This window comes from Streptomyces sp. ISL-94, from assembly GCF_018614075.1.
In the GTDB taxonomy this organism is placed as follows: domain Bacteria; phylum Actinomycetota; class Actinomycetes; order Streptomycetales; family Streptomycetaceae; genus Streptomyces.
The window spans coordinates 1-54669 of sequence record NZ_JAGGOZ010000025.1; the positions used below are offsets into that span (position 1 = coordinate 1).

Annotated in this window: 56 protein-coding genes and 1 pseudogene (1 of these 57 only partly in view); 34 read left to right on the forward strand and 23 right to left on the reverse strand. The window is 72.4% G+C overall.

Features of this window, described 5'->3' with window-relative positions; all coding sequences use genetic code 11:
* Positions 1-16 precede the first annotated feature (16 nt).
* On the reverse strand, positions 17-211 hold the full coding sequence (locus tag J7E94_RS09140; protein ID WP_215013930.1) for a hypothetical protein: 195 nt from the start codon (positions 209-211) through the stop codon (positions 17-19).
* A gap of 99 nt (positions 212-310) precedes the next feature.
* Positions 311-427: pseudogene (locus tag J7E94_RS09145) on the reverse strand (ABC transporter ATP-binding protein); the annotation flags it as partial.
* Between the two features lie 143 nt (positions 428-570).
* Here J7E94_RS09145 and J7E94_RS09150 point away from each other — a divergent pair.
* Both J7E94_RS09150 and J7E94_RS09155 read left to right on the forward strand, forming a co-directional pair.
* Positions 571-1524 carry a fibronectin type III domain-containing protein gene (locus J7E94_RS09150; protein WP_215013933.1) on the forward strand — a complete coding sequence of 318 codons (954 nt, stop codon included), beginning with the start codon at positions 571-573 and terminating at the stop codon, positions 1522-1524.
* 62 nt (positions 1525-1586) lie between these two features.
* Positions 1587-3683 (forward strand): NB-ARC domain-containing protein, encoded by a 2097-nt coding sequence (locus J7E94_RS09155; RefSeq protein ID WP_215013935.1) that lies wholly within the window; start codon positions 1587-1589, stop codon positions 3681-3683.
* Positions 3684-3838: 155 nt separating this feature from the next.
* On the opposite strand, the gene J7E94_RS09160 is transcribed toward J7E94_RS09155, so the two are convergent.
* Entirely contained in the window at positions 3839-4024 is a 186-nt protein-coding gene (locus tag J7E94_RS09160) for a DUF5999 family protein (protein ID WP_215013937.1), read from the reverse strand.
* 155 nt (positions 4025-4179) lie between these two features.
* Here J7E94_RS09160 and J7E94_RS09165 point away from each other — a divergent pair, with 155 nt between their 5' ends.
* Entirely contained in the window at positions 4180-4617 is a 438-nt protein-coding gene (locus tag J7E94_RS09165; RefSeq protein WP_215013939.1) for an SRPBCC family protein, read from the forward strand.
* A 63-nt stretch (positions 4618-4680) separates the two neighbouring features.
* The gene (locus tag J7E94_RS09170; RefSeq protein ID WP_215013941.1) at positions 4681-5499 is read left to right on the forward strand and encodes a hypothetical protein; all 819 of its coding nucleotides are present in this window, start codon (positions 4681-4683) and stop codon (positions 5497-5499) included.
* Between the two features lie 49 nt (positions 5500-5548).
* Here J7E94_RS09170 and J7E94_RS09175 read toward each other — a convergent pair whose 3' ends face one another.
* Complete coding sequence (locus J7E94_RS09175) at positions 5549-6781, reverse strand: acyl-CoA dehydrogenase family protein (RefSeq protein ID WP_215013942.1); 1233 nt, start codon at positions 6779-6781, stop codon at positions 5549-5551.
* Between the two features lie 184 nt (positions 6782-6965).
* Between J7E94_RS09175 and J7E94_RS09180 the strand changes: the two genes are divergently transcribed.
* On the forward strand, positions 6966-7610 hold the full coding sequence (locus tag J7E94_RS09180) for a TetR family transcriptional regulator (RefSeq protein ID WP_215013943.1): 645 nt from the start codon (positions 6966-6968) through the stop codon (positions 7608-7610).
* Between the two features lie 125 nt (positions 7611-7735).
* Here the strand turns inward: J7E94_RS09180 and def are convergent, their stop codons facing one another.
* Positions 7736-8290, reverse strand: coding sequence for a peptide deformylase (def, locus tag J7E94_RS09185; protein WP_215013944.1), 555 nt, complete (start codon positions 8288-8290; stop codon positions 7736-7738).
* Between the two features lie 123 nt (positions 8291-8413).
* Here def and J7E94_RS09190 point away from each other — a divergent pair, with 123 nt between their 5' ends.
* The 6 genes from J7E94_RS09190 (at position 8414) to J7E94_RS09215 (ending at position 13735) form a co-directional block, all read left to right on the forward strand.
* On the forward strand, positions 8414-9652 hold the full coding sequence (locus tag J7E94_RS09190) for a MurT ligase domain-containing protein (protein ID WP_215013945.1): 1239 nt from the start codon (positions 8414-8416) through the stop codon (positions 9650-9652).
* A 20-nt stretch (positions 9653-9672) separates the two neighbouring features.
* The gene (locus J7E94_RS09195; RefSeq protein ID WP_215013946.1) at positions 9673-10401 is read left to right on the forward strand and encodes a type 1 glutamine amidotransferase; all 729 of its coding nucleotides are present in this window, start codon (positions 9673-9675) and stop codon (positions 10399-10401) included.
* Positions 10402-10611: 210 nt separating this feature from the next.
* On the forward strand, positions 10612-11637 hold the full coding sequence (locus J7E94_RS09200) for a 6-phosphofructokinase (RefSeq protein WP_215013947.1): 1026 nt from the start codon (positions 10612-10614) through the stop codon (positions 11635-11637).
* 107 nt (positions 11638-11744) lie between these two features.
* The gene (locus J7E94_RS09205; protein ID WP_215013948.1) at positions 11745-12701 is read left to right on the forward strand and encodes a cytochrome c oxidase assembly protein; all 957 of its coding nucleotides are present in this window, start codon (positions 11745-11747) and stop codon (positions 12699-12701) included.
* Between the two features lie 53 nt (positions 12702-12754).
* A complete protein-coding gene (locus J7E94_RS09210) occupies positions 12755-12892 on the forward strand; it encodes a hypothetical protein (RefSeq protein ID WP_215014072.1) in 138 nt (45 codons plus the stop codon).
* Between the two features lie 132 nt (positions 12893-13024).
* Entirely contained in the window at positions 13025-13735 is a 711-nt protein-coding gene (locus J7E94_RS09215; RefSeq protein ID WP_215013950.1) for a 1-acyl-sn-glycerol-3-phosphate acyltransferase, read from the forward strand.
* 78 nt (positions 13736-13813) lie between these two features.
* On the opposite strand, the gene J7E94_RS09220 is transcribed toward J7E94_RS09215, so the two are convergent.
* From J7E94_RS09220 to J7E94_RS09250, 7 genes are all read right to left on the reverse strand, one after another.
* On the reverse strand, positions 13814-15412 hold the full coding sequence (locus J7E94_RS09220; RefSeq protein ID WP_251056395.1) for an alpha/beta hydrolase: 1599 nt from the start codon (positions 15410-15412) through the stop codon (positions 13814-13816).
* Positions 15413-15661: 249 nt separating this feature from the next.
* The gene (locus J7E94_RS09225; protein WP_308344770.1) at positions 15662-16459 is read right to left on the reverse strand and encodes an urease accessory protein UreD; all 798 of its coding nucleotides are present in this window, start codon (positions 16457-16459) and stop codon (positions 15662-15664) included.
* Complete coding sequence (gene ureG, locus J7E94_RS09230; protein WP_215013955.1) at positions 16456-17142, reverse strand: urease accessory protein UreG; 687 nt, start codon at positions 17140-17142, stop codon at positions 16456-16458. Before ureG ends, J7E94_RS09225 begins: the two co-directional genes overlap by 4 nt.
* A gap of 44 nt (positions 17143-17186) precedes the next feature.
* Entirely contained in the window at positions 17187-17861 is a 675-nt protein-coding gene (locus J7E94_RS09235; RefSeq protein ID WP_215013957.1) for an urease accessory protein UreF, read from the reverse strand.
* Between the two features lie 13 nt (positions 17862-17874).
* The gene (locus J7E94_RS09240) at positions 17875-19596 is read right to left on the reverse strand and encodes an urease subunit alpha (protein ID WP_215013959.1); all 1722 of its coding nucleotides are present in this window, start codon (positions 19594-19596) and stop codon (positions 17875-17877) included.
* The gene (locus J7E94_RS09245) at positions 19589-19900 is read right to left on the reverse strand and encodes an urease subunit beta (RefSeq protein ID WP_215013961.1); all 312 of its coding nucleotides are present in this window, start codon (positions 19898-19900) and stop codon (positions 19589-19591) included. The genes J7E94_RS09240 and J7E94_RS09245 overlap by 8 nt, the downstream gene beginning before the upstream one ends.
* 15 nt (positions 19901-19915) lie before the next feature.
* On the reverse strand, positions 19916-20218 hold the full coding sequence (locus J7E94_RS09250) for an urease subunit gamma (protein ID WP_215013963.1): 303 nt from the start codon (positions 20216-20218) through the stop codon (positions 19916-19918).
* 325 nt (positions 20219-20543) lie between these two features.
* Here J7E94_RS09250 and J7E94_RS09255 point away from each other — a divergent pair, with 325 nt between their 5' ends.
* The gene (locus tag J7E94_RS09255; RefSeq protein ID WP_308344774.1) at positions 20544-20936 is read left to right on the forward strand and encodes a VOC family protein; all 393 of its coding nucleotides are present in this window, start codon (positions 20544-20546) and stop codon (positions 20934-20936) included.
* 8 nt (positions 20937-20944) lie between these two features.
* Here J7E94_RS09255 and J7E94_RS09260 read toward each other — a convergent pair whose 3' ends face one another.
* A complete protein-coding gene (locus J7E94_RS09260; RefSeq protein ID WP_215013965.1) occupies positions 20945-21394 on the reverse strand; it encodes an ATP-binding protein in 450 nt (149 codons plus the stop codon).
* Positions 21395-21591: 197 nt separating this feature from the next.
* On the opposite strand from J7E94_RS09260, the gene J7E94_RS09265 reads away from it, so the two are divergent.
* Together J7E94_RS09265 and J7E94_RS09270 are read left to right on the forward strand one after the other, a co-directional pair.
* Positions 21592-22476 carry a helix-turn-helix transcriptional regulator gene (locus J7E94_RS09265; RefSeq protein WP_215013967.1) on the forward strand — a complete coding sequence of 295 codons (885 nt, stop codon included), beginning with the start codon at positions 21592-21594 and terminating at the stop codon, positions 22474-22476.
* Between the two features lie 12 nt (positions 22477-22488).
* Positions 22489-22719 carry a DUF397 domain-containing protein gene (locus J7E94_RS09270; protein WP_215013969.1) on the forward strand — a complete coding sequence of 77 codons (231 nt, stop codon included), beginning with the start codon at positions 22489-22491 and terminating at the stop codon, positions 22717-22719.
* Between the two features lie 6 nt (positions 22720-22725).
* Here the strand turns inward: J7E94_RS09270 and J7E94_RS09275 are convergent, their stop codons facing one another.
* Complete coding sequence (locus J7E94_RS09275) at positions 22726-23928, reverse strand: 8-amino-7-oxononanoate synthase (protein ID WP_251056388.1); 1203 nt, start codon at positions 23926-23928, stop codon at positions 22726-22728.
* A gap of 181 nt (positions 23929-24109) precedes the next feature.
* Between J7E94_RS09275 and bioB the strand changes: the two genes are divergently transcribed.
* The 4 genes from bioB (at position 24110) to J7E94_RS09295 (ending at position 28258) form a co-directional block, all read left to right on the forward strand.
* A complete protein-coding gene (gene bioB / locus J7E94_RS09280; protein ID WP_215013971.1) occupies positions 24110-25357 on the forward strand; it encodes a biotin synthase BioB in 1248 nt (415 codons plus the stop codon).
* Positions 25350-26675: an adenosylmethionine--8-amino-7-oxononanoate transaminase gene (locus tag J7E94_RS09285; protein ID WP_215013973.1), complete on the forward strand. Its 1326-nt coding sequence runs from the start codon at positions 25350-25352 to the stop codon at positions 26673-26675. Before bioB ends, J7E94_RS09285 begins: the two co-directional genes overlap by 8 nt.
* 10 nt (positions 26676-26685) lie before the next feature.
* A complete protein-coding gene (bioD, locus tag J7E94_RS09290) occupies positions 26686-27429 on the forward strand; it encodes a dethiobiotin synthase (protein WP_215013975.1) in 744 nt (247 codons plus the stop codon).
* Between the two features lie 172 nt (positions 27430-27601).
* Positions 27602-28258, forward strand: coding sequence for a class I SAM-dependent methyltransferase (locus J7E94_RS09295; RefSeq protein ID WP_215013977.1), 657 nt, complete (start codon positions 27602-27604; stop codon positions 28256-28258).
* 23 nt (positions 28259-28281) lie between these two features.
* On the opposite strand, the gene J7E94_RS09300 is transcribed toward J7E94_RS09295, so the two are convergent.
* Positions 28282-28737 carry a GNAT family N-acetyltransferase gene (locus J7E94_RS09300; RefSeq protein ID WP_215013979.1) on the reverse strand — a complete coding sequence of 152 codons (456 nt, stop codon included), beginning with the start codon at positions 28735-28737 and terminating at the stop codon, positions 28282-28284.
* Positions 28738-28975: 238 nt separating this feature from the next.
* On the opposite strand from J7E94_RS09300, the gene J7E94_RS09305 reads away from it, so the two are divergent.
* The 5 genes from J7E94_RS09305 (at position 28976) to mug (ending at position 34225) form a co-directional block, all read left to right on the forward strand.
* Positions 28976-30313: a hemolysin family protein gene (locus J7E94_RS09305; protein WP_215013981.1), complete on the forward strand. Its 1338-nt coding sequence runs from the start codon at positions 28976-28978 to the stop codon at positions 30311-30313.
* On the forward strand, positions 30310-31335 hold the full coding sequence (locus J7E94_RS09310) for a hemolysin family protein (protein ID WP_215013983.1): 1026 nt from the start codon (positions 30310-30312) through the stop codon (positions 31333-31335). The genes J7E94_RS09305 and J7E94_RS09310 overlap by 4 nt, the downstream gene beginning before the upstream one ends.
* Before the next feature lie 57 nt (positions 31336-31392).
* On the forward strand, positions 31393-32175 hold the full coding sequence (locus J7E94_RS09315; protein ID WP_215013985.1) for an SGNH/GDSL hydrolase family protein: 783 nt from the start codon (positions 31393-31395) through the stop codon (positions 32173-32175).
* Positions 32176-32246: 71 nt separating this feature from the next.
* Positions 32247-33680 carry an adenylosuccinate lyase gene (gene purB, locus J7E94_RS09320; RefSeq protein ID WP_215013987.1) on the forward strand — a complete coding sequence of 478 codons (1434 nt, stop codon included), beginning with the start codon at positions 32247-32249 and terminating at the stop codon, positions 33678-33680.
* On the forward strand, positions 33677-34225 hold the full coding sequence (gene mug, locus J7E94_RS09325) for a G/U mismatch-specific DNA glycosylase (protein WP_215014070.1): 549 nt from the start codon (positions 33677-33679) through the stop codon (positions 34223-34225). Before purB ends, mug begins: the two co-directional genes overlap by 4 nt.
* Positions 34226-34355: 130 nt before the next feature.
* On the opposite strand, the gene J7E94_RS09330 is transcribed toward mug, so the two are convergent.
* The 3 genes from J7E94_RS09330 to J7E94_RS09340 are packed head-to-tail and all read right to left on the reverse strand — an operon-like array spanning position 34356 to position 36553.
* Positions 34356-34793: a hypothetical protein gene (locus J7E94_RS09330; RefSeq protein ID WP_215013990.1), complete on the reverse strand. Its 438-nt coding sequence runs from the start codon at positions 34791-34793 to the stop codon at positions 34356-34358.
* A gap of 40 nt (positions 34794-34833) precedes the next feature.
* Positions 34834-35586, reverse strand: a complete 753-nt coding sequence (locus J7E94_RS09335) for an ABC transporter permease (RefSeq protein ID WP_215013992.1) — start codon at positions 35584-35586, stop codon at positions 34834-34836.
* Positions 35587-35638: 52 nt separating this feature from the next.
* Positions 35639-36553, reverse strand: coding sequence for an ATP-binding cassette domain-containing protein (locus J7E94_RS09340; RefSeq protein ID WP_215013994.1), 915 nt, complete (start codon positions 36551-36553; stop codon positions 35639-35641).
* Positions 36554-36661: 108 nt separating this feature from the next.
* Here J7E94_RS09340 and J7E94_RS09345 point away from each other — a divergent pair, with 108 nt between their 5' ends.
* The 3 genes from J7E94_RS09345 to J7E94_RS09355 all read left to right on the forward strand — a co-directional run bounded on the left by J7E94_RS09345 (position 36662) and on the right by J7E94_RS09355 (position 39751).
* The gene (locus J7E94_RS09345) at positions 36662-37837 is read left to right on the forward strand and encodes a sensor histidine kinase (protein ID WP_215013996.1); all 1176 of its coding nucleotides are present in this window, start codon (positions 36662-36664) and stop codon (positions 37835-37837) included.
* 4 nt (positions 37838-37841) lie between these two features.
* Positions 37842-38492 carry a response regulator transcription factor gene (locus tag J7E94_RS09350; protein ID WP_215013998.1) on the forward strand — a complete coding sequence of 217 codons (651 nt, stop codon included), beginning with the start codon at positions 37842-37844 and terminating at the stop codon, positions 38490-38492.
* Between the two features lie 101 nt (positions 38493-38593).
* Complete coding sequence (locus J7E94_RS09355; RefSeq protein ID WP_215014000.1) at positions 38594-39751, forward strand: ROK family transcriptional regulator; 1158 nt, start codon at positions 38594-38596, stop codon at positions 39749-39751.
* 272 nt (positions 39752-40023) lie between these two features.
* Here J7E94_RS09355 and J7E94_RS09360 read toward each other — a convergent pair whose 3' ends face one another.
* Complete coding sequence (locus J7E94_RS09360) at positions 40024-40800, reverse strand: GntR family transcriptional regulator (protein WP_215014002.1); 777 nt, start codon at positions 40798-40800, stop codon at positions 40024-40026.
* 295 nt (positions 40801-41095) lie between these two features.
* Here J7E94_RS09360 and J7E94_RS09365 point away from each other — a divergent pair, with 295 nt between their 5' ends.
* The 4 genes from J7E94_RS09365 to J7E94_RS09380 all read left to right on the forward strand — a co-directional run bounded on the left by J7E94_RS09365 (position 41096) and on the right by J7E94_RS09380 (position 47147).
* On the forward strand, positions 41096-41947 hold the full coding sequence (locus tag J7E94_RS09365) for an alpha/beta fold hydrolase (RefSeq protein WP_215014004.1): 852 nt from the start codon (positions 41096-41098) through the stop codon (positions 41945-41947).
* A gap of 106 nt (positions 41948-42053) precedes the next feature.
* A complete protein-coding gene (locus J7E94_RS09370) occupies positions 42054-43652 on the forward strand; it encodes an alkaline phosphatase (RefSeq protein WP_215014006.1) in 1599 nt (532 codons plus the stop codon).
* A gap of 143 nt (positions 43653-43795) precedes the next feature.
* Positions 43796-45280: a GNAT family N-acetyltransferase gene (locus J7E94_RS09375; RefSeq protein ID WP_215014008.1), complete on the forward strand. Its 1485-nt coding sequence runs from the start codon at positions 43796-43798 to the stop codon at positions 45278-45280.
* A gap of 163 nt (positions 45281-45443) precedes the next feature.
* Positions 45444-47147 (forward strand): DUF885 domain-containing protein, encoded by a 1704-nt coding sequence (locus J7E94_RS09380; RefSeq protein ID WP_215014009.1) that lies wholly within the window; start codon positions 45444-45446, stop codon positions 47145-47147.
* 140 nt (positions 47148-47287) lie between these two features.
* On the opposite strand, the gene J7E94_RS09385 is transcribed toward J7E94_RS09380, so the two are convergent.
* On the reverse strand, positions 47288-47818 hold the full coding sequence (locus J7E94_RS09385) for a rhodanese-like domain-containing protein (RefSeq protein ID WP_215014011.1): 531 nt from the start codon (positions 47816-47818) through the stop codon (positions 47288-47290).
* A gap of 94 nt (positions 47819-47912) precedes the next feature.
* On the opposite strand from J7E94_RS09385, the gene J7E94_RS09390 reads away from it, so the two are divergent.
* Positions 47913-48359 (forward strand): Lrp/AsnC family transcriptional regulator, encoded by a 447-nt coding sequence (locus tag J7E94_RS09390; RefSeq protein WP_215014013.1) that lies wholly within the window; start codon positions 47913-47915, stop codon positions 48357-48359.
* Positions 48360-48408: 49 nt separating this feature from the next.
* Here the strand turns inward: J7E94_RS09390 and J7E94_RS09395 are convergent, their stop codons facing one another.
* Positions 48409-51420, reverse strand: a complete 3012-nt coding sequence (locus tag J7E94_RS09395) for an AAA family ATPase (protein ID WP_215014015.1) — start codon at positions 51418-51420, stop codon at positions 48409-48411.
* A complete protein-coding gene (locus J7E94_RS09400) occupies positions 51417-52586 on the reverse strand; it encodes an exonuclease SbcCD subunit D (protein ID WP_215014017.1) in 1170 nt (389 codons plus the stop codon). Before J7E94_RS09400 ends, J7E94_RS09395 begins: the two co-directional genes overlap by 4 nt.
* Before the next feature lie 156 nt (positions 52587-52742).
* Here J7E94_RS09400 and J7E94_RS09405 point away from each other — a divergent pair, with 156 nt between their 5' ends.
* Positions 52743-53384: a Tn3 family transposase gene (locus tag J7E94_RS09405; protein ID WP_285440732.1), complete on the forward strand. Its 642-nt coding sequence runs from the start codon at positions 52743-52745 to the stop codon at positions 53382-53384.
* Between the two features lie 128 nt (positions 53385-53512).
* Here the strand turns inward: J7E94_RS09405 and J7E94_RS09410 are convergent, their stop codons facing one another.
* Positions 53513-54037: a hypothetical protein gene (locus J7E94_RS09410; RefSeq protein WP_215014022.1), complete on the reverse strand. Its 525-nt coding sequence runs from the start codon at positions 54035-54037 to the stop codon at positions 53513-53515.
* A gap of 66 nt (positions 54038-54103) precedes the next feature.
* Between J7E94_RS09410 and J7E94_RS09415 the strand changes: the two genes are divergently transcribed.
* Complete coding sequence (locus J7E94_RS09415; protein WP_215014024.1) at positions 54104-54529, forward strand: hypothetical protein; 426 nt, start codon at positions 54104-54106, stop codon at positions 54527-54529.
* 129 nt (positions 54530-54658) lie between these two features.
* On the forward strand, positions 54659-54669 hold the beginning of the coding sequence (locus tag J7E94_RS09420; RefSeq protein WP_215014026.1) for a DUF427 domain-containing protein. 316 nt of this gene lie beyond the right edge of the window; only the first 11 of its 327 coding nucleotides appear in the window; the start codon lies at positions 54659-54661; its stop codon lies off the right edge, out of view.

The following is a 54669-nucleotide window of genomic DNA, read 5'->3' on the forward strand; positions in this document are numbered from 1 at the left end:
GAACTTCAAACAGGACCTAGGGCCTCAGTCCTGAGACCACGTTCGCGGTGGCCGTCAGGCCGTCGTGGATGGTCGCGGCCATGCTGCTGCTCGCCAGGTAGAAGCCGAGCAGCACGCAGACGACGGCGTGCGAGAACTTGAGGCCGCCGCTGCGTACGAAGATCCACGCGAGGATGACGAGCAGGACGACCACGGAGAGCGAAATCACCATCGAAACCTCCTTACTCGGCGCCCATGGTGGCGCAGCGAGGGCCGGCTCCGGGCAAAAGACGTGTACGCCGTACGGGTGTTGACCGTCCGTGACGGAAGGTCAGTCCTTGACGATCTCGTGCCAGTGGGTCGTGCGGTCGCACCAGCGGCCGAGCAGCACCGGATCGTGGCCGACGGCGAGGAGGCCGGCGCCGGTCTCGGCGCGGTACTCCTCGACGAACACGAACCGCCCCACATCCCCCGCGCCGCCCCAGCGCGTCCGTTCACCGCGATGGCAAGCCCACCGCACGGGGGTTGCCCGGCCCGGCCCCCGCGTGCCATATATGTCTAGACCTTTAGGCGGAGCCGAGGAGGGCACCCGTGCGACGCAACGCCCCGCTCGCCTTCTGCCTCCTCGGCCTGGCGCTCTGCGGCCTGGCCGCCTGCACCGCACCGGACACCGAGCCTCCGCCCGCCCCCGCCGGGCTCACCGCGCAGGCCGGCAGCGCCACGACCGTGCACGTCATGTGGAACGCGGCCGCGGAACGGGACGGGGTGACCGGCTACCAGGTCTTCGAGGGCGGCCGCCTGGTCCGGGAACTCCCGGCCGACAAGACCATGGTGGACATCACCGGCCTCAGCCCCCAGACCGGCTACGCCTTCACCGTCAAGGCCGCGGACGCCGCCGGCAACCTCTCCCCGGCCGCCCCCGGCGCACGCGCGACCACCCCCGCGGCCAAGGCCGAGGACCAACAGGCGCCCACCGCGCCCGCCGCCGCCACCGCCCGGGCGACCGGGCCCCGGTCGGCCCTGGTGTCCTGGTCGGCGGCGACGGACGACACGGGGGTGACGGCGTACGACGTCTACCAGGGCGGTGTCCGGATCCACACCGCCGGCCCCGGCGAGAGCGGTACCGCCCTGGGCGGCCTCCAGCCGGACACGGTGTACACCTTCACCGTGCGGGCCCGCGACGGCGCGGACAACTCCTCCCCCGACAGCCCCCCGGTGGACGTGACGACCCCGCCCGCCTCCGGCGACGGCCCGAACACCGCGCCCGCCGGGTTCACGGCGGCCGCCTCGCCCGGCGCGGTCACCCTCGGCTGGACCGCCCCGGACACCGGCCGGAAGACCAGCGAGTACGAGCTGCATGTCAACGGAAGGCCCACCACCGTCATCCAGTTCGGTGCCGGCGCCGTGCCCAGCGGGCGGGCCGAGCACCGGATCACCGTGACCGAGCCGGCCGGTACCGTCTGGGCCGTCAAGCTGCGCGCACGGCTGCCCGACGGCACCTGGGGGGCCTTCTCGGCGGAGCGCCGGATCACCCTCGTGGCGTGAGTCCGCGCAACGATCTGGCCTGAACGCCCCTGCCGGGAAAGAAGATCACGCACAATACATCCGTGTTCGGTGAGTACTCGGTCAACAACAATCAGGCAGATTCCTCGGACGGCGACCTCGCGCCGGCCGCCGGCTTCACACAGGGAAACCTGCCGCCGGAACCGGCCGGCTTCATCGGCCGCAAGCGCGAACTCGGCCTCCTCGACGTCCTGTTACAGCACCGGAGGCTGATCACCCTCACCGGCGTGGGCGGTGTCGGCAAGTCCCGGATCGCCCTGCAGGCCGCCTCCGCCGCCGGCCGGGCGCGGCGCGACGGCGTGTGGTGGGTGGAGCTGTCGCCGCTGCGCGACCCCGGCCTGCTGACCGCGACCGTCGCCCACACCGTGGGCCTCGCCGACCACTCCCCGCGCCCCCTCGACGAGGAGTTGTGCGCGTGGATGTCCGACAAGGAGCTCCTCCTGGTCCTGGACACCTGCGAGCACATGGTGGCCGCATGCCGCCACCTGGCGGGCGAACTCCTCCAGTCGGCGCCCGGATTGACGGTCCTGGTCACCTCCCGGGAACCGCTCGGCTCACCCGGCGAGGAGGTCGTCGAGATCCGCCCGCTGCCCTGCGAAGGTCCCGACAGCGATGCCCTCGCCCTCTTCCGCACCCACGCCCTGGCCGCGACACCGCGGGCTGCGGCCTGCTTCGAGGACCCGGAACGGACCTTGGTCGCCGCCGAGTTGTGCCGCCGCCTCGACGGGATCCCGCTCGCCCTGGAACTCGCCGGCGCCCGGATGCGGCGCTGGTCGCTGGAGCAGATGGCCGAGCGGATCGGGGCGCGCTTCGACATGCTCTCCGACACGCGGTCCGCCCTGCTGGCCCGGCACCAGACGATGCGGACCACGATCGGCTGGAGCCACGAGCTGTGCGAGCCGCTGGAACGGCTGCTGTGGGCCCGGCTGTCGGTCTTCACCGGGGACTTCGACGTCGCGGCGGCCCGCGCCGTGTGCGCGGGCGGCCCGCTGCCCGCCTCCCGGGTGGAGCGGGTGCTGGCGGGCCTGGTCGCCAAGTCGGTGGTCCGCCGCACCGAGGAGCGGGGCGCCGGGGCCCGTTACCGGATGCTGGACACGATCCGCGAGTACGGGCACGACTGGCTGGAGGAGCTCGGCGAGACGCGGGTCGTCGCCGACCGGCACGCCCACTGGTACGCGGCACTCGCCCTGGCCGCCGACCAGGGCTGGCTGGGCCCGGGGCAAGTGGACTGGTACCGCAGGATGACCACCGAGCACGCGCAGTTGCGCACGGCCCTGGAGCACCTGGTGGGCTCCGATCCGACGGCGGCGCTGGAGATGGCCGGGGCCCTGTGGTTCTTCTGGTTCTGCTGCGGGCACGTGCACGAGGGCCGGAGTGTCCTGGAACGGGCGCTGGAGAGCGCCCAGCCCACGGGAGCCGCGTACAACCAGGCCCTGTGGGCGCTGGGCCTCACGGCTCTGATCCAGGGCGACATGACGGTCGCCCGGCGGGTCGGCGAGGAGTGCGCGGGCGGCGCGGCCAGGCTCGCGGATCCCGAGCGGGAGCTGCGCGCGGCCTATCTGCAGGCGGTGTCGGTGCTGATGCCGGGCGATCCGGTACGGGCCCTCAGCCTGGCCGGTCCACGGGCGCGGGCCGGCCACGGCGGGCGGACGAGCGCTCCCGGCTGGCTGCTCTGCAAGCTGGCCACGGCCTACGCCCTGTGTGACCTGCGGCGGTTCGAGGAGGCGACACAGGAGGCGGCGGCCCTGCGGGAGACCTGCGCGGAGCTGGGCGAGCGCTGGCTGCGGGCGTACGCCGACTACGTCCTGGCGGTGGCCGCGCTGGGCCTGGGCGAACACGGGGAGGCGGCCCGGCACGTCAGGGCCATGCTGTCGGGGAAGCGGCTGCTCGGGGACCGCTTCGGTATCGCCCTGGGCCTGGACCTGCTGGCCGCGGCGGTGGCCGCGCTGGGCGACGGGGAGCTGGCGGCGCGCCTGCTGGGCACCGGGCACGCCTGGTGGCGCACGGTGGGCCGGCCGCAGATGGGCTCGCCCTCGCTGACGGCCCTTCGGGACCTGGGCGAACGGCAGGCCCGGGCGGCGATCGGCGACGCCGCGTACGAGACGGCCTTCCGGGGCGGAGCGGCTTCGTCCACCGGCTGAACAGCAGCCGGTGAACGTGCTGACAACTGGTTCAACACCTGGCCTCCCGTCAGTACGGGAGGGGTCTGCCCGACGGTGTGCGCAGGTCCAGGTCTCGCGGGGCGGGCTTGGGAACGGGCTTGCGGATCAGCTGCTGACGCATGCTGCCTCCTCGCTCAGACCAGGGCCGGGCGGCGGGGCTCCACCGTTCGGCCTTCGGGGAGCAGTTCACCGGTGTCGTCGAAGACCACCACACCGTTGCAGAGCAGGCTCCAACCCTGTTCGGGGTGGAAGGCCACGGTCCGGGCGGCATCGTGGTCTGAACTGTCTGCGGCAGGGCAGGGGGGCTGGTGGGAGCACATGGCGCACCTCCTCGCAAGGTGGGGCGGGAGGGCCGGTGGTCACCCGGTCGAATCCGCGATCCACGGTGGCGGTGAGTATTGCTGATCGCCGCCCCCGGACGGAACCCATATTCGCGGTCCAGTTCAGGGTGTGTATGCCCGATTACCATGCGCTCATGCCCGCTATCCGGATCATTCGCCGTACGCATCTGCCGGCCGCCGAGGCGTGGTTGCGGCTGACGGACTGGGAACGCCACGGGGCGCAGGTCCCCCTCACGCGGACGATCATCACGACACCGCCTCCGACGCGAGTCGGGACGATCTTCACGGCGCGCACGGGGGTGGGCAGGATCACATTCGACGACCCGATGGAAGTCACCGTATGGCGCCCGCCGGCGCCTGGCATCCCGGGACTGGTCCGTCTGGAGAAGCGCGGCCGCACGGTGACGGGCTGGGCGGAGATCGAAATCCGCCCCCTCGGCGGGGCCGGCGCGGAGGTCCACTGGCGCGAGGAGCTGCGCCTGCGCGGCCTCCCGCGCGCCCTGGACCCCGTGGTCGCGGCGGCGGGCCGGTTCCTCTTCGGCCGGGCCCTCGCCCGGCTGCTGGGCCGCTGACGCCGCGGGCTAGGGTGCCGTGATCACCGCGCCGGTGATCACTACGCGACCGAGGAGATCTCCGTGGCCACTCCGCCACCGCCCCAGCAGGGCGCCGGCCCGTACCCGTACCCGTACGACCGGAACAACCCGTACGCCCCACAAGCCCCACAAGCCCCACAAGCCCCGCAGGTCCCGCAGGTCCCGCAGGTCCCGCAGGTCCCGCAGGTCCCGCAGGTCCCGCAGCAAACCTCGTACGGCGCTTACGGCGTCCACCCGCAGCCGGGCGCGTACGGCTGCCGCGTGTGCGGGGCGTGGCCCGCCGCGGCTGCGACCGTGCGCGGCCACCAGGGCATGATCGTGCTGATGCGGTTCCTGAGCCGGAGCGGGCCGTTCTGCCGTGACTGCGGGCTCGCCACCTACCGCAGCATGTCGTCGGACACCATGTGGCAGGGCTGGTGGGGGCCCCTGTCCGCCTTCATCACGCCCGTGACCCTGCTGATGAACCTCGGCCCGCGGGCGGCCTTCCGCCGGCTCGCTCCCCCGGCGGGCGGCTTCCGGCCGCCGCTCGACCCGGGCCGGCCGCTCTGGCGCCGGGTCCCGGTGCTGATCGTCCTCGTGCCGATGCTGCTCGTCGTCCTCGCGGTCCCCACGCTCCTGGTGATCGGCCTCGTGGTCGGCGACGACGAGCCGACGACGCTGAGCGTGGGGCAGTGCGTGCGCAACGTGGGCGACTGGAGCGACCAGGAGCTGCTCGTCGAGCCCTGCGGCTCACCGGAGGCGGAGTACCGCGTCACCCGCCGGCTCCAGCCGGGGACGACCTGCGCGGACGGCGAGTTCTACGCCGACCTCAAGTACGGTCCGGGCGGCTCCACCACGAGCTGCCTCGCACCACTGCGCTGAGTCACGGGGTGCGGGGCCGGCGCCCCGCGCCCCGGCCGGGGCACAGCGCCTAGCGGATCGGCATGTCGGAGATCGTGCGCGCGATCACCAGCCGCTGGATCTCGCTCGTCCCCTCGAAGATCGTGTAGATCGCACTGTCCCGGTGCATCCGCTCCACCGGGTACTCCCGGGTGAACCCGTTCCCCCCGAGGATCTGGACTGCCTGCGCGGTCACCTTCTTCGCGACCTCGCTCGCGAAGAGCTTGGACATCGAGCCCTCCGCCGAGGTGAACGGCCGGCCCGCGACCGCCATCCAGGACGCCCGCCACACCAGCAGCCGCGCTGCGTCGATCTGCGTCCGCATGTCGGCGAGCTGGAAGGCCACGCCCTGGTTGTCGATGATCGGCCGGCCGAACTGCGTACGCGTCTTCGCGTAGTCCAGGGCGACCTCGTACGCCGCACGCGCGGTGCCCACCGCCATCGCCCCGACCGCCGGCCGGGAGGCCTCGAAGGTGGCCATGGCGGCGTTCTTCACGCGCTCGCCCGCACCGCCGCTGCGCGCCCGTTCACGGGCCCGCGCCAGCCGCTCGTCCAGCTTCTCCTTGCCGCCCAGCAGGCAGGAACCGGGGACCCGTACGTCCTCCAGCACCACCTCGGCGGTGTGCGAGGCGCGGATGCCGTGCTTCTTGAACTTCTGGCCCTGGGACAGTCCGGGGGTGTTCGGCGGCACGATGAAGGAGGCGTGGCCCTTCGTGCCCAGCTCCGGGTCGACGACGGCGACGACGATGTGGACGTTGGCGATTCCGCCGTTGGTCGCCCAGGTCTTGGTGCCGTTCAGCACCCACTCGTCCTTGGCCTGGTCGTAGACGGCCCGCGTGCGCATGGAGCCCACATCGGAGCCCGCGTCCGGCTCGGAGGAGCAGAAGGCGGCGACCTTCACGTCGTCCGGGGTGCCGTACATCTGCGGGATCCAGGTGCCGATCTGCTCCTCGGTGCCGTTCGCCACGACGCCGATGGCCGCGAGCCCGGTGCCGACGATGGACAGGGCGATGCCCGCGTCTCCCCAGAAGAGCTCCTCCATCGCCATCGGGATGCCGAGGCCCGTGGGGTCGAAGAACTGCTGGGCGTAGAAGTCCAGCGAGTAGATGCCGACCTTCGCCGCTTCCTGGATGACGGGCCAGGGAGTCTCTTCGCGCTCGTCCCATTCCGCGGCCGCGGGCCGGATCACATCGGCGGCGAAGCCGTGGATCCAGTCCCGTACCTGCTTCTGGTCGTCGTTGAGCTCCATGGTGAACTCCGCCATGTCCCCTCCACCTGTCTGTACTCGTCCATGCGGAGGTTACTAGCGGTAACCTGCGCGGTGGCCACAGTCTGTTACCGGTCAGTAAGCACTGTCAAGCACGGACGGCTCCGACGGTCACGGTGTACGGGGGTGTTACGTTGCGTGGGCGTCACGCACATCGCACGGGCGGGGAGAGAAACACATCATGGAGACCACGCAGCAGGCAGGCGAGCCGGGAGCGGCCGGGCGCCGGCGCCGGGAGCTGCTCGAAGCGGCCGACCGCGTCGTGCTCAGGGACGGCCCCAAGGCCTCCATGAACGCCATCGCGGCCGAGGCCGGCATCACCAAGCCCATCCTCTACCGCCACTTCGGCGACAAGGCGGGCCTGTACCAGGCCTTGGCCGTCCGACACACGGACGCCCTGCTCGACTCGCTTCGGGCGGCGCTCGACGCCCCGGCCGAGCGGCGCCGCCGGGTGGAATCCACCCTCGACACCTACCTCGCCGCCATCGAGGCCCGCCCCCAGGTCTACCGCTTCCTGATGCACCCGGCGGAGGACTCCCAGAGCACCGAGCGCGGCTTCGACGTCGGCCTGCACTCGGCCCCGCTGCTGCGACGCCTCGGCGAGGAGCTGGCCGAGGTGATCGGCGAACGCGTGGACCTGGGCCCGGGCGGCGAACGTCTGGCCCGCGTCTGGGGCCACGGCATCGTCGGCATGATGCACGCCGCCGGCGACTGGTGGCTCGGCGAACGCCCCTGCGAGCGCGCGGAACTCGTCGCCGGCCTCACCGACCTCCTCTGGGGCCGCCTGGCCACCGCCGGCAACCGTGAAGACGGCCCGGGCTTCTGACCTCTTCGGCCGCGCCGGAGCAGCCTGGCTGCGGCGGAGCGGAAGCCGGCCTCGCCGGCGTTTGTGGCGTGGAGTCGAAGGCGGAGCCCCAGGTCCCGGCGCAGCCGGGCTTCGCACCGACCGCCTCAGCCGCGCAGCGCCTCCGCACCCCACGGCGTCTTACGGATCGCCCGCCGCAGGCGACGGGCCCGCAAGCCCGTCACGCGGTCCGCGTACACCGTCCCGTCCAGGTGGTCGCACTCATGCTGCAGGCACCGCGCAAAAAACCCGGTCCCCGCCACCCGTACGGCCGCCCCGTCCGAGGTGACCCCCTCCACAACGGCACGGTCGAAGCGAGCCGTACCCGCCTCCAGCCCCGGCAGGGACAGGCAGCCCTCAGGCCCGGTGAACTCGTCCCCGTCGGCCGTCACCAGGCGCGGGTTCACCACGTGCCCGACATGGCGGACGTCCTCGTCGTCGGGGCAGTCGTAGACGAACACCCGCTGTGCGACGCCGATCTGATTCGCCGCGAGGCCCACGCCCTCGGCCGCGTACATCGTCGCGAACATGTCCTCGATGAGCCGGTCGAGGGCCGGGCCGAATTCGGTGACCTCCGCGCAGGCCGAGTGGAGCACCGGATCGCCCAGCAGGCTCATGGTGCGGACGAGGCCGGTCGTACCGGGAATGGGGCGCTGTCGCATGGCCGTAAGGGTACGACGGGCGACTATATGAGGAGATCTGCCGTGGCGTGGGGGCGCCGCGGTCAAGGCCCCGGCCGGTACTGGATAGGCTGGGGCCGACCGACGCAAGGAGGACAAGGGACGATGGCAGGCAACACAGAGCCGCTTTCGCCGCGGGCCAAGCTGGCCGTGACGGCGGGCAAGGCCGCGGCGGCGGTGTCGCGGGCCGCGGGACGCGGAAGCGGATCGGTGATCGGTGGCAAGGTCGCACTCAAACTCGACCCCGATCTACTCGCAGCGCTGGCGCAGCACCTCGACGTCGTCCTCGTGTCCGCGACGAACGGCAAGACCACGACGACCCGGCTGATCGCCGAGGCCCTGCGCGCCAGCGGCCCCGTCGTCTCCAACGCGCTGGGCGCCAACATGCCGGCCGGCATCACCTCCGCCCTCGCCGGCGGCTCGGACGCCAAGTACGGCGTCATCGAGGTCGACGAGAAGTACCTGGCCGGGGTGGCCCGGGACGTCACCCCCAAGGTGATCGCCCTGCTGAACCTCTCCCGCGACCAGCTGGACCGCGCCGCCGAGACCCGCATGCTCGCGGAGAAGTGGCGCGAGGGGCTCCAGGGCTCCAAGGCCGTCATCGTCGCGAACTGCGACGACCCGCTGATCGTGTGGTCCGCCTCCTCCTCGCAGAACGTGGTGTGGGTCGCGGCCGGCCAGGAGTGGAAGGACGACGCCTGGTCGTGCCCCTCCTGCGGCGGTGTGATGCAGCGCCCCGGCGACGACTGGTTCTGCGGCGAGTGCGGCTTCCGCCGCCCGACGCCGACGTGGGTGCTCTCCGGCGACCACGTCCTGGACCCGCACGGCTCGGCCTGGCCGATCCACCTCCAGCTGCCCGGCCGCGCCAACAAGGCCAACGCCGCCACCTCGGCCGCCGTCGCCGCGGTCTTCGGCGTCCCGCCGCAGGTCGCGCTGGAGCGCATGTACCAGGTGCAGGCCGTCGCCGGCCGCTACGACGTGGTGACCTTCCAGGGCCGCGAGCTGCGGCTGCTGCTCGCGAAGAACCCGGCCGGCTGGCTGGAAACGTTTTCGCTGATCGACCCGCCGCCGACCCCGGTGATCCTCTCGGTGAACGCGCGCGGCGCCGACGGCACCGACACCTCCTGGCTGTGGGACGTGGACTACCCGCGCCTGGTCGGCCACCCGATCTTCGTGATCGGTGACCGCAAGCTGGACCTCGCGGTCCGCCTCGAGGTCGCGGGCCTGGACTTCCGGGTGTGCGAGACCCTCGACGAGGCCGTGCAGCTCGCGCCGCCCGGCCAGATCGAGCTGATCGCCAACTACACCGCCTTCCAGGACGTGCGCCGCCGCGTCGGCAACTAGTACCCATAAAGGACAAGAGCATGAGCGACAACAGCCTGCGTCTGGTGTGGGTCTACCCGGACCTGCTGAGCACGTACGGAGACCAGGGCAACGCCCTCGTGGTGGAGCGCCGGGCGCGCCAGCGCGGCCTGGACGTGCAGCGCGTGGACGTGCGCAGCGACCAGCCGATTCCCACCTCGGGCGACATCTACCTGATCGGCGGCGGCGAGGACCGGCCGCAGCGGCTGGCCGCGGAGCGCCTGCTGCGCGACGGCGGTCTGGAGCGCGCCGTCTCGAACGGGGCGATCGTCTTCTCCGTCTGCGCCGGATACCAGATCCTCGGCCAGGAGTTCGTCAACGACCAGGGACAGCGCCAGGAGGGCCTCGGCCTGCTGGACGTGGTCACCCTGCGCGGCGAGGGCGAGCGGTGCGTCGGCGACGTCCTCGCCGACATCGACCCGCGCCTGGGCCTGCCGCAGCTGACGGGCTTCGAGAACCACCAGGGCGTCACCCACCTCGGCCCGACGGCGAAGCCGTTCGCCCGGGTGACCATGGGCCGCGGCAACGGCACCGGAGACGGTACCGAGGGCGCGTACAACGACACGGTGTTCGGCACCTACATGCACGGCCCCGTGATGGCCCGCAACCCGCAGATCGCGGACCTGCTGCTGAAGCTGGCCCTCGACGTGAACGCGCTGCCGGCCATAGACGACCGGTGGTACGAGGCGCTGCGCGCCGAGCGCATCGCGGCGGCGACGCAGCCCGCGTAGGGCCCCGCGACCCGCGCGAGGCGGCACCGGCACCAGGCGTTCGGCCCGGATTCCCTTGGGGGAACCGGGCCGACGTGCGTTCGTACGACCCGTGCGACCAGCATGTGGAGGATGGTTCAGCCCACCCGCTTTCCGCTTGTAGGGTGACGGTAGTTCCAACCGGACGACGTGGTCCGGTCGTCGGCCCACGTTGCAAAGGTCTTTTCTGCCATGCGCATAGGTGTGCTCACTTCCGGTGGCGACTGCCCCGGCCTCAATGCCGTCATCCGCTCCGTCGTGCACCGCGCCGTCGTCGACCACGGCGACGAGGTGATCGGCTTCCTCGACGGCTGGAAGGGGCTGCTGGAGGCGGACTACCGCAAGCTCGACCTCGACGCCGTCGGCGGCATCCTCGCCCGCGGCGGCACCATCCTCGGCTCCTCCCGGGTCCAGCCCGCGCACCTGCGCGACGGGGTGGAGCGCGCCCGCGGCCATGTCGCCGACCTGGGTCTCGACGCCATCATCCCGATCGGCGGCGAGGGCACCCTGAAGGCCGCGAACCTGCTCTCGCAGGCCGGCCTGCCCATCGTCGGCGTCCCGAAGACCATCGACAACGACATCGCGTCCACCGACGTCACCTTCGGCTTCGACACCGCCGTCGGCGTGGCCACCGAGGCTCTGGACCGGCTGAAGACCACCGCCGAGTCCCACCAGCGCGTGATGGTCGTCGAGGTCATGGGCCGCCACACCGGGTGGATCGCCCTGCACTCGGGCATGGCGGCCGGCGCGCACGCGATCGTCGTACCGGAGCGCCCCTTCGACATCGACGAGCTGACGGCGATCGTCGGCGAGCGCTTCTCCGCGGGCAAGCGGTTCGCGATCGTCGTCGTCGCCGAGGGCGCCAAGCCGCGCCCCGGCTCGATGGAGTTCAAGGAGGGCGGCACCGACATGTACGGCCACGAGCGGTTCGCGGGCATCGGCAACCGGCTCGCCGTGGAGCTGGAGCACCGCCTGGGCAAGGAGGCCCGGCCGGTGATCCTGGGCCACGTCCAGCGCGGCGGCACGCCGACCGCGTACGACCGGGTGCTCGCCACCCGCTTCGGCTGGCACGCCGTGGAGGCGGCGCACCGGGGCGAGTTCGGAATGCTGACCGCGCTGCGCGGCACGGACATCGAGATGGTGCCGCTCGCCGAGGCGACCTCGACCCTCAAGACGGTCCCGGCCGAGCGGTACGCCGAGGCGCAGACCGTTCTGTGATGTTTCCCCCGTTCTACGCCACATTTCTGTGATGGGCGCCCCCGGACGAGTTCGCGTCCGGGGGCGGCACTACTGTGGTGGGGCACCACGGTCAAGGGAGTGAACAGATGCATCACAGCGGGCACGGCATGGACATGAACATGGACCTGCCGCCGTTCACTCTCGGACGCGGGCTGGAGTTCTCCTTCGACGCCTTCTTCCTCTTCGGCTCCCTGATCGGGCTCGCCCTGTACGGGTGGGGCGTGCTGCGGCTGCGCCGGCGTGGGGACTCCTGGTCGCCGGGGCGGACCACGGCATTCACCCTGGGTGTGCTGACGGTGGTCCTGGTGATGTGCACCAAGCTGAACGACTACGGCATGGTCATGTTCAGCGTGCACATGGTCCAGCACATGGTGATCAGCATGGTCACCCCGATCCTGCTGCTCCTCGGCGCCCCGGTGACGCTGGCGCTGCGCGCGCTGCCGCCCGCGGCGCGCGGCCACAAGGGGCCCCGGGAACTGCTGCTGATGCTGCTGCACAGCCGCTACATGCGCGTGGTCACGCATCCGGCCTTCACGATCCCGATGTTCATCGCGAGCCTCTACGCCCTCTACTTCACCCCCCTCTTCGACTTCCTCATGGAGAGCCGGACCGGGCACATCGCGATGATGGTGCACTTCCTCGCCGTCGGCCTGATCTTCTTCTGGCCGATCATGGGCATCGACCCGGGCCCGCACCGCCCCGGCTACGTGATGCGGATGCTGGAGCTCTTCGCGGGCATGCCCTTCCACGCCTTCTTCGGCATCGCCCTGATGATGGCGAGTGAGCCGATGATCAAGACGTACGCGAACCCGCCGGCCTCCCTGGGCATCGACCCGCTGCTCGACCAGCAGTGGGGCGGCGGCATCGCCTGGGCCTTCAGCGAGGTCCCCTCGGTGCTGGTGCTGATCGCGCTGGTCTACCAGTGGTACCACTCCGACCAGCGGGCGGCGAAGCGCTCCGACCGGGCCGCGGACCGCGACGGCGACCAGGAGCTGGAGGCGTACAACGCGTATCTCGCCTCGCTCCAAGCGCGTGGCCAGTAGCGCAGAAGCGCCTTCGCGCGCGACCATGGGGCATGACCGGATCCGTTAAGGCGATGGCTGTCATGACCTTCGCCGCTCTGGTGGCCGTCGCCGCGTATTCCGTGGCCCTCGGCAGCAACGGCTGGCTGTGGTTCGGCTGGGTGGTGCTGGGGCTGCTCACCGCCGGAATGGCCGCGTCCCGCGGGGCCTGAGCAGGACAGCGTCTCGATCAAGACCATGTGCGATCAAGACAGTGTGCGATCAAGGCCGTCCCCGAGCTGCCGCGACGGCACTGACTGTCCGTACGATGGCCGTGACAACGGGACATCGACGGGAGCGGCCTGGTGTTCTACCACTTGCTCAAGCACGTCTTGCTCGGTCCGCTGCTGCGGCTGCTGTTCCGGCCGCGGATCGAGGGGCTGGAGAACATCCCGGCGCAGGGCCCCGCGATCATCGCGGGCAACCACCTGTCGTTCTCCGACCACTTCCTGATGCCCGCGATCCTGAAGCGCCGCATCACCTTCCTCGCGAAGGCCGAGTACTTCACCGGCCCCGGGGTCAAGGGGCGGCTCACCGCCGCGTTCTTCCGCAGCGCCGGGCAGATCCCGGTGGACCGCTCCGGCAAGGACGCCGGGCAGGCGGCTCTGCGGGAGGGGCTGGGGGTGCTGGCCAAGGACGAGCTGCTGGGCATCTACCCGGAGGGCACCCGCTCGCACGACGGGCGGCTCTACAAGGGCAAGGTCGGCGTGGCCGCCATGGCGCTGGGCGCCGGGGCGCCGGTGATCCCCTGCGCGATGCTCGGCACGTTCGAGATCCAGCCGCCCGGGCAGAAGATCCCGAAGATCCGGCGGGTGAGGATCCGCTTCGGCGAGCCGCTGGACTTCTCGCGCTACGCGGGCATGGAGGGCGAGCGGGCCGTGCTGCGGGCCGTCACCGACGAGATCATGTACGCGATCCTCAACCTGTCCGGCCAGGAGTACGTCGACCGGTACGCCGCCGAGGTCAAGGCGGAGGAGGAGGAAGCGCGGAAGAAGGCCCGGCGCAAGACGCGCTGAGCCTTCTCCCGTGCCGTGCTGTGCTGCTGTGTTGCTGTGCTGTGCTGTGCTCAGTACTGCTTCATGCCACCGCAGGCCTTAGCGAACGGCCGGCAGCTCCTCCAGAGCCGGGAGGGCGGACGGCGGGGCCTCGGCCAGCGCCTTCGCGGCGGCCGGGGCGGGCGCGACGGGAGTGGCGTGCGGACCGCACGTCACGTCCTTGGCGTCGACCTTGCCGGTGAGCAGGTAGGTGTCGACACGGGTGTTGATGCAGGGGTTCACCAGGCTGGTGACACCGTGCGAGCCGGCGTTCTGCTCGGTGATCAGACGCGAACCGGCCAGCCGCTTGTGCAGGGAGACCCCGCCCTCGTACGGCGTGGCCGCGTCCCGCTCGGACTGCACGATCAGCACCGGCGGCAGACCGCGCTTGGCGCCGACCTCGATCGGGGTGCTCTGCTTGGACTTCCAGGTCGCGCAGGGCAGGTTCATCCACGCGTTGGACCAGGTCAGGAACGGGTACTTCTCGTGCAGCTTGCTGTTGTCCCGGTCCCACTCGGCCCAGCTGGTGGGCCACTTGGCGTCGGCGCACTCGACGGCGGTGTAGACGGCGTTGCTGTTCTCGGACGCCGCGTTGCCCTTGATGTCCGTCATGTCCGGGGCGATCGCGTCGACCAGCGCCTGCGTGTCACCGGCGAGGTAGGCGGCCCAGGTCTGGGCGACGGGCACCCAGGAGGAGTCGTAGTACGGGGCGCCCTGGAAGAAGCCGATGAGCTCGGCCGGGCCGACGACCCCGCCGATCGGGTTGGCCTTGGCGGTGGCGCGCAGCTCCTGGTACTTGGCCTCGACCTTGGCGCGGGTGTCGCCGATGTGGAAGACCGCGTCGTTCTTGGCGACCCAGTCCTGCCAGTCGTTCCAGCGCATCTGGAAGGCGACGTCCTGGCCGAGGTTGGCCTCGTACCAGATGTTGTCCTGGTCCGGGTCGACCACGCTGTCGACGATCATGCGGCGCACGTGGGTCGGGAAGAGGGTCGCGTAGACCCCGCCGATGTAGGTGCCGTAGGAGACGCCGAGGAAGTTCAGCTTCTTCTCGCCGAGGGCGGCGCGGATCACGTCGAGGTCGCGCGCGGTGTTCGGCGTGGTCATGTGCGGCAGCATCTCGCCGCTGCGCTCCTTGCAGCCGTCCGCGTACTCGGCGGCGAGCTTGCGCTGGGCGAGCTTGTCGGCCTCGCTCGACGGGACCGGGTCGGCCTTGGGCGCCTTCACGAACTCCTGCGGGTCGATGCAGGAGATCGGGGCGGAGTGGCCGACACCGCGGGGGTCGAAGCCCACGAAGTCGTACGCCTTCGAGGCGTTGACCCACAGCGGGCTCTTGGTGATGACCCGGCGCGGGAAGCGCATGCCGGAACCGCCGGGGCCGCCGGGGTTGTAGATGAGCGCGCCCTGGCGCTCCTCCGGGGTGCCCGTGCTGCCGATCCGGTCGACGGCGATGTCGATGGTCTTGCCGAAGGGCTTGGTGTAGTCGAGCGGAACCTTCACCCAGCCGCACTGGATGGGCTTTTCGAAGCCCCAGTCCGCGGGACAGTCCTTCCACTCGATCCCGGTGCGGGCGGCGCGGGCGGCGGCGATCTGGACGCCGACCGCCTCCGCGGCCCCGTTGTCACGGCCGGCCGAGGCCGCCGAGGCGGACGGAGCGAGCATCAGGCCCGCAGCCAGCGTGCCGGTGATCAGTGTGGCGGCGCTGCCCAGCGCCGCGTTGCGTATCACGTGGTTGTTCCCCCTGCGTCAGGTGCCGCCGTCGGCGGCCGATTGCGGTCGGTTTCGGTCGTCCGCGTGCAGGGGGATCCTTGCGCCTGACCAGGACCCGGCAACAGAGCAGGGTCGAGTTCTTTGCCAACCCGATAACCGGAGAGGCGTGTACCGCTCAGCGGTGTCTGATTCGTCCCGTAACTACGCCTTCGGCGGCGGCCCGTAGGTGCGGGCGGCCTCGTCCAGCAGTTCCCGCAGCCGCAGGGCGTCCGGGGCCAGGGCCGTGACGAGCACCGCGGGCCCGGCCAGCGGGGTCACCACGGCGAACTCCCCCAGCATCGCGGCCGCGGGCGGGTCCTGTTCGAAGGCCGGGTCCACGACCAGGAGTTGCCCGAGGGCCCGGTGGCCCGCGAGTCCGGCCGGGCCGTCCCAGCCGCCGGGCGCGCCGGGTCCGCAGGTGAGCTCCTGGTCCAGCAGCGGGCGGCCGCCGCGGGTGGCGGTGAGCCGGCTGCGCAGCAGGCCCGGGGCCTCCCCGTAGCGGCCCAGCACCTGTTCCTCGCGGAGCAGCAGCCGCGCGGTGGGAGCCAGTTGGACCTGCGTGCGCACGCGCAGGTCGCTGCCGCGCACGGAGACCAGCGGCTCCGGCAGCCACCGCACGGAGGCCCCCTCCTGCACGGCCAGGCGTACGTCGTACCGCGCGGGTTCGCCAGAGCGGCCGGGCAGCGCCAGGGTCGCCGCCGCGGAGGCGAGGGCGAGGTGTGCCCCGGGCCCGGCGGTGGCCTCGACGGTCAGGTGGTCGCCGCCCAGCGGGGCGGTCATCGCGCCGACCAGCATCACCCCGGCCTCGGCCCCCGAGCCCCGGGTGCGGCGCAACGCAAGCGGCCCCTCGCCGGCCAGCAGGGGGAGGGAGGTGCCGCCCCGCCCGTCGGCGGCCGCGTGGATGCGGGCGGTGGCCCGCAGGCCCGCCGCCGACGGGAGTGCGGGAGGCGCGCTGGTCACCGTACGGTCCAGGCGGCGATCCGCTCGCGCACCCAGGCGGCCACCGGGGCCACCCCTTCGGGGCCGCGCAGCGACTGGAAGGCGACGGGCAGTTCGCCGCGCTGCTCGGCGGCGTCGCGGGCCATCCGGTCCAGGTCGGAACCGACGTGGGGGGCGAGGTCGGTCTTGTTGACGATGAGCAGGTCGGCGGTGGTGACGCCGGGGCCGCCCTTGCGCGGGATGTCGTCCCCGCCGGCCACGTCGATGACGAAGATCTGGGCGTCGACCAGGCCGCGGGAAAAAGTGGCGGTGAGGTTGTCGCCGCCGGACTCGACGAGGATCAGGTCGAGCGGACCGACCGTCTCCTCCAGCTCCTCCACGGCCTCCAGGTTGGCGGAGATGTCGTCGCGGATGGCGGTGTGGGGGCAGGCCCCGGTCTCGACGGCGGTGATCCGCTCGGGCGGCAGCACGGCCTCGCGGAGCAGGAACTCGGCGTCCTCCCGCGTGTAGATGTCGTTGGTGACGACCGCCATGGACAGTTCGGTGCGCAGGGCGCGGCACAGGGCGGCGACGGTGGCGGTCTTGCCGGAGCCGACGGGTCCGCCGAGTCCGATGCGCAGGGCGCGCCGGGTGCCGTCGGCGCGGAGCGGGGCGGCGCCGTGGGTGTGCCGCTGGGGGTAGGCCGCACCGTGGTCGAGATGCATGGGGGGATTCTCCTTTGGGGTGTCTGGCGGGCCGGTCGGGGCGCTCAGGAGGCGAAGAGGCGTACCGGCCAGTCGGCATGGGCCTCGGCCGCGATCTCCAGCAGGGGCGAGGAGGCCGCGGGCAGGCAGTCCGTGCCGTCGGAGCGGGCCCGGTGCGCGGCCTCGGCCGCCCGGGCCGCCACGGCGTCGAGTTCGGGGGCGAGGCGGGCCAGGACCCCGCTCGCCTCGAAGGGGTCCAGGCCCAGCAGCCGCACGGTCGCGGTCGCCGGGCCGCCGATACTCTCGTACGCCGCCACGTGCGCGGCGTCGAGCGGCCCGAGCCCGGCTGCCCGGGCGGTGAGGCCGAGCACCACGGGCTGGTGGGCGCCGCGCGGGAACGCGGCGGCCAGTGCCTCCAGTCCGGGGTCGGGCCAGGTGGCCCGGGCGGCGCGCAGCAGCTGCCGGCCGAGCCGCCGGGCCGCGGTGCGCAGGGCCGGCGAGGGGGTGCGGGCGTCGGCGGCGGCGTCGAGCTCCGCCGGGTCGAGCCCTAGGGCGGCGGCCGCGGCGAGGGCGGCGGCGGTGAGTCCGGCAGTGTGCAGCCGGCCCCGGCAGAAGTCCTCCAGGGTGGCGGCGTCGTGGATGCGGCCCGCCTTGCAGGCGGCCTCGGCTCCGCCGGAGTGGGCGTGGCCCCCGGCGGGGAACCGGCCGTCCGCGAGGACGAGCAGGGCGGCGAGGCTCATCGGAGCGTATCCATCAGAAGAGGAAGTATCTCTGCGCCATGGGCAGTTCGGCGGCGGGGGCGGGCTCCACGACCTCTCCGTCGATGGTGACGGTGAAGGTGTCGGCGTCCACCTCGACCCTCGGCAGGGCGTCGTTGTTGCGCATGTCCGCCTTGCCCACCTTCCGGGTGTTTTCGATGGCCGTGAACTGCTTGCCGAGTCCGAGCCGTTCGGGCAGTCCGTCGTCGAGGGCGGCTTGCGCGGTGAAGTTGAGGGAGTTCAGGGCGGGCGCGCGCCCGTGGCTGCCGAACATCGGGCGGGGCAGCACCGGCTGCGGGGTGGGGATGGAGGCGTTGGCATCGCCCATCTGCGCGTAGGCGATCTGGCCGCCCTTGATGACCAGCTCGGGCTTGACCCCGAAGAAGGCGGGGTTCCACAGCACCAGGTCGGCGAGTTTGCCGGTCTCGACGGAGCCGATCTCGCGGGCGAGCCCCTGGGCGACGGCGGGGTTGATCGTGTACTTGGCGACGTAGCGGCGGGCGCGGTGGTTGTCGGCCGGTCCGTCCCCGGGGAGGAAGCCGCGCCGCTTCTTCATCACGTGGGCGGTCTGCCAGGTGCGCAGGACGACCTCGCCGACGCGCCCCATGGCCTGGGAGTCGGAGGAGATGATGGAGATGGCCCCGAGGTCGTGCAGGACGTCCTCGGCGGCGATGGTCGAGGGCCGGATCCGGGATTCGGCGAAGGCGAGGTCCTCGGGGACGGCCGGGTTGAGGTGGTGGCACACCATCAGCATGTCGAGGTGCTCCTCGACGGTGTTGACCGTGTGCGGCCGGGTGGGGTTGGTGGAGCTGGGCAGGATGTTGGGCTCGGAGACCACGGTGATGATGTCGGGCGCGTGCCCGCCGCCCGCGCCCTCGGTGTGGTACGAGTGGATGGTCCGCCCGGCGATCGCGGCGAGGGTGTCGCCCACGAATCCGGCCTCGTTGAGGGTGTCCGTGTGGATGGCGACCTGGGCTCCGGTCTCGTCGCAGACGCTCAGACAGGCGTCGATGACGGCCGGGGTGGACCCCCAGTCCTCATGGATCTTGAACCCGAGGGCGCCGCCGCGCAGTTGGGAGTGCATGGCCTCGCGGGACATGGTGTTGCCCTTGCCGAGGAGGCCGATGTTGACGGGGTAGGCCTCCAGCGCCGCGAACATCCGGGCCAGGTGCCAGGGTCCGGGGGTGACGGTGGTGGCCTTGGTGCCCTCCGCGGGTCCGGTGCCGCCGCCGACGAGGGTGGTGATCCCGGAGGCGAGCGCCGTTTCGATGACGGTCGGGGAGATGAAGTGCACGTGGGCGTCGATGGCCCCGGCGGTGACGACCTTCCCGTTGCCCGCGATGATCTCGGTCTCGGGGCCGATGACCAGGGCCGGGTCCACGCCGTCCATGGTGTCGGGGTTGCCGGCCTTGCCGAGGCCGCAGATGCGGCCGTCGCGGATGCCGAGGTCGGCCTTGACGATGCCCCAGTGGTCGAGGACGACGACCCCGGTGATCACGGTGTCCGGGGCGCCTTCGGCACGGGTGGTGCGGGCCTGGCCCATGGACTCGCGGATCACCTTGCCGCCGCCGAAGACGGCCTCGTCGCCGGCCCGGCCGGGGCCGCCGCTGAGGTCCTGTTCGATCTCGACGAAGAGGTCGGTGTCGGCCAGCCGGATCCGGTCACCCGCCGTTGGCCCGAAGAGATCGGCGTACACCTGGCGGGAGATCTCAGCCATCGAGCGGACCCCCGGTCTGCCCGCGCAGTCCCGGTACGGTGCGCAGCCCGGCCAGCGGTACGAGTTCCACGGCGACGGGGATGCCCGGTTCGAAGCGCACGGCGGTGCCCGCCGCGATGTTGAGCCGCTGCCCGCGCGCGGCGGAACGGTCGAAGTCCAGGCCGGGGTTGGCCTCGGCGAAGTGGTAGTGGGAGCCGACCTGGACGGGCCGGTCGGCGGCGTTGAGCACGGTGAGGCGGGTGACGGGGCGGCCCTCGTTGAGGAGCACCGGGCCGTCCCCGTAGGTGATTTCGCCGGGGATCACGCGGTTCGCTCCTCTTCAGACGATCGGGTCGTGGACGGTGACGAGCTTGGTGCCGTCCGGGAAGGTCGCCTCGACCTGGACGTCGTGGATCATCTCGGGGATCCCCTCCATGACCTCCTCGCGGCGCAGCACGGTGCGGCCGGAGGCCATCAGCTCGGCCACGGTCCGTCCGTCGCGGGCCCCTTCGAGGATGTGACAGGTGATGAGCGCGATCGCCTCGGGGTGGTTGAGGAGCACCCCGCGCACCCTCCTCTTCTCGGCCACGTCCGCGGCCACATGGATGAGCAGTCTCTCCTGCTCGTGCGGTGTCAGTTGCACACGTATCACCAAATTTCCGGGACAAGATCAACATCGCGCCGAGCCGACCCTACTGGCCCTTAACACTTTGTTGACCTGCGCTTATCCGAGCCAAGCATGTCTTGCCCAACGCAGAGAAAGGCTTTCCGTCCCGACCACCGCCGCTTTACCGGATCATGGGTGATCATTGGCGGACGAGCGTGGCGCCACGCTAGGCGCTCCGCTTTTCCGCTGAGTTAACCCACGTTTCGGGGAGGTACCCGGTTCAACTCCGGAGCCCCCGGAGCCCGGTTCCGTATACGGCTCCGCACGGCGCTCCGCCTGCGGACCACCCTCAAGGAGACCCGTGTTCGTCAATCCCGTCCGGCACATCACCTTCGACGCCCTGGACCCCTACCGGGTCGCCGAATTCTGGTCGGCGGTGACCGGCTACCCGATCCACCCCGACGACGTGGAGGGTGACGACGAGATCCTGCTGGAGTCGGGGCAGCCCGGTGGGCCCGGACTGCTCTTCATCCGGGTGCCGGACGCCAAGTCCGTCAAGAACCGCGTCCACCTGGACATCCAGCCGCCCACCGGCACCCGGGACGAGACCGTCGAGCGCTTGGTCGGGCTCGGCGCGAAGATCGTGGACGACCGCCGCGCGCAGGACGGCGTCCTGGGGTGGGTCGTGCTCGCCGACCCCGAGGGCAACGAGCTGTGCATCGAGCGCAGCGCCGTGGAGCGCGCCGCCTCCTGACCCCGGCTTCAGCAGCCGGTGGCCGTCTTCGCCGGCGCTGCCACCGTCCAGGGCAGGGCGATCCAGACCGTTTTGCCGCCGTCCTCGGTGGGGCTGACCGAGAGGCGACCGCCCGCCTCCGCGGTGAGCCAGCGGATGATGACCATCCCCCGGCCGTTGTCCTGCTGGACGGCGGCCGGGAGCCGCTTGGGCCAGCGCGGGTGGCTGTCCGTGACGCCGACGCGCAGCCACTCCTCGCGTTCCAGCCGGACGTCCACGGTGAAGGTCGGCGACTGGCCGAAAGTGTGCTGTACGGCGTTGGTGGCGAGCTCCGAGACGATCAGCCGGACACTGTCGGCGATGTCGGCGTCATCGGGAAGTCCCCATTCGCCCAGCACCTCCGCGACATAGCGTCGGGCGGCGGCGACCGAGGCCGGATCGCTCGGCAGAGTGACGGATGCTTCCTGGTGATCTGCCATGGCGACGGTCCCTTTCCCACCGGGGCCAAGCCGCCCCGGATCTGTGCTGGACGCCAGAGTGCCACCCATCGTGCCGCCGCAACTGCCGTTCCCCCAAGATATGCATATATCTGTCGCTCAATGCGGTGAACTCTGCTACGGAAGAGCGTATTTGGACGGCAGACTGGTGCGACCTGTGCCGGTGGAAGGAGGCGGGTGTGCAACACGGTCCCGCGGTGCGCCGGCGCAAACTCGGCGAGGAACTGCGTGCCCTGCGCGACCGGTCCGGACTCACCAGTGGTGAGGCGGCCCGGATCGTGGGATGGCACCAGTCGAAAATCAGCCGCATCGAGACAGGGCGCAGCGGGGTCAAACCCGAGGACATCCGCATCCTGCTCGATGTCTACGGGCAGATCGTGAGCCCCGAGCAGCGCGCCCTGCTGGAGGCGCTGTCCGCCTCGGCCGCGGGCCCCGGCCCGGGCGGTGACACCGGGCGGGGCCGCCAGTGGTGGCACGACTACCGGGGCCTGCTGCCCCAGGAGTACCGGGACTTCATCAGCCTGGAGGCCGGGGCGAGTGCGGCGCGGACCGTGGAACTGTCCGTGGTGCCGGGGCTGTTGCAGACCCCGGAGTACGCGCGGGCCGTGACCCGGGCCGCGCTGGGCGGGCTGCCCGAGCCGAAAGTGGACGCGCTGGTCGACGTACGCCTCGCCCGGCAGTCGGTGCTGCGGGCCGATCCGCCGCTGGAGCTGAGCGCCGTACTGGACGAGGCGGTGCTGCGCCGGCAGATCGGCGGGCCCGGGGTCATGGCGCAACAGCTGCGACACCTGGTGGAGGTGGGACGGCTGCCCCAAGTGCGGCTACAAGTACTGCCGTTCAGCGTGGGGGGTCATCTCGGCCTCACCGGACCGTTCGTCATTTTCTCATTTCCGAACATCGCCGATCTGGATGTGGTGGTACTCGACCATTTGACGAGTAGCCTCTATCTGGAGCGGAAGGAAGACCTAGAGGCATACAGCGCCGCGTTCCGCACCATTCAGGAACACGCCCTCCCGCCCCAGGACTCGTCGGATCTCATCAGCTCACTTGCTGACGACGCGTAAGGAGGCACCCCCGTGTCCGCAACCCCCTTATCGGTCTTATCGATCAGCGGACTTCTGATCAGCGCGCGGTGGCGGCGGAGCAGCCGCAGCACCGGAATGAACAACTGTGTGGAAGCGGCCGTCCTCGGCGGCGGCCTGCTGGCCGTCCGCGACTCCAAGCGGACGGACGGCCCGGCCGTGCTCTTCACCGGGCCGGCCTGGGACGGCTTCCTCACTTCCGTACGGGCGGACGTGCTTCCGTAGCTCCGCCTACCGGTCCGTGGCTCCGGCCGGAGCGGTCCGCAGGATCGTCGCCACAGCCCGGGTGATCTCCTCCCCCGTGAGATCCCCCCGGGCGGTCAGCCGCAGCCGGGAAATGCCGTCCGGCACCGACGGCGGCCGGAAGCACCCCACGGACAGACCTGCCTCGCGGCAGTCGGCGGCCCAGCGCAGTGCCGCCGAGGCCGACGGGGCCCGTACCGACACCACGGCCGCGTCCGGCCGGGCCGCGGTCAGGCCGGACGCGGTGAGCCGCCCGTACAGCTGGGCGGCCACCTCGCGGGCGCGGCCGGCGCGCTCCGGTTCCCGCCCGAGCAGGCGCAGGCCCGCCAGCGCCGCGCCCGCGGCGGCCGGGGCCAGCCCGGTGTCGAAGATGAACGTGCGCGCGGTGTTGACCAGGTGGCGGATGACCTTGGCCGGACCGAGCACCGCCCCGCCCTGGCTGCCCAGGGACTTCGAGAGGGTGAGGGTGGCGACCACGCCCGGCGCGCCCGCCAGCCCGGCGGCGTACAGCGCGCCGCGGCCGCCCTCCCCCAGCACGCCCAGCCCGTGCGCGTCGTCCACGACCAGGGCCGCGCCCTCGTCCCGGCAGGCGGCGGCGTATCCGGCGAGCGGGGCGGCGTCCCCGTCGACGGAGAACACGGAGTCGCTGACCAGCAGCGCCCGTCCGTCGTGCGTGGCGAGCGTCTTGCGCGCGGCGTCCGGATCGGAGTGCGGAATGATGGCGGTCTCGGCGCGCGAGAGGCGGCAGCCGTCGACGATCGAGGCATGGTTCCCGGCGTCGGAGACGATGAGCGTGCCCCGGTCGCTGAGCGCGGTGACTGCGGCCAGGTTGGCCGCGTATCCGGAGGACAGGACCAGCGCGGCCTCGAATCCGCAGAAGGCAGCGAGCTCGCGTTCGAGCTCCGCGTGCAGTTCGGTCGTACCCGTCACGAGACGGGACCCGGTGGCTCCGGCCCCCCACCGTTCGGCCGCCTCCCGCGCTCCGCGGACGGTCTCGGGATGCCGGGACAGACCGAGGTAGTCGTTGCTCGCGAGGTCCAGGAGCGGCGACTCGGCCGGCCTCGGGCGCAGGGTGCGGACGAGCCCGGCCTGTTCGCGGGCGCTCTGCGCGGCGTCGATCCAGGAGAAGACGTCCACGGGACCGGGCCCGCGAGCGGGCTCGGGAGTGGCCGCGGGAGTGGGCTGGGGCATCGGCACGTCCTCGTGTTTTGTCGGCAGTCCACAGACCGGCCCGACGCTAGCCGCCGGGCGTCGGCTCGACCCTAGCCGCCGGGCCTTGAGTGTCAGGTGTGGCGATACACACACTCCCAACCGGCCATGTTGTGCGATCTCTCCTTGGCCGGGAGTGGTGGTGTGGTCCAGGATCGGCGTCATGGACCTGCTGAACACCCTGGTGGACAAGGGGCTGCGGCGCGAGCTGCCGACCCGCGAAGAGGCGCTCGCCGTACTGGCGACTTCCGACGACGAACTGCTCGACGTGGTGGCCGCGGCCGGCAAAGTGCGCCGCCAGTGGTTCGGGCGTCGGGTCAAGCTGAACTACCTGGTCAACCTGAAGTCGGGCCTGTGCCCCGAGGACTGCTCCTACTGCTCCCAGCGTCTCGGCTCGAAGGCCGAGATCCTCAAGTACACGTGGCTGAAGCCGGAGGAGGCCTCCCAGGCCGCCGCGGCCGGTGTCGCGGGCGGCGCGAAGCGGGTCTGCCTGGTCGCGAGCGGCCGCGGGCCGACGGACCGGGACGTGGACCGCGTCGGCAAGACGATCGCGGCGATCAAGGAGCAGAACGAGGGCGTCGAGGTCTGTGCGTGCCTCGGCCTGCTCTCGGACGGCCAGGCGGAGCGGCTGCGCGAAGCGGGCGCCGACGCGTACAACCACAATCTCAACACCTCCGAGGCGACGTACGGTCAGATCACCAAGACCCACACCTACGCGGACCGGGTCGACACGGTGCAGAAGGCGCACGCCGCCGGCCTGTCCGCCTGCTCCGGTCTGATCGCGGGCATGGGCGAGAGCGACGAGGACCTCGTCGATGTCGTCTACTCGCTGCGCGAGCTGGACCCGGACTCGGTGCCCGTCAACTTCCTGATCCCCTTCGAGGGCACTCCGCTCGCCAAGGAGTGGAACCTCACCCCGCAGCGCGCCCTGCGGATCCTCGCGATGGTGCGGTTCGTCTGCCCCGACGTCGAGGTCCGCCTCGCGGGCGGGCGCGAGGTGCACCTGCGCACCATGCAGCCCCTCGCCCTGCACCTGGTGAACTCGATCTTCCTCGGCGACTACCTGACCAGTGAGGGGCAGGCCGGCCAGGCCGACCTCGACATGATCGCGGACGCCGGCTTCGAGGTGGAGGGGGCCGGTACGAGCACGCTCCCGGCCCACCGGGCCGACGTGGCGGAGGCGGCCACGGCGGGCGGCTGCGGTTCGCACGGTGGCGGGGCCTCCCTGTGCGGTTCGGCGGGCTCCGGCGACGCCGCGGGGGAAGCCGGGTGCGGTTCGGCCTGCGGCGGTTGCTCCGGCCACGCGGAGACGGCGCCCGTACCGGCGCAGGCCGATGCCGGGGAGGTGCGCTCCGGCCTGGTGGCGGTCCGCCGGCGCGGCGCGGGGACGGATCTCGCCCCCAATGCCTGATCAGCTTCAGCCGCTGTCGGCGGGCGCGGAACTCCTCGCTCTCGACCGGCAGCACGTCTGGCACCCGTACGGTCCGATGCCCGGGCGGCAGGAGCCGCTGGTCATCGCCTCCGCCTCGGGGGTGCGGCTGCGGCTCGCCGATCCGTCCGGGCAGGGGCAGGGCCACGACGAGCTGGTCGACGGCATGTCCTCCTGGTGGTCGGCGATCCACGGCTACAACCACCCGGTGCTGAACGAGGCCGCGACGGCGCAGCTGGGCCGTATGTCGCACGTGATGTTCGGCGGGCTCACCCATGAGCCCGCCGTCCGGCTGGCGGCCCGGCTGGTGGAGATCACGCCGCCGGGGCTGGAGCACGTGTTCCTCTGCGATTCGGGCTCGGTCTCGGTCGAGGTCGCGGTCAAGATGTGCCTCCAGTACTGGCGTTCGCTCGGGCGGACGGGCAAGACCCGGCTGCTGACCTGGCGCGGCGGCTACCACGGGGACACCTGGCAGCCGATGGCCGTCTGCGACCCCGAGGGAGGCATGCACGAGCTGTGGCAGGGCCACCTGCCGCGGCAGGTCTTCGCGGACGCGCCGCCCGGCGGCTTCGACACCCCCGTGGACCCGGCGTACGCCGAGCACCTGCGCTCCCTGATCGCCGCGCACGCGGACGAGCTGGCCGCGGTCATCGTGGAACCCGTGGTCCAGGGGGCGGGCGGCATGCGCTTCCACAGCCCCGGCTACCTGCGGGTGCTGCGCGACCTGTGCGACGAGTACGGCGTCCTGCTCATCCTCGACGAGATCGCGACGGGCTTCGGCCGTACGGGCGCGCTCTTCGCGGCGGACCACGCGGGGATCACCCCGGAGGTGATGTGCCTGGGCAAGTCGCTGACCGGCGGGTACCTCACGCTGGCGGCGACCCTGTGCACGGAGCGGGTGGCCGACGGGATCTCGCAGGGCGAGGTTCCGGTGCTCGCGCACGGCCCGACCTTCATGGGCAACCCGCTCGCCACGGCCGTGGCACTCGCCTCGATCGACCTCCTCCTGGGCCAGGACTGGCCGACCGAGGTCAAGCGCATCGAGGCGGGCCTGCGTGAAGGCCTGGCGGGTGCGGTGCAGTTGCCCGGCGTACGGGACGTACGCGTCCTCGGCGCGATCGGCGTGGTCCAGCTGGACCACGACGTCGACATGGCGGCGGCCACCCGGGCGGCCGTGCGGGAGGGCGTCTGGCTGCGCCCGTTCCGCGATCTGATCTACACGATGCCCCCGTTCGTCACCGGCGACGACGATGTGGCCCGTATCTGCCGCGCGGTGGTCGCGGCAGCACAGGAAGGCTGAGAAGACGGACATGTCCGTAGTAGTGGTGTCCGGGACGGGCACGGAGATCGGCAAGACGGTGGTCACGTCGGCGATCGCGGCCGCCGCGGTGGCGGCCGGCCGCTCGGTGGCCGTGCTCAAGCCTGCCCAGACCGGGGTCGGCCCGGACGAGCCGGGGGACGCCGCCGAGGTGGCGCGGCTGGCCGGTTCCTCCGTCACGGCGGTGGAACTGGCCCGCTACCCGGAGCCGTTGGCCCCGGACACGGCGGCCCGCCGCGCGGGCCTGCCCACTGTCTCCCCGGCCGCCGTCGCGGAGGCGGCGAGCCGGCTCGCGCTCTCCCACGACCTGGTCCTGGTGGAGGGCGCGGGCGGGCTGCTCGTCCGCTTCGACGAGGCCGGCCACACCCTGGCGGACGCGGCGCGGCTGCTCGGCGCTCCGGTCCTGGTCGTCGTCCCGGCGGGCCTCGGCACCCTCAACTCCGCGGCCCTGACGGCGGAGGCCCTGCGCGCCCGCGACCTCACCCCGCTGGGCCTGGTGGTCGGCAGCTGGCCGTCCTCCCCGGACCTGGCCTCCCGCTGCAACCTGGCGGACCTCCCCAAGGTCTCCAACACCCCCCTGCTGGGCGCCGTCCCACAATCCGCGGCCACCCTCCCCCCACCCCTCTTCCGCTCCAAGGCCCCCAGCTGGCTCGCCCCCACCCTCAACGGCACCTGGTCCCCCACCACTTTCCTGACCACCTGGCCCGCCGAACCATCCAGCCCCGCCGGCGTTTGAGGCGCGGGGTCCGGGGCGCAGCCCGGGGCCGCCCGGGCGCAGCCCGGGGCCGCCCGGGCGCAGCCCGGGGCCGCCCGCGCAGCGGCGCCGCAGACGACACCGCCAGGCGTGAGGCGCAGCCGACCGGGCACGCTGGAGGTACCGGTACCTACCCCCGCCCCGGAGGTCCGTCATGCCGCGCCGCCCCCGCGACCCCGTCCACCACCCCCTCTTCGCCCGGCTTTACGGCCGCGCCGGCGAAGCCGCCGAGACCCGCGCCGGCATCGCCGCCCTGCGCACCGAGCTCCTCCACGGAGTGACCGGCCGCGTCATCGAGATCGGCGCCGGCAACGGCCTCAGCTTCGCCCACTACCCCCGCGCCGTCTCCGAGGTCGTCGCCGTCGAACCGGAACGCACCCTCCGCCGCCTCGCGGCCTCCGCCGCGCTCCGCGCCGAGGTTCCCGTGGACATCGTGCCCGGCGCCGCCGAAGCCCTCCCGGTCAAGAGCGAGGCCTTCGACGCCGCCGTCGCCTCGCTGGTGCTGTGCACCGTACGGGACCTGCCCCGCTCCCTCGCCGAGCTGCACCGCGTGCTCCGCCCCGGCGCCGAGCTCCGCTTCTTCGAGCACGGCCTCGCCCCCGGCCCCGGCATGGCCGCCGTCCAGCGCGCCCTGGACCGGACCGTCTGGCCCCGCCTCTTCGGCGGCTGCCACACCGCCCGCGACCCGCTCGCCTCGATCGAGGCCGCCGGTTTCCGGATCGTCTCGCCGCGCAGCTTCCGGCTGCCCGAGCGCGGCCCGGTCTTCCCGACCTCTTACTGCGTCATCGGCGCGGCCCGCCGCCTGGATTGAGCCCCGTATCGACCTCTCCGCACCTACACGAACGGCTTCACCCACCGCCGCCAGTGGTCCTCCCGGTGGTACCCGGCGGCGGCCCACGCCCGCTGCGCCCGCTCGTTCTCCTCCAGCACCATCGCGTCGCCGCGCCGGCCGCCCGCCGCCAGGAAGCGCCGTTCGGCCGCCTCGAGCAGCGCGCCGGCGATCCCCTGCCGACGCCGGGAGGGGAGGACGGCCAGCCGGTACAGCGAGCACCGCCAGCCGTCGTAGCCGGCGATCACGGACCCGACCAGGGTGCCGTCCGCCGCGAGGATCAGCGCGTCGGGATCGCGGGTGACGAGCCGGGTCACGCCGTCCACGTCGTCCGTGATCGACGTGCCCTCCGCGGCTTCCTTCCAGAAGGCGAGCACGTTCTCCGCGTCGGCCGGCACCGCGGTCCGGAGCCGGAGCCGGGGCCGGCGCGCAGACTGTTGCTGAGGCTCGGACTGGTTCATGATCGGGAGCCAAGCACGCCCGGCCCGCGGGCCGCCACCCACTTCCACTGTGCGAGACCGGACAAAAGAACCCTCCGCCCCCTTTGCCCCTCCTTTACCATGGAGGCAAAGTTCCCCTCGAGCGAAAGGTGTGTGAGCGTCCGCCCATGGGCGAGCCTCCCAGTCCCCGACATCTCCGTACGCGACATCGCGCGATACCCCTCCTCCTGGCTGATCATGGGACGGAGGTGATCGACCGATGACCGAAGTGCTCCTGCTCGTCGTGGCGCTGCTGCTCTGCCTTGCCTGCGGAGTCTTCGTCGCGGCCGAGTTCTCGCTGACCACCATCGAGCGCAGCGAGCTCGAAGAAGCCGTCGAGCGCGGCGAGCGCGGGGCCGACAGCGCGCTGGCGGCCGTCCGCACCCTGACGTTCCAGCTGTCCGGCGCCCAGCTCGGCATCACCGTGACCGGCCTGGTCATCGGCATGATCTCCAAGCCGTCGATCGCCGCCCTGCTCGAGGGCCCGTTCCGGTCCCTGGGGATGTCGGCGGGCGCTGCCTCCTCCACCGCCCTGGTCCTGGGCACCGTCCTGTCGACCGTCGTCCTGATGGTCGTCGGCGAGCTGGTCCCCAAGAACTGGGCGATCTCCTCACCCCTGGCCATCGCCAAGCGCGTCGCCACCTGGCAGCGGGTGTTCAGCCGCGCCTTCAAGCCCTTGATCAGCCACCTCAACACCACCGCGAACCACTTGGTGCGCCGCTTCGGCATGGAGCCGGCCGAGGAGCTGGCCTCCGCCCGCACCCCGCAGGAGCTGGTCGCGCTGGCGCGGCACTCCGCGAAGGCGGGCGCCCTGGAGAAGGACACCGCCGAGCTGTTCGTGCGGACCCTGAACCTGGCCGACCTGACCGCGGAGAACGTGATGACCCCGCGCGTGCAGGTCACCGCCCTCGACGTGCAGACCACCGCCGAGGACGTGGCGAACGCGACACTGGCCACCGGCCTGTCCCGCTTCCCGGTCTACCGGGGCAGCCTCGACACCGTCGTCGGCACCGTCCACATCAAGGACGTACTGGCGCTGCCCGCCGAGGAGCGCCGCCACCGCCCGGTGTCGCAGCTGCTGCGCGAGCCCCTCCTCGTACCGGAGTCGCTGACCGTGGACCGACTGCTGGACCGGCTGTCCGGAAAGCAGACGATGGCCGTGGTCATCGACGAGTACGGCGGCACGGCCGGGGTGGCCACGCTGGAGGACATCGTCGAGGAGGTCGTCGGCGAGGTCCGCGACGAGCACGACCCGCACGAGACCGCGGATCTGGCCCCGGCCGGTACGGACGCCCTCGGGCGACCGCTCTACGCCGCCGACGGCGCCGCGCGCACCGACCAGCTCGAGCGGATCGGACTGCGCGTGCCGGAGGGGCCGTACGAGACCCTGGCCGGTCTGATAGCGACCGAGCTGGGCCGCATCCCGGCCGTCGGCGACAGCCTGGAACTGGACGGCTGGCAGCTCGACGTCATCGACGCGGGCGGGCGGCGGGCCGCGCGGGTACTGCTGCACATGCCGGCAGACCCGGCCGGCGACAAGGAGGGGAAGGGCCGATGACGGCGATCCAACTGCTGATCGGCCTGGCGACCCTGGTCGTCAACGCCTTCTTCGTCGGCGCGGAGTTCGCGCTGATCTCGGTCCGGCGAAGCCAGATCGAGCCGTACGCCGAACAGGACGACCGGCGGGCCCGCGCCGTCGTGTGGGGCCTGGAGCACGTGTCGGCGCTGATGGCGGCGGCCCAGCTCGGCATCACGCTGTGCACCCTGGTGCTGGGCGTGGTCGCCGAGCCGGCCATCGCGCACCTGCTGACCCCGCTGTTCGACCTCCTGGGGGTGCCGGACGGCCTGACGCACGCGATCTCCTTCGTGGTGGCGCTGGCGCTGGCGACGTACCTGCACATGCTCTTCGGCGAGATGGTGCCGAAGAACGTGGCGCTGTCCGAGCCGGTGCGCACCGCACTGCTGCTCGGGCCGCCGCTGGTGGCCCTGACGCGGGCGCTGCGGCCGGTGATCTTCGCGATCAACGCCTTCGCCAACGCGCTGCTGCGGCTGCTGCGCGTGGACGCGAAGAACGAGGTCGCGGCTACCTTCTCCGACGACGAGCTGGCACGGATGGTCAAGGACTCCAGCAACGCGGGGCTCCTGGACGACCGGGCGAGCGAGCGTCTGCACGATGCCCTGGAGCTGGGCCGCCGGCCGGTCACCGATGTGGTGCTGTCGGCGGACCGGGTGGTTTCTGCCCGGGAGGGCATCACGCCGACGGGGCTGGAGCGGCTGTCGGCCTCGTCCGGGTACTCCCGGTTCCCCGTGATCGACGCTCAGGACAGGATCCTGGGCTACCTGCACGTCAAGGACGCCTTGGACGCGGACGTGGAGGCGCGGGACGAGCCCTTCCCGGTGTCGGACCTGCGGCCGATCGCGCAGGTGCGCGCCGAGACCCCGCTGGACGACGTGCTGACCGCGATGCGGCGCAGCCGTACGCACCTGGCGGCGGTCCTGGGGGCGGACGGTGCCATGACGGGCCTGGTCACGATGGAGGACGTGCTGCGCGAGCTGTTCGGACGGCCCGCCTCCGCCTGACCCGTGCGGTCCCCGGCCCTGCGGGGCCGGGGTACCGCGCGGTAACATCGCTCCGACATGGAGATGATTGCGTCTTACACCAGTTTTGTCGCGGTCGGCGACTCCTTCACCGAGGGCATGTCCGACCTGCTCCCCGACGGCTCCTACCGGGGCTGGGCCGATCTGCTGGCCGCCCGGCTCGCGGCGCGTGAGCCCGGATTCCGCTACGCGAACCTCGCGGTCCGCGGCAAGCTCATCGGGCAGATCGCCGAGGAACAGGCGCCGGTGGCCGCGGCCATGGGCGCCGATGTGGTGACCCTGGTCGGCGGGCTGAACGACACGCTCCGCCCCAAGGTGGACATGGGCCGCGTCCGGGCCCATCTGGAGTCGGCCGTGGAACTCCTCGCCCCCTCCTGCAAGCACCTGGTCCTGATGCGCTCCCCGGGCCGCAACGGGCCGGTGATGGAGCGCTTCCGGCCTCGGATGGAAGAGCTCTTCACCCTCATCGACGAGCTCGCGGCACGGCATGGCGCCCGGGTCGTGGACCTGTACGGGGCCCCGGCCCTCGGGGATCCGCGGATGTGGGACGTGGACCGGCTGCACCTGACGGCCGAGGGCCACCGGCGGGTGGCGGAGGCCGTCTGGCAGGCGCTGGGCCTGCCGACCGAGCAGGACTGGCGCGCAGAACTGCCCAGCGCGGTGCCGCCAGGCTGGGCGGTCCGCCGGGCCCAGGACCTCAGCTTCGCCCGGCAGCACCTGATCCCGTGGGTCGGCCGCCGCCTGACGGGCCGCTCCTCCGGGGACGGCCGCCCGGCCAAGCGCCCGCAGCTGCTGCCGTACGCGGGCTCGCCGGTCTCGTAGCAAGGCACAATCGCCAGTGGTGCCGCTACCTGCGTAAACGCACAGCCGATGCCCAAGTAGAATCCCTCCACGTGACTGCCAAGCCCCGCATCCCCAATGTCCTGGCCGGCCGCTACGCCTCCGCGGAGCTCGCCGTCCTGTGGTCCCCCGAGTACAAGGTGACGCTGGAGCGGCGGCTGTGGCTCGCCGTGCTGCGCGCCCAGAAGGACCTCGGCATCGAGGTCCCCGAAGCGGCCCTCGCGGATTACGAGCGCGTCCTGGAGACCGTCGACCTCGCCTCCATCTCCGAGCGCGAGAAGGTCACCCGGCACGACGTGAAGGCCCGTATCGAGGAGTTCAACGCCCTCGCCGGTCACGAACACGTCCACAAGGGCATGACCTCCCGCGACCTCACCGAGAACGTCGAGCAGCTCCAGATCCGGCTCTCGCTGGAGCTGGCCCGCGACCGTACGGTCGCCGTCCTCGCCCGCCTCGGCAAGCTGGCCGGCGAGCACGCCGAGCTGGTCATGGCCGGCCGCTCCCACAACGTGGCCGCGCAGGCCACCACGCTGGGCAAGCGCTTCGCCACCGCGGCCGACGAGCTGCTGGTCGCCTACGACCGCTTGGAGAACCTCCTCGCCCGCTACCCGCTGCGCGGCATCAAGGGCCCGGTCGGCACCGCCCAGGACATGCTCGACCTGCTCGGCGGCGACGCCGCGAAGCTGGCCGACCTGGAGCAGCGGATCGCCGCCCACCTCGGCTTCGCCCAGGCCTTCACCTCGGTCGGCCAGGTCTACCCGCGCTCGCTCGACTACGACGTGGTCACCGCCCTGGTGCAGCTGGCCGCCGCCCCCTCGTCGATCGCCAAGACGATCCGCCTGATGGCCGGCCACGAGCTGGTCACCGAGGGCTTCAAGCCCGGCCAGGTCGGCTCCTCCGCGATGCCGCACAAGATGAACACCCGCTCCTGCGAGCGTGTGAACGGCCTGATGGTCATCCTGCGCGGCTACGCCTCGATGACCGGTGAGCTGGCCGGCGACCAGTGGAACGAGGGCGACGTCTCCTGCTCCGTGGTCCGCCGGGTGGCCCTGCCGGACGCGTTCTTCGCTTTCGACGGCCTGCTGGAGACCTTCCTGACCGTCCTCGACGAGTTCGGCGCCTTCCCGGCGGTCGTGGCCCGCGAGCTGGACCGCTACCTGCCGTTCCTCGCGACCACCAAGGTCCTGATGGGCGCGGTGCGGGCCGGGGTCGGCCGCGAGGCGGCCCACGAGGTCATCAAGGAGCACGCGGTGGCCTCCGCGCTCGCCATGCGCGAGCAGGGCGCCGAGCGCAATGAGCTGCTGGACAAGCTGGCCGCCGACGAGCGAATGCCGCTGGACCGTGCCCAGCTTGACGCCCTGATGGCCGACAAGCTGTCCTTCACCGGCGCCGCAGGCGACCAGGTCGCGGCGGTGGTGTCGCGCATCGAGACGATCGCCAAGCAGCACCCGGAGGCCGCCGGGTACGCACCGGGGTCGATCCTCTGACCCCCGACGAGCTGAACGCCGCCCGTGACCGCGTCCTCCCGGACGTGGTCGCGGGCGGTCTGCGTGTGCTCTTCTGCGGCATCAACCCCGGTCTCCTCTCCGCGGCGACGGGCTACCATTTCGCCCGCCCCGGCAATCGCTTCTGGCCCGTCCTGCACCTGTCGGGCTTCACTCCGCGCCGGCTGGCCCCCTCGGAGCAGGAGGAACTGCTGACCTACCGCCTCGGCATCACCAACGTCGTGGCCCGGGCCACGGCCCGCGCCGACGAGCTGAGCGCCGAGGAGTTCCGCGAGGGCGGCCGCATCCTGACGGCCAAGGTGGAGCAGCTCCGCCCCCAGTGGCTGGCGGTTGTCGGTGTCACCGCCTACCGCACGGCCTTCGGGGAGCGAAGGGCGCACATCGGCCCCCAGGAGCGGACCATCGGCGCCACCCGCATCTGGGCCCTCCCCAACCCCAGCGGCCTCAACGCCCACTGGACCGCCGAGTCCATGGCCCAGGAGTACGCCCGCCTCCGCGCCGCCGCCGAGTCCCCCGAGGGACCCTAGAACGGGCCGATCCGGGTCGATCCGGGTCGCTCGGGCGGCCGTTGCTCATGAACCGGAGCGAACGCGGCAGCGGCTCGCCCGCTATGCAGACTTCGCTGGTCAACGTCGTGAGAACCCCGATGACAGCGCCTCACGGCGGGTCGATCACGGTGACCCCTGCCATCAGCAGGTAGGGGTCCTCGGAGTCCCACTGAGCCACATAGGCCACCAGCCACCGCTCCTCGGCCCGCCACAGGTGCACGTGGCCGGTGGTGTTGCTCATCTCGTCCCATGGCTCCGGTATCTCCTCCCCGTCGAGCCCTCTGTCCAACAGCGATAGCAGGCTGAAGACCTGTGCCTCTCCCCACCGGTCGGTCAGGGCCTGGGTCAGCGCCCCGTATTCGGCATTGATCTGGTCGGTCGCCTCGATCCGCGCCGAACCGTCGTCCTCCCAGAAGTCCGCGGTCCGGGCGACCTGGGCCAAGTGGTAACCCGGGCCGCTGCTCTGCCCGCCGGACCGGACCGGCTCAGCGGGGAACTCCCGTACCCGGAGCCGTTCGATCGTGTCGAGATGCTCTGCCGTGGTCATGTCGTCAGTATCCCGATCTCCACTGACAACTGGCCTGTCGTCATGCTGCCCGGCGCCGCACCGCGATCCAGCCGGCGGCCAGTGCCGCGAGCGACCAGAGGGCGGCCACCCCGAGCCCGCTCCAGGGTCCGAGCGACCCCTGCGGGTCCATCCGCATCACCAGCTGTCCCGCCCGGTCGGGCATGAACTGTCCGGCGCCGCCCACGACCTGACCGACGATGAAGGGCACGATCAGGATGAAGGGTATGAGCAGGCTCATCACGAGGGTGCCGCTGCGCACCAGCGCCGTCAGACCGGCGGCGAGCAGCGCCATCAGCATGAGGTAGACACCGCTGCCGAAGACCGCCCGCAGCGTGCCGGGATCGCCCAGGCCGAGCGCGTACTCACCCATGAGCGCCTGCCCCGCCACGAAGGTGGCCAGCCCGGTGACCTGTCCGACGAGGAAGGCCAGCGCGGCGATCACCGCGACCTTCGACAGGTACAGCCGGGTCCGGTTCGGCACCGCGGTGAGCGAAACCCTGAGCGCTCCGCCCCGGAACTCGCCGGCGAGGGCGGTGGCGCCGAAGGCAATGGCCGCTATCTGGCCGAAGTTGATCCCGAAGAACGCGCCGAGCAGCCGGTCAGCCCCCATGGATGCCTCGTCGGCCGTCCCGACAGCGGCCGCGGTGAGGGCCGTGATGCCGGCCGTGGCCACGAAGACGGCTATGAGGGACCCGAGGACCGAACGGGCGGACCGTATCTTGATCCATTCCGAGTGCAGGACGGGAAGGGTGGGCAGGGCGGCCGCGCTCATGGCAGGCCTCCGTTCAGGGTCGGTCGGAAAGCGGTCAGGGACGGCCAGGCGGTCAGGCAGCGGAGGAGGAGAACTGGGCGCGCCCGGCCGTGAGGTCGAGGTAGGCCTGCTCCAGCGAGGCGCGCTCGTCGGAGAGTTCGAGCAGCGGGACTCCCTCGCGGGCGGCGAGCGCTCCGACCGCCTCGGCCTGGATGCCGTCCACGGTCCACCGCCCGTCCTCGGCGGCGTCCAGCCGGAAACCTTGGTGCTCCAGGGCCGCTCGCAAACCGTCCGGGTCGGAGGTACGCAGCCGCACCCTGGGGGTGCTGCGGGCGTCGATGAACTCCCTTATGGAAGTGTCGGCGAGCAGCCTGCCCCGCCCGAGCACCACCAAGTGGTCGGCGAAGGAGGCGGTCTCCGCCATCAGATGACTGGAGACGAGGACCGTACGCCCCTGGGCGGCGAGAGCGCGCATCAGCTCCCGGATCCAGATGATGCCCTCGGGGTCGAGTCCGTTGGTCGGCTCGTCCAGCAGGAGCACGCCCGGGTCACCCAGCAGCGCGGCGGCTATCCCCAGCCTCTGACGCATGCCCAGCGAGAAGGTCTTGACCCTCCGCCGCGCCACCGAAGCCAGGCCGGCCTGCTCCAGCACCGCCTCCACCCGCGCCTTCGCAATGCCGTTGCCGGCCGCCAGCACGAGGAGGTGGTCGCGGGCCGTCCGCCCGCCGCGGGGCGCCTGCGGATCGAGCAGGGCTCCCACCTCGTACAACGGGGCTTGGAGGTCGGTGAATCGGCGCCCTCCGATGGTGGCAGTGCCGGAAGTGGCCCGCTCGAGCCCCAGCAGCAAACGCATCGTCGTGGACTTGCCGGCGCCGTTGGGGCCCAGGAACCCGGTCACCCGACCGGGCAGGACATCGAAGGTGAGGTGGTCCACGACGCGATTGGTGCCGTAGTCCTTGGTCAGTTGGCGGATCTCGATGCGGTTCATGGATTCAGATTCGCCCGCCGCCCCCCTCCCTTCCCTCCCCCATGCGAGGGTGCCGTCTCCCCCACGTGGGGGAGACGTCCGCGGCCCGGCCACTGTCACGATGGACGCATGTACCGACTGCTCCGTGCTCCGTTCCGACCGGTGACGTACTCGCGCTGGCTCCACCTGTGCGTTCCCCTGCTGCTGCTCGCCATCTGGATGTTCATCAATCCCGCGTGGCCGTGGGCTCCCCTGCTGATCGTCATACCGTTCGGATTCGTGCCCTGGGTCCGGCTGGCGGAGGGGCTTCAGGCCCAGTTCCTGCTGACCCCCTCCGATCGCGGTTCCGCCGACAGCAGCATCAGCACCGCGCCGTCGGCACGGTGGAGCGACCGGTGGCGGACGCTGCTGTGGCTGGAGATACGGCTGGTCGTCGCGGGCGCGGCCATGTTCGCGACGGTCTGGCTGCCGGTGATGAGCGTCGAGCTCATCGCGACCGCACTGGGGCACTCGCTGACCGCCGATCCGATGCTGCAGTTCATTCCGCCCCGCTGGGCCGCGGCACTGCTGGCGCCGGTCCCGGTGATCGTGCTCTTCGCCGTCGTGGTGCTCCTCGGCGAGGTGATCACCGCGATCGCCCGCCGGCTGCTGGGGCCTTCGGCGGCCGAGCGGCTGACCGCCCTGGAGGCGCGCACCGAGCAGCTGCTGGAGCGGACCCGGATCGCGCGGGAGCTGCACGACTCCATCGGGCACGCCCTCACCGTGGCCGTCGTTCAGGCGGGAGCGGCGCGGGCGGCGCAAGACCCCGCCTTCACCGACCGCGCGTTGAAGGCGATCGAGGACACGGGCCGGACCGCCTTGGAGGATCTGGAACGGGTACTCCTGGTGCTGCGGGAGTCTACGCAACCGGCCTCACAGCGGCCCACCCTGGCGGAGGCGGACCGGCTGCTGGAGTCGGCGCGGGCCTCCGGGGCCACCGTGGACGCGCGGCTGACCGGACCACTGGAGAAGCTGCCGGGACCCGTCACCCGGGAGGGGTACCGGATCCTTCAGGAGGCCCTGACCAATGTGCTGCGGCACTGCGGCCCCGTGCCGGTCCGGGTGCGGGTGGAGATGACCGGCGGCCGGCTCGAGCTGGAGGTGACGAACCCGATGCCGGAGCGGCCCGCCGTTACCGTCGGCAGCGGCAGCGGGCTGCGCGGGATGCGGGAGCGGGCCGCACTGCTCGGCGGGGAGGCGACAACGGGTCCGTACGAAGGCGGCTGGAGAGTGCGCGCCCGGCTTCCGCTGGAGCGAATACGCTGACCCGATGCCGGTTACCGTACTGCTCGTTGATGACGAACCCCTGGTGCGCGCGGGTCTGCGTGCCGTCCTGGAGGCCCAGCCCGACATCAAGGTGGTGGGCGAGGCCGCCGACGGGGCCTCGGTCGTCCCGCTCGTACGGCAACTGCGGCCCGATGTGGTGGCGATGGACGTACGGATGCCCCTGCTCGACGGCATCGAGGCGACGCGGGCGGTCCTGCGCAGCGTGGACTCCCCGCCGAAGATCCTCGTGGTGACGACCTTCGAGAACGACGAGTACGTCTACCAGGCACTGCGGGCCGGGGCGGACGGGTTCCTGCTCAAGCGGGCCCGGCCTTCGGAGATCGTGCACGCGGTACGGCTGGTGGCTGAGGGCGAGACGCTGCTCTTCCCCGCCGCGGTGCGGGCGCTGGCCGCGGCGTACGGGAACCGGCAGGCCCGGGCCGTGCTGGAGCGGGCGGCCCTGACCGAGCGGGAGGAGGCCGTCCTGCGGCTCATGGCCAGGGGGCTGACCAACGTCGAGATCGGCCGCGAGCTGATCATCGGCGCCGAAACCGTGAAGTCCCACGTGAGTGCGATCTTGGCGAAGCTGGGGGCGCGGGACCGTACCCAGGCGGTGATCACGGCGTACGAGTCGGGGTTCGTCTCCCCCGCGTGAGGGACGGGCCGCGTTCCGGCCGATGGGGGGCTGGTTCTCGCCGCCGCGACGGGGGCGCAGTACGATCCGGCTGACAAGCTCGCTCGCTGGGAGGACACACGTTGGGGCAGCTGACCGGCGGAGATCCCTCTCTGCTCCGGCGGATCAATTCCGCCGTGGTGCTCCGGGCGCTGCGCGCGGCCGAATCTCCGACCCTCACCGACCTGACACGGGTGACCGGGCTCTCCCGGCCCACGGTCGAGGGGGTCGTGGAGGGGCTGATCGGTACCGGGCTCGTCGTCGAGGCCGATGCGGAGGAGGGCGCGCGCCGGCAGGGGCGGCCCGCACGGAGGTTCCGCTTCCGGGCCGAGGCGGGGCACCTGCTCGGCATCGAGATCGGCTCGCACCGGATCGCCGTCCTGCTGTCCGGGCTGGACGGGCGGATCATCGGCGCCGGCACCAAGGACGTCGCCGAGTCGGCCTCCGCCGACGAGCGGCTGGAGCGGGTACGGGCGGCGGTCGCGGATCTGCTGCGCCGGGCCGGGGTGCCCCGGGACTCGCTGCGTGCTGTCGGCGTCGGCAGCCCCGGGATCGTGGAGGCGGACGGCACGGTCCGCCTCGGTACGGCGCTGCCCGGCTGGACGGGTCTGCCGCTCGGGGAACGGCTGCGGCGCTCGTTCCGCTGCCCGGTGCAGGTGGAGAACGACGCCAACGCGGCGGCGGTCGCCGAGCACTGGAAGGGGGCCGCGCGGGACACCGACGACATCGTGTTCGTGATGGCGGGGCTCAGCCCGGGCGCGGGCTCGCTGATCGGCGGCCGCCTGCACCGCGGCTTCGGCGGGGCGGCCGGCGAGATCGGCGCGCTGCACCTGCTGGGCCGGGAGGTCACTCCCGAGAGGTTGCTGTCGACCACCGGTGAACCTCTGCATCCGCTGGACGAGCCCGCCGTCGCCGAGGTCTTCGCGATGGCCAAGCGGGGCGACGAGCGGGCGGTGGCCGCTGTGGAGCGGTTCCTCCAGCGGCTGGTGCACGACGTGGCGGCGCTGGTCCTGGCGATGGATCCGGAGCTGGTCGTCGTCGGCGGCTGGGCGGCCGGGCTCGACGGGGTGCTGGATCCCCTCCGCCAGGAGCTGGAGCGCTACTGCCTGCGCCCGCCCCGGGTGGCCCTGTCCCTGCTCGGTGAGGCCGCGGTGGCGACCGGGGCGCTCCGGCTCGCGCTGGACCACGTCGAGGAAGAACTCTTCGCGGTGGAGAAGACGGTCACAGCCCGCCGCCGGTGACCCACCGCCCCGGGCAGGACCCGGGCACGCCTGCCCGCCACCGCCGACCGACAGCCCGGGGCAGGCGCCGGACTCGGCCGTCCGCTACCGCCGACCGATGGCCCCCGGCAGGAGCCGTCTCGGCTGTCACGCCGCTGGTCGGTGGCACGGGCAAGATGCGGCACGGCTGCCCCCACCGCCGACCACAGCCCCCGGGGGAGACGGGTTGCCGTCGGCCGGACATGGCGGTGCCCGCCGGCTGCGGCCGGCGGGCATCGGAGGACGGGGGCGTGTCAGGAAGCCACGCGCGGTTCGTGGGTGATCTCGACGTCGCCCGAGTCGCCGAAGGTCAGGCGGCAGGTGTCGGCGCGGTAGGTGGCCACGGACACCGCGGCCGTGCCCGCGGCGGTGAAGTACCGGGTGGTGACCAGGAGGACCGGGGCGCCGGGCAGCCGGTCCAGCTCCTTGGCGTCGTCGGCGCGGGCCGAGCCCAGCTCCACCGAGCGGTCCTGGCCTTCGAGGACCAGCCGCTGGAGCTCGCGCAGGACGGCCCGGGCGCGGGCGGGGCCGGCCGGGGCCTCGATGGCGGTGAGCCCGGGCACGGAGACGGCCGGCACGTAGAGCAGTTCGGCGGCGACGGCCTGGCCCTGGGTGACGCGGGTCCTGCGCACCGTGTGGACGGGCTGGTCGGCGGCGAAGGCACCGGCGCCGCCCGCACCGAGGAGCGCGCGCACCGCGGCCGGCGGCAGGGTCTCGGCCGCGTCCACCGGCTCCCAGCCGTCGACGCCCTCGGCGGGCCAGCTGTGCTGCGTACCGCCGACGGCGACGCCCACACGCGGCGGGGCGACCGTGGTGCCGACTCCGCGGCGGCGCTGGAGCCGCCCCTCGAGCTCCAACTGCTCCAGCGCCTGGCGCAGGGTCGCGCGGGCGACTCCGAAACGGGCCGCGAGCTCACGCTCGTTGGGCAGGACCTCGCCGACGGCGAAGTCCTGGTCGAGCGCCTCGCTGAGGACGGTCTTGAGGTGCCAGTACTTCGGCTCCGGCACCGTTTCGAGCTGCGTGGTCCCCACCCTGACTCCTCCTGCCATCGCCGCACTGGCCGCACTCGCCGTGTTCCAGCGGCAGTTCCGCGCCTTTGTTTATTAAAGGTTCCTTCACTATCCCTGCGACGATAGGGCGGCGCACCCCCTTGGTCAAGACCAATGCTCAGGCCTTTGCCGGGCAGATCGGGCATACGTATCAAGCCGTTCACGGGGTGTTCTCGTGTGCCCCGAAGGCTTGTAGTCAAGGGCTACCGGACGGTAATCATGGCGGTACGCAGTACTGACAGCCTGTCTCACACGCGTCCACCCGACGAGGAGCAGCATGACCGCCACGGTCTCCTTCACGATCGATTCGCCGCTGGGCCCGCGCACCGCCACCGTCGCCTACGAGCGCAAGGGCGCCGGCGAACCGCTTCTCCTGCTGCACGGCATCGGCCACCACCTCCAGGCCTGGCAGCCGGTGACCGACATCCTGGCCGCCGAGCACGATGTGATCGCGGTCGACCTCCCCGGCTTCGGCGCCTCGGAGCCTCTGCCCGAAGGGGTTCCGTACGGCCTGGGCACCGTCGCCCCCGCGCTCGGTGCACTCTGCGCGGCGCTCGGCGTCGAGCGTCCCCACGTCGCGGGCAACTCCCTCGGCGGCCTGCTCGCGCTCGAAATGGGCCGCGGCGGCCTGGTCCGTTCCGTCACCGCTCTCTCCCCCGCAGGGTTCTGGACCGAGGGCGAGCGCCGCTACGCCTTCGCCACCCTCCTCGCGATGCGCGCCGGCGCCAGGGCGCTGCCCCGCCCCGCGGTGGACCGGCTCTCGCGCAGCGCCGCCGGTCGCACGGCGCTCACCGGCACCATCTACGCCCGCCCCGCCCGCCGCTCGCCCGCGGCGGTGGTCGCCGAGACCCTCGCCCTGCGCGACGCCACCGGCTTCGAGGAGACCCTGGCCGCCGGCGGCTCCGTACGGTTCACCGACGACGTGCCCGGCCTGCCGGTCACCATCGCCTGGGGCACCCGCGACCGGCTGCTGCTGCGCCGCCAGGGCGTGCGTGCCAAGCACACCGTCCCCGGCGCCCGGCTCGTCCGGCTCCCGGGCTGCGGCCACGTGCCGATGAACGACGATCCGGCGCTCGTCGCCCGGGTGATCCTGGACACGGCTCGGAGCGCAACGCGCCCGACGGAATGAGCCGCTGACGGCTGTTCACCCGGGGTTCGCGTGGGAGACGCGGCCGGGCCGGTGTGCGGCGGCACGCTGGTCCGGCCCGTCCTCGCCGGCCTCTGGAGACACACCGATGGCATCTAACCCGCACACCCGACGGACCCTGATCGGCGGTTCCCTCGGCCTGTCGTCCGCGCTGCTCGCCGCTCCGGCGTTCGCGGCCCCCGCCCTCGCGGCCCCCGCCTTCGCGGCCCCCGCCTTCGCCCGCTCCGGCCGGCCGTGCGCGCCCTGGGGCGTCCAATCCGGCGAGATCACCGCCCATTCGGCCACGGTCTGGACCCGATCCGACCGCCCCGCGCGGATGTACGTCGAGACCTCCCCGAGCGAGGCGTTCCGCTACGCCGTACGCCGCCACCGCGGCCCGCTGCTCGGCCCGGCCACCGACTTCACCGGCACCACCGTCCTGCGCGACCTCCCGCCCGGGCAGCAGATCCACTACCGGGTCCTCCTGGCCGACCCCGACGACCCGCGGCGCACGGGCGAGCCGGTCCGCGGCAGCTTCCGCACCACACCCGTCTCCCGCCGCCGCGACGTTCGCTTCCTGTGGTCCGGCGACCTGGCGGGCCAGGGCTGGGGCATCAACCCGGACCTCGGCGGCTACCGGGTCTTCGACGAAATGCGGCTGCTCGACCCCGACTTCTTCCTCTTCAGCGGGGACACGATCTACGCCGACGGACCGATCCAGGCCGCCGTGCCCCTGCGCGACGGCAGCCTGTGGCGCAACGTCACCACCGAGGAGAAGGCGAAGGTCGCCGAGACCCTCGCCGAGTTCCGCGGGAACTTCCGCTACAACCTGCTCGATCGCAACCTGCGCGACTTCAACGCCCAGGTCCCGGTCCTGGCCCAGTGGGACGACCACGAGGTACGCAACAACTGGTACCCCGGCCAGCTGATCGACGACCCCCGCTACACCGTCAAGGACGCCGACACGCTCGCCCGCCACGCCCGCCAGGCCTTCGGCGAGTACTTCCCCGTCACCGACCTGCGCGGCGGCCGCGCCGAGGGCCGGATGTACCGCGTGATGCGCTACGGCCCGCTGCTCGACGTCTTCGTGCTCGACATGCGTACCTACCGCAACGCCAACTCCCCCGGCACCCGGACCGAGGACCCCGTCGGCATCCTCGGCTCCGAGCAGCTGGCCTGGCTCAAGCGCGAGCTCTCCCGCTCCCGTGCGACCTGGAAGGTGATCGCCGCCGACATGCCACTGGGCATAGTCGTCGCCGACGGAGCGGTGAACTTCGAGGCCGTCGCCCAGGGTGACCCCGGCGCCCCGCTGGGCCGTGAGCTCCAGATCGCCGAACTCCTGCGCCACATCAAGCACCAGCGCATCACCGGCACCCTCTGGCTCACCGCCGACGTCCACTACACCGCCGCGAACCACTACGCGCCCGAGCGGGCGGCCTTCACCGACTTCGCGCCGTTCTGGGAGTTCGTTTCCGGCCCGATCGGCGCGGGCGGCTTCCCTGCCGGGCGGCTCGACGCCACTTTCGGCCCGGAAACGGCGTACGTCCAGTCGGCCCCGGTCGCCAACATGTCGCCCTCGGAGAACCCCCCGTACTACGGCGAGGTCGGCATCGACGGCGGCAGCGGGGAACTCACCGTCCAGCTGCGGCGGAAGGGAGGCGGCGTACTCTTCACCCGGACCCTGCAGCCCGGTCGCGTGGGCCAGTAGCCGGCAGATCCGTGCTGCCGAGGGGCCCGTCCGCGCAGCGGAAATAGGCCCGAAAACTGGATGAAATCGGCCAGATGGATACTTAACCAGTCGGTCACAGACCGTTCGTGATCACGCAACACCCTTACGCCACAGTGTTGTGCATGACTGACCGTATGCATGCCTCAGCCCGGCGTCCACAGCGTGCCCACCGCCACCACTGGCGCCGCGACGTCGTCGAACTCGCCGCCCTCTTCTGCGCCGTCGCGGTCGCCGACGGCATCGCCAACCTCGTCGTGCACGGCCCAAGGGGCCCGATCCTGCTGGTCGCCTCGGCCGTCGCACTCCTGGTCACCGCCGCCTTCCACACCTGGTGGGCGCGGCGCCACAGTCATGCGCCGCCGCCGGAGGGCACACCGCCCCCGGCCACGTCCACCGCCGCCACCACCGAGACCGCGACCACCGCGACCACCGCGACCACCACCGCTCTGTGGCGGATGCGCACGACCGTCCGCGACGAGCCCGGCTCCCTGGCCGCGCTCTGCACCGCCCTCGCCCGGAGCAGGGTCGACATCCTCACCCTCCAGACCCACCCGCTCCCCGAGGGCGGCACGGTCGACGAGTTCCTGCTCCGCGCCCCGCAGGAGCTGCCCTCCGCCGACCTCACCCGCGCCATCGCCGGCGCCGGCGGCCACAGCACCTGGATCGAGCGCGCCGACGCCCACGACCTGGTCGACACCCCGACCCGCGTCCTGGGCCTGGCCACCCGCACCGCCCTGGACGCCGCCGAACTCCCCCTCGCCCTGCGCCAGCTGCTCGGCCGCTGCACCATCCACTCCCTCCCGGCGACCACCCTCTCGGGCCGCCCCAACGCCGGCGCCGACGCCCCCGTCGAAGGGGTCCTGGAGGCCACCGTGATGCGGCTGCGCGACCCTTCGGGCGGCGCGATCACCGTGGAGCGGCCGTACCTGCCCTTCACCCCGACCGAGTTCGCCCGCGCCCGCGCCCTGGTCGAGCTCGACGCCCGGCTCGGCCCGCGCGTCCCGCGCAGCCAGGACGTGCTGACGCTGCCCGAGGGCAACGAGATCACCGTGCGCCGGGCCGACGGCTCCGACCAGGCCGCGGCCCGCGCGATGCACGACCGCTGCTCCGAGCGCACCCTGTCGCTGCGCTACCACGGCCCCGTAGCCGACGCCGACCGCTACCTCGGCCACCTCCTGAGCCCCCGCTTCGGCCGCACCCTCGCCGCCACCACCGCCTCCGGCAAGCTGGTCGCCCTCGGCCACCTGCTGTGGGACGGCGACGAGACCGAGGTCGCGCTGCTCATCGAGGACGACTGGCAGCGCCGCGGCATCGGCTCCGAACTGCTGCGCCGGCTGCTCTCGATGGCCGTCGAGGCCGGCTGCGACAGCGTGTACGCCGTCACCCAGGCCTCCAACACCGGCATGGTCGCCGCCATGCGCGGCCTGGGCCTCCCCCTCGACTACCAGATCGAGGAGGGCACCCTGGTGATCACGGCCCGGCTGGACGCCACCCCGGTCAGGTCCCGGCTGCCCTACGAGCTCCCCGCCGAGCTCCCGTACGAGCGGCAGCACGAGCTCCCGTACGAGCTCCCGCGCGACCGGCAGACACCGCGGGGCCGCCACTGAGCCCGCCCGGTCCGGACACCCCCGATCCGCGGGCCCTTCTGCCCGTACCGCCCGCGGATCGGCGGCGTACGACGGCGCACAGCGGCAGCACCACTCCCCCGCGTCAGCAGGCTGACGCCCCATGGTGATGACGCGACCCCGTCTCGCATACGAAGATGGCCGCATGTCAGAGATCCTCCACAACGGCAGCGCCTCCCGGCTGCCCCGCCAGGTGGCCGACGCGTACGTCGACTACCTCATCGCCCTCGACCCGATCACGGGCACCTATCTGGGTGTCGCCGCGAGCTCCGGGAAACTCCCCGACTTCTCACCGGCCGGCCGCGCGGCCGTCGCCGAACTCTCGCGCACCACCCTCGCCCGCCTCGCCGCCGCCGAGCGGCTGCCCGGCGCCGACAGCGACACCGAGCGCCGCTGCACCCGCCTGCTCCGCGAACGCCTCACCGCCGAACTCGCGGTCCACGAGGCCGACGAGGACCTGCGCGCGGTCAGCAACATCCACAGCCCCGCGCACGCGGTGCGCGAGGTCTTCACCCTGACCCCCGCCGAAACCGACGAGGACTGGGCGGCGATCGTCGAGCGGCTGCGCGCCGTACCGGCCGCCTTCGCCGGCTACCGCGAGAGCCTCGGCCTCGGCCTGCAGCGCGGTCTGTACGGCGGCCCGCGCGCCACCACCACCATGATCGGCCAGCTCACCACCTGGGCCGGCGAGGACGGCGACGAGCCCGCCTTCTTCCAGGACTTCGCCTCCAACGGCCCCGATGCCCTGCGCTCCGAGCTGGACGAGGCGGCCGCCGGCGCCACCGCCGCCGTCACCGCGCTGCGCGACTGGATGAGCGCGGTCTACGCCCCGGCCGTCGAGGGCAAGCCGGACACGGTGGGCCGCGAGCGGTACGCCCGCTGGTCGCGCTACTTCAACGGTACGGACCTGGACCTGGACGAGGCGTACGCCTACGGCTGGTCGGAATACCACCGGCTGCTCGCCGAGATGAAGACCGAGGCGGAGAAGATCCTCCCGGGCGCCGGTCCATGGGAGGCGCTGCGGCACCTGGACGACCACGGCACCCACATCGAGGGCGTGGACGAGGTCCAGGCCTGGCTCCAGGGGCTCATGGACGAGGCCATCGAGAACCTCGACGGCACCCACTTCGAACTCGCCGAGCGCGTCCGGAAGGTGGAGTCCCGCATCGCCCCGCCGGGCGGGGCCGCGGCCCCCTACTACACCTCCCCCTCGGAGGACTTCTCCCGCCCGGGCCGCACCTGGCTGCCCACCATGGGCCAGACCCGCTTCCCCGTGTACGACCTGGTCTCCACCTGGTACCACGAGGGCGTTCCGGGCCACCACCTCCAGCTCGCGCAGTGGACGCACGTGGCCGACCGGCTCTCGCGCTACCAGGCCACCGTGGGCATCGTCAGCGCCAACGCCGAGGGCTGGGCGCTGTACGCGGAACGGCTGATGGACGAGCTGGGCTACCTCAAGGACGCCGAGCAGCGCCTGGGCTACCTGGACTGCCAGATGATGCGCGCGGCGCGGGTCATCGTGGACATCGGCATGCACCTGGGCCTCGAGATCCCGGCGGACTCGCCCTTCCACCCGGGCGAGACGTGGACCCCGGACCTCGCGCAGGAGTTCTTCGGCCTGCACAGCGGCCGGCCCGCGGAGTTCGTGGTCAGCGAGCTGACCCGCTATCTGTCGATGCCGGGGCAGGCGATCGGGTACAAGCTGGGCGAGCGCGCCTGGCTGCTGGGCCGGGACAACGCGCGGGCCGCGCACGGCGATGCCTTCGACCTGAAGGCCTGGCACATGGCGGCCCTGTCGCAGGGTTCGCTGGGGCTGGACGACCTGGTGGACGAGCTGTCGAAGCTCTGACGGCCCCGCGGCAGTCACACCTCACGCGTTACACGTCTCACGTCACATGACGTACGGACGGGCCACTCGCCTCCCCTGGGAGCGAGCGGCCCGTCCGTATCCATTCCGTGCGTGTCGCGTCCGTACGTCAGCAGCCGCAGTCAGCAGCCGCAGTCGTCCGAGTCGGTCGGCGCGGTCAGCGGGTCCGCCTCGGCGCGCTGCCGCCTGCCCTGCCAGCTCTCGACCTCGAAGCCCTCGCGGATCCAGTACTCGATGCCGCCGAGCATCTCCTTGACCTGGAAGCCGAGTTCGGCCAGGGCGAGGGCGGAGCGGGTGCCGCCGTTGCAGCCGGGGCCCCAGCAGTACGTCACCACGGGGATGTTCTTGTCGAGGAGCCGCTCGGCCTGCTCGGCAATGAGGGCCGTGGGCAGGTGGATGGCGCCCGGCACGTGGGCCTGGTCCCAGGACGGCGTGGAGCGGGAGTCGATCAGCTGGAAGCCGAGCTCGGCTCCCTGCTCACGGTGGGCCTTGAAGGCACTGGCGACATCCGACACGTCCGCGTGGAAGGCGAGGCTCGCCGCGAAGTAGGCGGCGGCCGCGGCCGGGGAGGCCGGCGGGACCCGCAGCACGGGGTTGGCAGTGGCGGGCGCGGTGCTGCCCGACTCGTTGAACTGCGTCTGTGTCGTCGTCATGGCTCAAAATCTACGATCTGTTGATCCTGCCAGGAAGCGCTTTTCCCCGGCCTTTCCCTTGTCGGGCCGGGGAATCCCCTGCTAGACCTGCCCCATGACCGACTATTCCCCTGACGCCACCGACTGGCGGATCCTCGAAGCCCTCCAACGGGACGGCCGTGCCAGCTTCACCGAGCTGGCTCGCTCGGTGTCGATGTCCGCGAGCGCCGTCACCGAGCGGGTCCGCCGTCTGGAGGAGGTCGGCATCATCACCGGCTACACGGCCGTGGTCGATCCGGAGAAACTCGGCAAATCGATCCTCGCCCTGGTCCGGCTCCGCTACCCGCACGGCAACTACAAGCCGTTCCACGACTTCCTGGAGGCCGCGTCCGAGATCCTGGAGGCCCACCACGTCACCGGCGACGACTGCTTCGTGCTGAAGGTCGCCGCCCGCTCGATGGCGCACCTGGAGGAGGTCACGGGCCGGATCTCGGGCCTCGGCCCGGTGACCACCAGCATCGTCTACTCGTCGCCGCTCCCCCGCAGGCCGCTCAGCCCATGAGCCACACAGCCCCTGAGCCGCGCAGCCCCTGAGCCCCGGCCGGCAGGCCTCAGCCCGTGTGCGCCGGCGTCCGGTGGCGCACCACCGAGCCCCCGCGCTGCTTGACGATCTCCAACTGGGCCTGCACCCGGGTCCGCAGGTCGGCGACGTGGCTGACGATGCCGACGCTGCGGTCCCGCTCGCGCAGCGAGTCCAGTACGTCGAGCACCTCGTCCAGCGCCTGGTCGTCGAGGCTGCCGAAGCCCTCGTCGATGAAGAGGGTGTCCAGCCGCATGCCGCCCGCCTCGTCCGTGACCACGTCGGCGAGGCCCAGCGCGAGCGCGAGCGAGGCGAAGAAGGTCTCGCCGCCGGACAGCGTGGCGGTGTCCCGCTCGCTGCCGGTCCAGGCGTCGACGACGTGCAGCCCCAGGCCGGAGCGGCCCCGTCCGCTCGCCCGCGCGTCGGAGTGGACCAGGGTGTAGCGGCCGCCGGACATGCGCAGCAGCCGTACGGTCGCGGCGGCGGCGACCTGCTCCAGGCGGGCCGCCAGCACGTACGCCTCCAGCCGCATCTTGCGCTCGTTGTCGGCGGAGGTGCCCGCGGTCAGACCGGCCAGCCGGGCCACCCGCTCGTAGGCCTCGCGCAGCGGGCCCAGGGCGCGCAGCTCCTGCTCGGCCTGCCGGGAGAGCCCGTCGAGTTCCTTGCACCGGACCCGGGCCGCGTCTACGGCGGATCCTGCGGTACGAAGCTTCGCCGCGGCCTGGGCTGCGTAAGCCTCGGCCTCCTCCGGCGCGGCCGGAGGCAGGGCTGCCGCCGCGGCGGTGTCGGTTTCGCCGAGGCGGTCCGCCAGCATGGCCTCCTCTGCCTGCCAGGCGTCCATGCGGCGTTGGAGCGCGGTGCGTTCGTACTCGGGGAGCACCGCGTCGGCCGCGGCCTCGACGGTGTCGAAGCCGGCCTTGAAGGCGGCGTCGGCGAGCTGGTCGTCGGCCTCCTTCAGCCGGGCGGCGGTGGCCTCGGCCCGGCGCAGCGAGGCGGCGGCGCCGGTGACCATCCGGACCCGGTCCTCCAGGGTCCGGGAGCGGGCCGCGACGGTGGGGGCGCCATCCCGTACCAGGGCGAGCTCGGCCTCCAGCGAGGCCTGTTCCCGGTCCAGGGCCTCGCGGCGGGAGACCCTGGCCGCGGCGCGCTCGGCGGCTGCGAGCCGGTCGGCGCTGCGCGCGGCGTGCTCGCGCTCGGCGCGGGCGAGGTGCTCCCGGGCGGCGTGCAGCCCGGCGGCCGCGGCGTGGGCGGCGGCATGACGGGCGCTCAGGTCCGAGGTCAGGGCGAGGAGTTCCTCGGTGGTGGCGTCCCCGGCGGCGGTCGCGGCTTCGGTGCGGGCCTCGTCGACGGCGGCGAGCCGGCGCTCGACGGCGGCCCGGGCCGCCTCCGCCTGCTCGAAGAGGGCGTGGGCGGCGTCCTCGGCGGCGCGGTCCACGTGGCCGGGAGCCGGCCGGGCCGGAGCCGGGTGCTCCGCCGATCCGCAGACGCTGCAGGCCTCTCCCGCCACCAGCGCCTCGGCCAGCTCGGCGGCGATTCCGCGCAGCCGGGCCTCCTTGAGCTCCAGCCAGCGCTCGCGGGCGGCGGCCGACTCCTCGCGTACGGAGAGCAGTTCGCCGGCGGTCCGCTCGGCGGTGGCGGCCAGCTCGTCCCGCCGCCGGGCGGCGTTCAGGTGCATCCGGGCCGGTTCCAGCCTGCCCGCGAGCTGCTCGGCCAGGGTCGCGGCCTGCTGGGCGGCGTCCACGCGCTCCGTGAGGGCGGCCCGGGTGGCGTCCCAGCGCTCCAGCCAGTCGGCGGATTCCCGGTACTGCTCCTCGGCGGCGCGGGCCTCGCGCTCCAGGTCGGCCCGTTCGCGGCCGATCTCGGCGCTGCGCTGCTCGGAGCGATGGGCGGCGCCCAGTGCTCCGAGGTCCTCGCGCAGCCGCTGCTCGACGGCGGCCAGCTTCTCGGTGCCCGCCTCCCGCAGCGGGGGCGGCAGCTGCGCCCGGGCGGCCGACTCCGCGTGCGCGGCGGCCAGGTGCGCGGCCGAGGCCGCTCCGCGCAGTTCCAGGGCGGGGGCGACGAGGGCGCCCCGCCGGGCCCGGTCCAGCAGCTCCCGCACGCGTTCCCGCTCGGGCGCCGCCTCGGCGAGCACGGCGGCCCGGCGGGCGGTCTCGGCGTGGCGGCGCTGGAGCCGGTCGAGCTCCCGCGCGTCCTCGGCGGCCCGCCGGGCGGCGGCGTACCGGCCCTCGACGGCGGCCAGCGCGTACTCGGCGACGGTGAGCCGCTCCCGGGCGGCGCACCGGGCGACGGCTGCCCAGGCCCGGACGGCCTCGGCGAGTCCGGGGTCCCCGGGCTGGTGCCCGGGCAGCGGCCAGGCCCGCAGGTCGGCGCTGTCCCCGGCGGCCTGGGCGAGCCGCTGGGCGGTGTGGAGGACCTTCTCGTCGCCGGCGCGCACCTTGGCCTCGGCGGCCCGGCGGCGTTCGCCGAGCAGGGCCTCGACGGCGGCGAAGCGGCGGGTGTCGAAGAGCCTTCCGAGCAGCCGGCCGCGGGCTGCCTCGTCGGCCCGCAGGAAGCGCGCGAACTCTCCCTGCGGCAACAGCACCACCTGGCAGAACTGCTCGCGGCTCATGCCGAGCAGCTGCTCGATCTCCTCGGCGATCTCCTGGTGGGACCGGCTGAGCGCCTGCCAGCCGTCGGGGGTGTGCTCGCGCAGCCAACTCTGCGCCTTGTCCTTCGTCGTCCCGGTGCCGCGCTTCTTGGGCCGGTCCTGTTCGGGGCGCCGGGTGATCTCCAGGCGGCGGCCGCCCGCGGTGAGTTCGAGGGTGACCTCGGTGGGGGCGTCGGCGGCCGCGTGGTCGCTGCGCAGGCTGGTGCCGGGGGCCTGGCGGGGGCCCGGCACGGAGCCGTAGAGGGCGTAGCAGACGGCGTCCAGGACGGAGGTCTTCCCCGCGCCGGTGGGCCCGTGCAGGAGGAAGATCCCGGCGCCGGACAGGGCGTCGAAGTCGATCTCCTGGGGTTCGGCGAAGGGGCCGAAGGCCGTGACTTCGAGCCGGTGCAGCCTCATCGGTGGGTCTCCTGCCGGCTGTCCTCGGCCCGTACGGTGTCGAAGGCGCCCTGGAGCACGGCCCGTTCGGCCTCGTCGGCGTGGCCGCCGCCGCGTACGTGGGCGACGAAGTCCTCGGCGATCTCCTGGTCGCTGCGGCCCTTGAGCCGCTGGGCGTAGGAGGCGCCGGCAGCCTCCGCGCGGCCCTCGGGGTCGAAGGCGAGGCTCAGGGTGTGCGGGAAGCGGGCGGTGAGCCGGGCCATCGGGTCCTCGGGGCGGACGGGGTCGGTGAGGGTGGCCTCGACCCAGGCGTCCTCGTGCGCCGCGTACGCCGGGTCCTCCAGCAGGTGGTCCAGCGGCCCGCGCAGCCGCGCGAGGGCACGAGGCACGGGGGTGTCGATGCGCTCGGCGCTCACGAGCTCCCCTGCCCCGCCCAGTTCGATCAGCCACATGGTCTTGCGGTGGTCGCCCTCGGAGAAGGAGTAGGCGAGCGGGGAACCGGAGTAGCGGACCCGTTCGTTGATCGTCTGGCAGCCGTGGAGGTGGCCGAGGGCGGCGTAGTCCACCCCGTCGAAGACGGAGGCGGGCACGGCCTCGACTCCGCCGACGGTGATGTCGCGCTCGCTGTCGCTGGCCTGCCCGCCGGTGACGAAGGCGTGCGCCAGGACGACGGAGCGGGTGCCGGGCGGGCGGGTGGCGAGGTCGGCCCGGATCCGGTCCATGGCCGCGCCCAGCACCGCCTCGTGGCTCACCTTCTCGGCATCGAACTGATCTTTCACCAGGGCCGGTTCCAGGTACGGCAGCCCGTACAGCGCCACGTCACCGTGTACGTCGGCCAGCACCACGGGGTCGGCGCAGCCGGCCGGGTCGGTCCTGAGGTGGATGCCGGCCCGGTCGATGAGCCCGGCCCCGACCCCGAGTCGGCGGGCGGAGTCGTGGTTGCCGGAGATCATCACGGTGGGCACGCCGAGCGCGGCGAGCCGGTGCAGGGCCCGGTCGTACAGCTCGACGGCGGGCAGCGGGGGCACGGCCCGGTCGTAGATGTCACCGGCGACGAGGAGGGCGTCGACCTCGCGCTCGCAGACGGTCTCGACGAGGTGGTCGAGGAAGGCGGCCTGGGCTCCGAGGAGGTTCACGCGGTGGAAGGACCGGCCGAGGTGCCAGTCGGAGGTGTGCAGCAATTTCATGAAATCGCCCTGACCTGCACGTTTACCCCTACTGCGCCTCTAAAACCAGCACGAACCAGCACGGGGCTCGCCGTCAACGCTTGCCACGCTAACGCATGTCGCCCCCTGATCCACCACTCACCTCAGCTCACCCTGAAAATTGGAAGTCAATTCCTCATGCCGCCGATCCTTCTTGCATCGCTGCAAGACGCCGGCCGCAGCAGCACGCCCGGCTCGTGCACGCTCTCAGAACCTGGCGAATCGCGTATCGAGGCAGTCCTGGCGCATCTCCGCTTCGCCCAAAGCGAAGTCGGCTGCCCGGAGGACTCTACGAGGTCGATTTCCTCGCGGCAGAACGCACTGGCCGCCGCGTTGAAGGAGTACGGAGCGATCCGCAGGACGATCTACGCCGCGAAGTACCTGTCCGATCCGGTGTACCAGCGCAAGATCGCCCGGCAGCTGAACCGGGGCGAGTCCATCCACGCCCTGCGCCGCCAGCTCCACTACGCCCGCGACGGCAAGATCACCCAGCGGCAACCCGCCCAGCAGAGTGAGCAGATGTGGTGCCTGACCGTGGTGACCAACGCCGTCATCTGCTGGCACACCGAGTACCTCGGCCTGGCCGTCGACCAGCTGCGGGCTGCCGGCCGGGAGGTGCACGACGATGTCCTGGCGCACATCTCCCCGGCCCGCAGCTCTGCCGTGAACCATTACGGCTCCATCACCGTGGACTACGAGCGCGAGCTCGCCCAACTCGACGAGCGAGGCCGCCAGCCCCTGCGGACCGTGACGACGGACGGCATCGGCGCCGGACTGTAGCGGGCCCGCAGGCCGACGGCAACACGGAGACCACGGACGACGAGAGCGGAAGCGACCAGCGGCGACGAGGCGAACCATCTGCCGCGCCGCCGTGTCGTCCGTCCGCAAACGGGGCCTCCAGACAGCCGCTAGAACCGCCGGCGGGGACAGAGGGTCTCATCGAGCTGAGAAGAATTCTTTGCCTCGTAGGACCAGTAAAGGCCGTCCTTGTAGCAGGTGTTGTTGGCTTCCGCCTTCAGGGCCACCTTCTGCGACGCTCCGGCCGCCAGGTCCCCCAGCGTGCACACCACGAATTGGTTGAAGGGTTCATCGGTCTTGCACCGCTTGTCATCGGTCCACTTCGGAGCATCACTTGAGAAGCCACCGGATGAGATCCGAACGGAAACGGCGGTCGCTGTTTCGTTGCCCTCGTTCGTCACCGTCAGCACCCGCGAAGCGTCGTCCAGGCGACTGGCGGTGCCAACCAGGCGCGGGCCGTCGGCAATGGCCGTCGTAAGCTCGACGGTCCGCTGCATCGTGCCGTTCGCGTCGAAGTACGACTTCAGATATGACAGGCCATCGCTCCCATGCACCGCCACGTACGCAGTCAAGGTGTACGTGCCGGGCCCGGGGTAGAGGACCTTGCTGACACCGGGCCTGCCCGCCAGCCGCAAGGCCCTGATCTCCAGAGAGGCCGAACGCGCCCAAGCCGTCCTGGACAAGATTCGAGGCACATCCGCATGACCACCCCAAGCCGCGTCACGTCCGACGGCGTCTCACCCCAGACGGCGAGGTCCCTGCGGGCCGCGATGCAGCGCCTGTTCACCGGAAAGCCCCAACGCACCGACGGACGGCTCACCAAGGAGAACCTGTGGCGAGAAGCCCAGGTCAGTCGGGCCACCATGAACCGAGCCCAGCCGATCCTCGCCGAATGGGACGCCCACATCGCCGAGCGGGGCAAGACCACGGCAGGAGAGGCCCGCCGGGACGCCGAGATCACCCGCCTCCGTAAGAAGCTCGCCGCCAAGACACAGGAATGCACGCAGCTGGCCATGAAGCTGAAGGCCGCTGCGACCGCGATCGCCGCCCTCCACCACGACAAGGCCCTGCGTGCGGAACTCACCAACCGATCCGGCACGGTCGTGCCCATCGCCCGTCGGCCCTGACCGCGCGAACGCGCTCCCGCTGATCGTCAACCGCACGGAACGTGAGCACGGTCACCGAAGCGGGTGGTCGACCGTGCGTAGCGTCGGAACCGTGGGGCTCCACGACCGATGGAAGGCAGGCGAGAGGCCATGATGAGGGC

Bases quoted from the DNA above. Each gene is read 5' to 3' on its own strand.
- J7E94_RS09140 (WP_215013930.1), bottom strand. From the start codon at position 211: ATGGTGATTTCGCTCTCCGTGGTCGTCCTGCTCGTCATCCTCGCGTGG.
- J7E94_RS09160 (WP_215013937.1), bottom strand. From the start codon at position 4,024: ATGTGCTCCCACCAGCCCCCCTGCCCTGCCGCAGACAGTTCAGACCAC.
- J7E94_RS09165 (WP_215013939.1), top strand. From the start codon at position 4,180: ATGCCCGCTATCCGGATCATTCGCCGTACGCATCTGCCGGCCGCCGAG.
- J7E94_RS09175 (WP_215013942.1), bottom strand. From the start codon at position 6,781: ATGGCGGAGTTCACCATGGAGCTCAACGACGACCAGAAGCAGGTACGG.
- J7E94_RS09180 (WP_215013943.1), top strand. From the start codon at position 6,966: ATGGAGACCACGCAGCAGGCAGGCGAGCCGGGAGCGGCCGGGCGCCGG.
- def (WP_215013944.1), bottom strand. From the start codon at position 8,290: ATGCGACAGCGCCCCATTCCCGGTACGACCGGCCTCGTCCGCACCATG.
- J7E94_RS09190 (WP_215013945.1), top strand. From the start codon at position 8,414: ATGGCAGGCAACACAGAGCCGCTTTCGCCGCGGGCCAAGCTGGCCGTG.
- J7E94_RS09195 (WP_215013946.1), top strand. From the start codon at position 9,673: ATGAGCGACAACAGCCTGCGTCTGGTGTGGGTCTACCCGGACCTGCTG.
- J7E94_RS09200 (WP_215013947.1), top strand. From the start codon at position 10,612: ATGCGCATAGGTGTGCTCACTTCCGGTGGCGACTGCCCCGGCCTCAAT.
- J7E94_RS09205 (WP_215013948.1), top strand. From the start codon at position 11,745: ATGCATCACAGCGGGCACGGCATGGACATGAACATGGACCTGCCGCCG.
- J7E94_RS09210 (WP_215014072.1), top strand. From the start codon at position 12,755: ATGGCTGTCATGACCTTCGCCGCTCTGGTGGCCGTCGCCGCGTATTCC.
- J7E94_RS09220 (WP_251056395.1), bottom strand. From the start codon at position 15,412: ATGCTCGCTCCGTCCGCCTCGGCGGCCTCGGCCGGCCGTGACAACGGG.
- ureG (WP_215013955.1), bottom strand. From the start codon at position 17,142: ATGCATCTCGACCACGGTGCGGCCTACCCCCAGCGGCACACCCACGGC.
- J7E94_RS09235 (WP_215013957.1), bottom strand. From the start codon at position 17,861: ATGAGCCTCGCCGCCCTGCTCGTCCTCGCGGACGGCCGGTTCCCCGCC.
- J7E94_RS09240 (WP_215013959.1), bottom strand. From the start codon at position 19,596: ATGGCTGAGATCTCCCGCCAGGTGTACGCCGATCTCTTCGGGCCAACG.
- J7E94_RS09260 (WP_215013965.1), bottom strand. From the start codon at position 21,394: ATGGCAGATCACCAGGAAGCATCCGTCACTCTGCCGAGCGATCCGGCC.
- J7E94_RS09275 (WP_251056388.1), bottom strand. From the start codon at position 23,928: ATGCCCCAGCCCACTCCCGCGGCCACTCCCGAGCCCGCTCGCGGGCCC.
- bioB (WP_215013971.1), top strand. From the start codon at position 24,110: ATGGACCTGCTGAACACCCTGGTGGACAAGGGGCTGCGGCGCGAGCTG.
- J7E94_RS09285 (WP_215013973.1), top strand. From the start codon at position 25,350: ATGCCTGATCAGCTTCAGCCGCTGTCGGCGGGCGCGGAACTCCTCGCT.
- bioD (WP_215013975.1), top strand. From the start codon at position 26,686: ATGTCCGTAGTAGTGGTGTCCGGGACGGGCACGGAGATCGGCAAGACG.
- J7E94_RS09295 (WP_215013977.1), top strand. From the start codon at position 27,602: ATGCCGCGCCGCCCCCGCGACCCCGTCCACCACCCCCTCTTCGCCCGG.
- J7E94_RS09300 (WP_215013979.1), bottom strand. From the start codon at position 28,737: ATGAACCAGTCCGAGCCTCAGCAACAGTCTGCGCGCCGGCCCCGGCTC.
- J7E94_RS09305 (WP_215013981.1), top strand. From the start codon at position 28,976: ATGACCGAAGTGCTCCTGCTCGTCGTGGCGCTGCTGCTCTGCCTTGCC.
- J7E94_RS09310 (WP_215013983.1), top strand. From the start codon at position 30,310: ATGACGGCGATCCAACTGCTGATCGGCCTGGCGACCCTGGTCGTCAAC.
- J7E94_RS09315 (WP_215013985.1), top strand. From the start codon at position 31,393: ATGGAGATGATTGCGTCTTACACCAGTTTTGTCGCGGTCGGCGACTCC.
- J7E94_RS09330 (WP_215013990.1), bottom strand. From the start codon at position 34,793: ATGACCACGGCAGAGCATCTCGACACGATCGAACGGCTCCGGGTACGG.
- J7E94_RS09335 (WP_215013992.1), bottom strand. From the start codon at position 35,586: ATGAGCGCGGCCGCCCTGCCCACCCTTCCCGTCCTGCACTCGGAATGG.
- J7E94_RS09340 (WP_215013994.1), bottom strand. From the start codon at position 36,553: ATGAACCGCATCGAGATCCGCCAACTGACCAAGGACTACGGCACCAAT.
- J7E94_RS09345 (WP_215013996.1), top strand. From the start codon at position 36,662: ATGTACCGACTGCTCCGTGCTCCGTTCCGACCGGTGACGTACTCGCGC.
- J7E94_RS09350 (WP_215013998.1), top strand. From the start codon at position 37,842: ATGCCGGTTACCGTACTGCTCGTTGATGACGAACCCCTGGTGCGCGCG.
- J7E94_RS09365 (WP_215014004.1), top strand. From the start codon at position 41,096: ATGACCGCCACGGTCTCCTTCACGATCGATTCGCCGCTGGGCCCGCGC.
- J7E94_RS09370 (WP_215014006.1), top strand. From the start codon at position 42,054: ATGGCATCTAACCCGCACACCCGACGGACCCTGATCGGCGGTTCCCTC.
- J7E94_RS09375 (WP_215014008.1), top strand. From the start codon at position 43,796: ATGACTGACCGTATGCATGCCTCAGCCCGGCGTCCACAGCGTGCCCAC.
- J7E94_RS09380 (WP_215014009.1), top strand. From the start codon at position 45,444: ATGTCAGAGATCCTCCACAACGGCAGCGCCTCCCGGCTGCCCCGCCAG.
- J7E94_RS09385 (WP_215014011.1), bottom strand. From the start codon at position 47,818: ATGACGACGACACAGACGCAGTTCAACGAGTCGGGCAGCACCGCGCCC.
- J7E94_RS09390 (WP_215014013.1), top strand. From the start codon at position 47,913: ATGACCGACTATTCCCCTGACGCCACCGACTGGCGGATCCTCGAAGCC.
- J7E94_RS09395 (WP_215014015.1), bottom strand. From the start codon at position 51,420: ATGAGGCTGCACCGGCTCGAAGTCACGGCCTTCGGCCCCTTCGCCGAA.
- J7E94_RS09400 (WP_215014017.1), bottom strand. From the start codon at position 52,586: ATGAAATTGCTGCACACCTCCGACTGGCACCTCGGCCGGTCCTTCCAC.
- J7E94_RS09405 (WP_285440732.1), top strand. From the start codon at position 52,743: ATGCCGCCGATCCTTCTTGCATCGCTGCAAGACGCCGGCCGCAGCAGC.
- J7E94_RS09415 (WP_215014024.1), top strand. From the start codon at position 54,104: ATGACCACCCCAAGCCGCGTCACGTCCGACGGCGTCTCACCCCAGACG.